The sequence below is a fragment of the Plantactinospora sonchi genome (assembly GCF_036422035.1).
Lineage (GTDB): Bacteria > Actinomycetota > Actinomycetes > Mycobacteriales > Micromonosporaceae > Plantactinospora > Plantactinospora sonchi.
Genome location: NZ_JAZGQK010000042.1, coordinates 1 through 57,671, shown reverse-complemented (window position 1 = coordinate 57,671; position 57,671 = coordinate 1). Strand labels below are relative to the sequence as shown.

Genomic DNA, 57,671 nt, shown 5'->3' with positions numbered 1-57,671 from the left:
TCCGGTACGGGACAGGTAGAGCTGGGCGATCGGCGGTGGCGCGGTGGCGGAACCGTTCAGCAGGACGTAGATCTCGCCGGCGTCGGTGCTGGTCCGGGATCCCCTGGTCTCGTGGCAGATGATGCCGTGCGGGTCGAAGGAGGTCGAACCCCGGCCGCGCCACCCACCGACCTCGTGGACGGTGAGCCCGGCGGAGCGCAGCACGTCGGGGAGCCAGAGCAGTCGCATCGGTAGGCCCTCCTAACTCGGAGGCAAGGTTCCACTACCGACCGTATCCATGACATCGAGCGGCGTCCAGTCGGCCGACCTGCCAATCTGAACAAAAGCAATGGTCAACCCGGATGTGACCGGATTCCGTCCGAGGTTCCGAGAGCCGGGCTCAGAACGCCAGGCACTCACACTCCGTCATCAACGCTCGGACGTTGCGGACGTACTGCGGGTTGGGGATGGTCAACGGCTGCCCCTCCTCGGCCACCGCACCGTGTCCGTAGTTGTACGCCGCGATCACCGCGTTCAGCAGACAGGAGTTCAGCTCACTGGTGCACAGGTCCGCGTCGAGCCGGTAGTCGGCGTCGAAGTACATGTCGCCGATGTACTTGGTGGTCCAGGCCAGGTAGGTGGCACCCAGGTACGCGTTGTCCTGGTAGTCGTCGATGTCGTACGACTGCTCGAAGCGCTGGTTCATCCACGTCGCGGTGTCCGGCATGACCTGCATCAGTCCCCTGCCGCCGTCGCAGGCGATGATGTTGGACTGCCAGCCGCTCTCCTGCCAGGCGGTCGCCTTGAGCAGGTCGACCGGGATCCGGATGCTCGGTGCCGAGACCGGCCAGTAGGTCCGCCCCGCCGCGTTGGTCAACGCCTGCTTCACCGCCGCCCTGCTGGCCTGAGTGCCCTCGTATCGCGGCTTGGTGCACTCGTCGTCCGGCGGCTTCGGCGCGGGCGGTACCTCGGTCTCGGTCGGCGGCTTCGGAGTCTTCCGCGGCGTCGGACGACGGCTCGGGGCCTTCGACGGCGTCGCGGACGGTGTCGGCTTGGCACCCAGCCCCACCACCGCCGGCGGTTCGGGGGTGGCCGGCTCCGTCGTCTCCGCGACGGTCTCCGGCTCGGCCACCTGCGCGGCACCGGCCGCCGGGTCGGTGTTCTCCGTACCACCGTTGGCGCAGCCCGCGGTCAGCATGGCCACCACCGCCACCGTGCCGAGTACCAACCTGGCCCGGCGTAACCGCTCGGTCATCCGCGTACCCCCCGATCTCCCGGCGCACACTAACAGCCACGCCCTCGACCCGGGGGTCGGTCGTTCAGGAGGCGTCCGCCGGGGCCCGGACCGCCGGCTCGCCGGCATCGACCGGTTGCACGGTACCGGCCGGTTCAGCGGCATCGGCCGCCTGCACCGGACCGGCTGGCTCAGCGGCATCGGCTGGTCGCACGGCACCGGCCGGTGCGGTCGATTGCCGGCCCGCCGGCTCCGTCACCGCCGGCTCGGCCGAACCGGCGGCGACGGTCGCGGCGCCGACCGCCCGGTCCCGGGTCGCCCAGGCGACCATGAACACCGCCGTCCACAACACGCCGAGCAGCATCGAACTGACCGTCTCGCTCGCCGAACTCCAGCCGACGTAGAGACGGGCGCCGGCGACCGTCACCACCCCGACCGCCGCCACCGTCCAGGCCGCCACCGCGACCGGCCACCGGCTCTGTCGGCCGAGCAGCCAGGCCAGGGTGCAGAGACTGGCCGCGACCACGGCGTTCTGTGCCGGAAACAGCACCACCGTGCTGTTCCGGGTCGGCCCGGTCACGTCGGCGACCAGACTCAACACCACCAGCGGCACGAAGGCGCCGACCGTACCCAGCACGCTCAGCAGATCGGCCCGCCAGGGCCGGGCACGCCAGCCGACCACCGCGGCCACCACCGCCACCACCAGGATGAGCACCGGGCCGCGCAACGCGCCGATCGCGCCGTGCGCCAACTCGGCCACCCCGTCGGTACGTCGTGACGCGAACCACTCCGCGATCGTGTTGTCCACCACCGCGAGCCCGCTCTGCGCCACCAGCAGTTCGAGCAGCGAGGCCAGCGCGAACCCGATCCCGAAGAGCAGCGCCAACCCGGCGACCAGGTTGGTCAGCAGCGTCCAGCCCGGCCCGATGTGCACCGCCAGCACGAAGAACAGCACCCCGTACCGGCGACGCATCCCGCGCAGCGGCGGTGTCGCCGCAGCCCGGGCCAGCAGGGCCCTCACCGGATCCGGGTTGCGGCCCAGCCAGCGGCCGACAAGCACGATGACCACGACAAAGACGATCAGCAGCAGTACCGCCCCGGTCGCCCGGCCGAGATAGTGGGAGACGGTCTCGTACGACTCCCCGGCCAGATAGCCGGCGAGCACCGAACCACCGACCCAGCTCACCACCCCGGCCAGGTTCCACGGCGCGAACCGCCGGTACGGCATCCCGGCGCTGCCGGCCAGCCGGGGCACCAGGGTCCGGGCGAACGCCACCCAGCGGGCCGCGAGCACGCCCCGCCCACCGAGCCGACTCAGCATCGCGTCCGCCCGCTGCCACCGTTGCGGGCCCACCCGGCGTCCCCACCTGCCGGCCCGCAGCCGTGGACCGTGCCGTCGACCACTGCGGAACGCCAGGGTGTCACCCACCGCCGCTGCGAGAATCATCACTACCAGGGCCGGTCCCAGCCGGAGCAGACCGGCGTAGGCGAGGAAGCCGACCAGCAGCAGAGTCGCCTCCGCCGGCATCACCAGGCCGACGATAAGCGCGGTCTCAGTGGCCACCAGCAGCGCAGCAGCCACATAGACGAGCAACGGCGGCAACTCCTGCACCACCGTCAACACATCCTGCACGTCGACCCCCCGGACATCCCGGCCAGCATGCCAGGCTGACGACGGGACAGTTCCATGATTACGGCTCATCCACCCGGCCGCCTCAGGGGGAACCCGGACACCGGCCCGGGAGAGCCGGCCTGGGAGGATGGAGGACATGCAGACCCGCGCCGACCTCCGTAACGTCGCCATCATCGCCCACGTCGACCACGGCAAGACCACCCTGGTCGATGCCATGCTGCGACAGGCCGGCGCCTTCTCCGCCCGGGCCGAGCCAGCCGACCGGGTGATGGACTCCATGGACCTGGAGCGGGAGAAGGGCATCACGATCCTGGCCAAGAACACCGCCGTGCGCTACGTGCCGGCGGACGGTTCCGACCCGGTCACCATCAACATCATCGACACCCCCGGCCACGCGGACTTCGGCGGCGAGGTCGAGCGCGGCCTGACCATGGTCGACGGCGTGGTGCTGCTGGTCGACGCCAGTGAGGGCCCGCTGCCGCAGACCCGGTTCGTGCTGCGCAAGGCGCTCAAGGCCCGGCTGCCGATCATCCTCGTGATCAACAAGGTGGACCGGCCGGACGCCCGGATCAAAGAGGTCGTCGACGACACCTACGAGCTCTTCCTCGACCTGGACGCGGACGAGGAGCAGATCGACTTCCCGATCATCTACGCCTGCGCCCGCGACGGGATCGCCTCGCTGACCCAGCCGGCCGACGGCACCGTACCCGAGGACAGCAGCTCGCTGGAGCCGCTGTTCCGGACCCTGCTCGACACCATCTCGCCGCCCGCCTACGACGAGGACCACCCGCTGCAGGCGCACGTCACCAACCTCGACGCCTCGCCGTTCCTCGGCCGGCTGGCGCTGTGCCGGGTCCGCCAGGGCACCATCCGCAAGGGTGAGAGCGTCGCCTGGTGCCGTACCGACGGCACCGTCGAGCGGGTCCGGGTCTCCGAACTGCTGGTAACCGAGGGACTGGAGCGCACCCCGGCCGAGTCCGCCGGTCCCGGCGACATCATCGCGGTCGCCGGCATCCCGGAGATCATGATCGGCGAGACCCTCACCGACCCGGAGGATCCCCGGCCGCTGCCGCTGATCACCGTCGACGAGCCGGCCATCTCGATGACCATCGGCACCAACACCTCCCCGCTGGTCGGCAGGGTCAAGGGCGCCAAGGTCACCGCCCGGATGGTCAAGGACCGGCTGGAGCGGGAGCTGATCGGCAACGTCTCGCTGCGGGTCCTGCCCACCGACCGGCCGGACGCCTGGGAGGTCCAGGGCCGTGGCGAACTTGCGCTGGCCATCCTGGTCGAGCAGATGCGCCGCGAGTCCTACGAGCTGACCGTCGGCAAGCCGCAGGTGGTCACCCGGGAGATCGACGGCAAGACCTGCGAGCCGGTGGAGCGGCTCACCATCGACGCCCCGGAGGATTACCTCGGCGCCATCACCCAGCTGCTCGCCACCCGCAAGGGCCGGATGGAGCAGCTGGTCAACCACGGCACCGGCTGGATCCGGATGGAGTGGCTGGTACCGGCCCGGGGCCTGATCGGCTTCCGGACCGAGTTCCTCACCGCCACCCGGGGCACCGGCATCCTGCACCACGTCTTCGAGTCGTACGAGCCGTGGTTCGGTGAGCTGCGGACCCGCAACACCGGTTCGCTGGTGGCCGACCGTACCGGGGTCGCGACCGCCTTCGCGATGCTGAACCTGCAGGAGCGCGGCACCCTCTTCGTCGAGCCGACCACCGAGGTGTACGAGGGCATGCTCGTCGGCGAGAACTCCCGCGCCGACGACATGGACGTCAACATCACCAAGGAGAAGAAGCTCACCAACATGCGCTCCTCCACCAGCGAGGAGACCGAGAAGCTGATCCCGCCACGCAAACTCTCCCTGGAACAGGCGCTGGAGTTCTGCCGCGAGGACGAGTGCGTCGAGGTCACCCCGGCCGCCATCCGGCTGCGCAAGGTCATCCTGGACGCGCAGTCCCGGGCCCGGGCCACCGCCCGGCGCAAGCACGCGAGCTGAGCGCACCGTACGGCGATGACCTGGGACGAACTCGACAGCGAACTCGCCACCGCGCCCGGCACGGTTTCGGTGTACGTCGGCCGGCCGGGCGCCCGGCCGGCGTACACCCGGCGGCCGGACGAAACGCACTACGCGGCGAGCACGATGAAGGTGGCGGTGCTGGCCGCCCTCTACCGGGCCGCCGAGACCGGCACGCTCGACCTCGACGCCCCGGTCCCGGTGCTGAACGACTTCGTCTCGGCGAAGCCGGGGGCGGACCGCTTCTCCTGCGGGCCGGACCACGACAACGACGGTGAGGTCTGGGCCCGGCTCGGCGGGACGGCGACCCTGCGCTGGCTCGCCGAACGGATGATCGTCCGGTCCAGCAATCTCGCCACCAACCTGGTCCTCGGGCACGTCGGGCTCCCCGCCGTCGACGCGGTCTGGGTCGACAGCGGTGCCCGGCACAGCCGTACCGGCCGGGGCATCGAGGACTTCGCCGCCCGGGACGCCGGGCTGGACAACCAGGTCACCGCCGCCGACCTGGCCGGGCTCTTCGGCGCGATCACCCGGTCCCGGCTCGCCGGGCCGGCCACCTGCACCGCCATGCTCGACGTACTCCTGCGTCAGGAACGCGGCGAGGACCTGGCCGCCGGGTTGCCGGAGGGCACCCGGATCGCCCACAAGAACGGCTGGGTCCGGGGCGTCCGGCACGGCGCCGGCATGATCTTCCCGGCCGACGCCCCACCGTACGCCGTGGCGGTCTGCACCAGCGTGGCCCCGGAAACCGGCGACGACGCGGCGGCCTGCCGTCTGATCGCCCGGGTCTCGGCGGCGGCGTGGACGGCCCGGCACCGGCTGGCCTGACCAACCCGGGGCCCCAACGGGGGCACCGATGCGGATAGGGTCCCTTCCCATGTCGATCGCCGCCGTGCGAACCCACCGGGTCTCCGCCCCGCTGCACACCCCGTTCGTCACCGCGCTGCGGCGTACCACCACAGTGGAGACCCTGGTGGTCGAGGTGGTCGACACCGACGGACGGTCGGGGTTCGGTGAGGCGCCGCAGGTGTGGCAGGTGACCGGTGCCTCGGTCGGCGGGGCACGGGCCTGCGTGGAGGAGATGTTGGCCCCCCTGCTGGCCGGGCGCGACGCCGACGACCTGGTGGCCCGGTGTGTCGAGGTCCGTCGGGCGGTGGTCGGCAACGAGGCGGCCAAGGCCGCCATGGACGTCGCACTGCACGACCTGGCCGCCCGCCGGCTCGGCGTGCCGCTGGTCCGGCTGCTCGGCGGTACGTCCCGGCGGGTGCGCACCGACGTGACCCTCTCCGCCGGGGACGCGGTGGAGTTGGCGGCGGCGGCGAAGCAGCGGGTCGCCGACGGTTTCGACGTGTTGAAGGTCAAGGTCGGCACCGATCCGGCAGGTGACCTGGCCCGGGTCCGTGCCGTCCGGGCCGCCGCCGGTCCGGGGCCGCGGATCCGGCTGGACGCGAACCAGGGTTGGACCCCCCGGGAGGCGGTCCGGGTGATCCGGGGCATCGAGGACGCCGGTCTGGACGTCGAACTGGTCGAGCAGCCGGTGCCGGGCCACGACATCGCCGGGCTGGCCTGGGTCAGCGACCGGGTCGACCTGCCGATCCTGGCCGACGAGGCGGTGTACGGGGTGCGCGACCTGGTCGAGGTGATCCAGCGGCGGGCAGCGGATCTGGTCAACGTGAAGTTGGCCAAGTGTGGTGGCCTCGGCCCGGCCCGTACGCTGCTGGAGCTGGCCGACGCGCACGGCGTGGGCACCGTGGTCGGTTCGATGATGGAGAGTCAGATCGGGCTCGGTGCCGCCGCCAGCCTGGTCGCCGCGTACGGCACCACCGCCGTGTCCGACCTGGACGCCGCCTGGTGGCTCGCCTGGTCGCCGGTACGGGGTGGGATCCGGTACGAGGCACCGCACGTGCTGCTCCCCGACGCCCCCGGACTCGGGGTCACCGGACTGCACAGCTCCCCCACCCCGCGCTGAGCGCATCCACACTGGACCGGCCCGCGCTGAACCCGACCCGGAGCTGACCGGTTCCGGACAGTAATGAAGGCAATGTGCAACGCGCCATTGCAGGCCGGCGCTATCTTTCATATGGTCGGGCGCAACGCCGAGGACGGAGGGGCGACATGGCACTGCGCCCAGGCCACGAAGCTGTCGTCCGGGTCGCCGTCGCCACCCTGTGGAGCCGACCCGAGGCCGTACGCCCGGTCGACGCACCGGCGCTGGCCCGCCGCACCGACATCCCCGGCTGGGTCTCCGGACTCACCGCCGAGCAGCGGGTCGGGGACTGTGTGCTCAGCCAGCTCCTGCTCGGCGAGCGGGTCCTGGTCGAGGAGGTCCGGCCGGACGGCTGGGCCCGCCTGATCGCGGTGGAGCAGCCGGCGGCCCGGCTGGACCCGCGCGGCTACCCCGGCTGGTTGCCGGTCGACCAGCTCACCGAACCCGCGGACGCCGTGGCGCCGCACCCCGCCCTGGTCGTGGCCGCCACGACGACCACGCTGCACGCCACGCCGGGCGGACCCGTGGTGCTCCCCGGCGTGGTCCTCGGCACCCGGTTGGCCGGGGCGGGGCCGGTCCGCGCCGGCTGGCGTCCGGTGCGGGTCGCCGGCCACGACGGACCGCTCTGGGTGGCCGACGCCGAGGTGACGGTCGCGCCGACCGGGTCACCCCGGCCGACCGAGGTGCTCGCGGTGGCCAGCCGGCTCCGCGATGTCGTGTACCTCTGGGGCGGCGTCTCGGCGTACGGTATCGACTGCTCCGGCCTGGTGCACCTGGCCTGGCGGCGGTTCGGCGTACGGCTGCCGCGCGACGCCGGTGACCAGGCCGCGGCGACCAGTCCGGTCCCGTTGGGCGACGAACGTCCCGGCGACCTCTACTTCTTCGCCCGCCCCGGCCGACCCGTGCACCACATCGGCATCGTCACCACCCGGCCCGGTGGCGACCGACGGATGCTGCACGCGTGTTACACCCAGCGACGGGTGTTGGAGGAGGCGTTGCCCGCCGAGCGGGCCGCGACCCTGGTCGGCGTGCACCGCGTGCTCCGCTGACGTCGAGTGTTTCGCGCGCCCCGTGCTCCGCGCGCCCCGGGCGAGCCGCCAGCGCGCGGCCGGACAGCCCGGCGGGACAGCTGACCGGGCCGAGCCGGCGCCCCGGCCGGACCGGCCAGCCGGGGCGGCATCGGGTCAGGCCTGGCCGACCGACACCCGCTCCGCCGCCCGGCGGTCCCGGTTCGACTTGATCAGACTGGCCACCGTCGCGGCCGCCAGGGTGCCCAGGATGATGACCAGGGAGAGCCAGATCGGGATGTGCGGCGCCCAGCTGATGTGCTCGCCACCGTTGAGGAACGGCAGGTTGTTGCCGGCGAGCGCCTCCAGGACCAGCTTGACGCCGATGAAGCCGAGCACCACTGCGAGGCCGATGTTGAGGTAGATCAGCCGGTCGAGCAGCCCGCCGAGCAGGAAGTAGAGCTGGCGCAGCCCCATCAGCGCGAAGACGTTCGCGGTGAAGACCAGGTACGGCTCCTTGGTGATGCCGAAGATGGCCGGGATCGAGTCCAGGGCGAAGACGAGGTCGGTGGTGCCGATCGCGATCAGCACGATCAGCATCGGGGTGAACAGACGACGACCGTTCTCCACGATGGTGAGGTGGGTGCCGACGAAGTCGCGGGAGACCGGCAGGGCGCGACGGCTCCACCGGATCAGCACGTTCTCCTTGAACTCCTCCTCGGTCGGTTCGCCCTGACGGAAGAAGTTGATCGCCGTGTAGATCAGGAAGGCGCCGAAGATGTAGAAGACCCAGGAGAACTGGGCCAGCAGGGCGGCGCCGGCCGCGATGAAGCCGCCGCGCAGGACCAGGGCCAGCACGATGCCGATGAGCAGCACCTTCTGCTGGTACTGCCGGGGTACGCCGAACCGCGACATGATGATCACGAAGACGAAGAGGTTGTCCACGGAGAGGCTGTATTCGGTGAGCCAGCCGGTGTAGAACTCCCCCGCGACGGTGAAGTCGTTGGTCAGCGCCAGACCGACCCCGAAGATCAGCGCGAGGCCGACGTACAGGGCGACCCAGAGGCCCGATTCCCGGAGGCTGGGCTCGTGGGGTCGGCGACCGATGATCAGAAGATCTATCAACAGGATCGCCGTCAGTACGACCAGCGAGACGACCCACACCCAGGCGGACACGTTCAAAGCACTCCTCCGGCAGACACACGAGCCACCGCCGGCACGGCAGCACCGTGCGTCAGCGGTGTAGACGGTGGTGACTGTCTGAGGTCTCTTCCGCCACCGTCACCCGGCCACTGCCGCGCGACGACAACCTGCGGTGCCGGGTCTCGCGCCGGGTTGGGGCCGGCCGAGGACCGTGTTGACGACACCACGGTGAAGGAATACTCCCCTCCTACAGCGCCATTCTTCACCATTCCCGGTTCGCTCCGCATCTCCCCCGTCCCAGATGTGCGGACGGCCACCCCCCGTACGGCATCCTAGGAGGCTAGGCGTAACGCTTGGTGCTATGTCCGTCATCAGCCGCCCCGATAGACCCTGAGCGTTTGCTGAGGCACCAGGGAGAGTGTCCAAAACATGAATGGTGCTGGTACCTTTCGCTGCGCGCGGCTGACACCGTGTGTAACTCACGGGCGCGGCGATGCCTGCCCGATTAGTGCTACTGAGTCGGATTCGTACGGTCTGTTGGTGGAGACGAGGCGAAACGTGGAAAGCACGGTGGCTGCTACCGGTCTGCGGTCAACGGGGGACTTGGGGGTGCGGCGGTGATCGCGCTGAAGGTGTATCGCGCCCTCCCGAAGTCGTACCGGCTCAAGTTCATCCAGTTGCTCCCCCCGCAGCGGCAGCTCTGGCTGGTCCGGCGGCTGACCCGGATGGCACCCCGCCGCTCCCGGGTCCCGGTCGGGCAGCTGCGCCGGGTGAAGGACCACGGCACCTGGGTCCGGGCCGTCGTCGCCGCGGAGGCGTCCCCGGCCGCCCTGTGGCGCCGCAACCTGGACCTGGTCACCCAGGCGCTGAACAGCGCCGGCATCGACAACTTCTACGTACGTCACCTCGACAACCTGCGCAGCTCCGTCGCCGTACCGCTCAGCCGCAAGGCCGAGGTGCTCCGGGTGCTCACCCAGGCGGCCCGGGGCCAGGGCGTGGTGCTCCGCCACGTCAACAAGGCCGGTGACCCGATCAAGCCCAAGCGGGCCAAGATCGTGCAGCTCTTCCACGCGGTGACCGACCCCGGTGGCGGCACCGTCTACGGTCGCCAGTTCGCCTGCGAGGTCGAGTTCTGGCGCGCCGTCCCGGCGCAGGAGTCGACGCCGGTCCCCCAGATCATCGCGCCGCGCAACAACCAGATCGCCCCGTCGCTGCCGGCCGCCGGCCAGACCGAGGCGGTCCCGGCGGCGGACCTCAACCACTTCGTGCCCTACCGCGACGTCACGTACCGGACCCGCAGCGAGTACGCGCCGGTCGGCTACGAGCAGGTCACGTTCCCGATCGACCTGGTCTACACCTGGGTCGACGGCAACGACAGCGACTGGCAGCAACGCAAGAACCAGGCGTTGCGGGACAACGGCGAAGCCGAGATCAACATCATCGCGGCCAACATGTCCCGCTACATCAGCCGGGACGAGCTGCGCTACTCGCTGCGCTCGGTGCACGCGTACGCGCCCTGGGTGCGGCAGGTCTACCTGGTCACCGACGACCAGGTGCCGCCGTGGCTGAACACCGAGCACCCGATGGTGCGGGTGGTCCGGCACCGGGAGATCTTCGCCGACACCGGCAAGCTGCCCACCTTCAACTCGCACGCCATCGAGTCGCGGCTGCACCGCATCCCCGGGCTGAGCGAGCACTTCATCTACGTCAACGACGACATGTTCTTCGGCCGGCCGCTGCAGCCGGACACCTTCTTCCACGCCAACGGCGTCTCGAAGTTCTTCCCCTCGCCGGCCCAGCTCGACGTCGGCCCGGCGACCATCCACGACGCCCCGGTCACCGCCGCCGGCAAGAACAACCGGCGACACATCCAGGAGCATTTCGGCCGGACCATCACGCAGAAGATGCGGCACGTGCCGTACCCGCTGCGTAAGAGCGTGCTGGAGGAGATCGAGCGGAACCTGCCGGCGGAGGTGGCCGGCACCGCCACCCACCAGTTCCGGCACCCCGAGGACCTGTCGATCCCGTCGTCGCTGCAGCACTACTGGTCGTACTTCTCCGGCCGGGCGGTGCCCGGACCGATCGAGTACACGTACGCCGACCTGGCACACCCGTCCACCCCGGTGAAGCTGGCCCTGCTGCTGGCCAACCGACACAGCGACGTCTTCTGCCTGAACGACACCGAGTCGAGTGACGTGCTCCTCACCGAGCAGCACGCGATGCTGACCGACTTCCTGACCGCGTACTTCCCGTTCCCGGCGCCGTGCGAGCTGCCGGCCGGAACCGAGGCGGAACGGGCCGGCATGACCTCGACCGCGCGGGCCGAGGCGTTCCTGCCGCCGGCACCCGCCATCCCGGCGCCCCGGGGTGCCGAGGTGAGCACGGACGCGCCGGCCGGTCAACCCGAGCGGGTCGGATGAGTCAGCAGAACCGACAGGCCTGGTCACCGCCCCGGCTGCTCCAACTCGCCTCCGGCGCCCGCCGGCGGGCCGACCAGGCCACCGACCAGCTCGTCCGGCGGATCAGCCGGCTGCGTTACGACCCGGTGGTGAACCTGCCCCGCGCGAACGGCGACTTCCTCGGCGTACTCGACGGGCGCACCCTGCAGGTTCACGCCCTGCTGCCGGCCGGCACCGACCCGGCCGCCCGGGCCGAGCTGCTGCTCGTCCGGGGCCGGCACGTCCGCCGCTGCCCGGCGACGCTGCGGCCCCGGTCGGACGGTCGGCACTCGGTCGAGGTACTGGCCCGGCTCGGCGACGGCCCCGGTGAGCTTCCGCTCGGCAAGGGCACCTGGTCGCTCGCGGTCGCGGTCGCCGACCGGGACCAGCCGGAGCGGCGCTACGGCCTGCGGATCGCCGAACCCGCGGACCGGCCCGGGCCGACCGTGGCGGTGCCGCCGCACCCGGTCACCGGCTGGACCTACTGGCCCGGCCGGGGCGTGAAGGGCGTGGCCCAGCTGACCGTCACCGGCCCGGCGGCACAGGCCGAGGTGGTGGCGCTCGACCACAGCGGCGCGCGGGCACGGATCCGGGCCCGGCTGGTCGGCGTACGGCGGTGGGAGGAACCGGCGGTGGTCTTCTCGCCACGTCGCGGCGGTCCGGACCACGTCGTGCCGATCGCACCTGTCGACGGTCGGTTCGAGGTGACCGTGCCGGTCGCCGACCTCGCCACCGGACGCCCCGGCGACGAGGTGATCTGGGACGTCCGGGTCCGGGTCGCCCCGACCCGGCTGATCCGGATCGGACGGTTCCTGCACGATCTCCGCGAACCACGGTCGGTGCTGTTGACCAGTCGGGTCATCCTGCCCACGGACGGCGACGACTTCGTCGGCTACCGCCCCTACTACACCGCGAGCGGCGGTCTGGCGGTCGCCCTCCTCCGCTTCACGCGCTTCACCGGGATGCAGAGTTGAAGATCACATTTTTGTTGATGACCGCCGATGCCATGGGCGGTACCGAACGGGCCATTCTGACCCAGGCCGACCACCTCGCGCAGCGGCACACGGTGGAGGTCCTCAGCGTCTACCGGACCAGCAAGGAGTCCTTCTACCGGGCGGACGACCGGGTGCGGGTGCGCTACCTGATCGACCAGACCGGGCCGACGCCCCGGCCGACCCGACCGTCCACGGTCAGCGACGCCGACTTCGACCGGCTCTTCCGCAGCGCTCCCCGGCTGATGCCGGCGTCCTGGGACGAGAACGCCAACCGGCTCTTCGAACTGGAACTCGAGCGCGGCCTGCGGTCGATCGACACCGACGTGCTGGTCACCTGCTCCCCCGCGCTGATGGCGGTGGCGACCACCTACGCCCCGCCGTCCGTGGTCACCGTGCACCAGGAGCACCGCCCCTCCCAGTTCCGGGGCCCGACCGGGCAGCCGCTCTTCGAGTACGTGCCCCGCCTCGACGCGCTGGTGCTGCTCACCGACCGGACCCGGGACTGGTTCGCCGACACGTTCGCCGCCGCCGTGCCGCGCCTCGAGGTCATCCCGAACGGCATGGCGGAGGGTTTCCGCCCCCGGTCGGGCCTGCACAACCCGATCGTCATGATGGCCGCCCGGATGCACAAGGAGAAGCAGGTCGACCACGCCATCCGGGCGTTCAGCAAGGTCGTCGCCACGCACCCGGACTGGACGCTGCGGATCTTCGGCGACGGGCCGCTGATCACGCCGCACCGCCGGCTCGCGGCCGACCTCGGCCTGCACGACCAGGTCCAGTTCATGGGCCCGACGCCACGGATCGTCGAGGAGTGGTCGAAGGCGAGCATCGCCCTGCTCACCTCCCGCGACGGTGAGGCGCTTCCGCTGGTGCTGCTGGAGGCGTTCGCCGCCGGCGTACCCGCGGTCGCGTACGACATCGAGACCGGGCCGGGCGAGATCATCACCCACGGCCGGAACGGTTTCCTGGTCACCGCCGAGGACGAGGACGGCGTCGCCGAGGCGCTCAGCACGCTGATCGCCGACGAGCAGCTGCGCCGGGAGTTCGGCGCCAACGCGCTGCAGGCCTCCGAGGCCTACCGGCTCGGCCCGATCATGGACCGCTGGGAGCAGCTCTACACCGAGCTGGTCGCCGCCCGGGACAGTCACGAGCAGGGTCGCGCCGACCGGATCGCGATCTGGCTCAACCGCACCGGCGGGTCCGGGTTCGCTCCGGCGGCGCCCCGGCCCGGACCGGTCACCAGCGGCGAGGACGTGTCGGCGGTCGAGGCGCGGATCCAGCAGGCGATCCCCGGCCTGGTCCGCTCCGGCGGCCGGCTGGCCGTCGTACGCGACGACATGGTGCCGGCCGACGCCACGTACGCGAACCTGGCCACGGTCGCCGGTGTGCTGGAGCGGTACGGCATCCCGTACTGGACGGTGCCGGACCCCGGCCTCCGGCACCGGGTCGCGGTCGGCGAGGAGCAGCGGCCGGCGGTGCTGACCGCGCTCTCCGAGGGTTTCGCCGAGGCCCCGGTGTACGTCGAGACGTTGGCGGTGCAGTCCAAGGTGACCGGGGTGACCCTGGCCGCCTGCCTCGCCGGTGACCTGCGGGCGGCCACCGCCGCCGGGTTCCGGGTGTTCAAGCCGACCGTCTCCACCTCCCGCACCCTGCGCTACGGTCCCGGCTACGGCTGTGACCTGGAGTTCTGGCCGGAGACGGAGGATGGCACGGGGGTCCGGCCGATCCGGCGGACGATCATCGGCCACACGATCCCCCGGGGCTCGACGACTCCGGCGACGATCCGGGTCCGGGACCGGGACTACCCGACGATCGAGGGATTCGCCCAGCGGTTCGTCAACGAGGTCGACTTCCCGATCGACGTGGTCTACACCTGGGTCGACGGCAACGACCCACAGTGGATCGCCCGCAAGGACGAGGTGCTCACCTCGATGGGGCGCCCGCCGACCGAGGCGGCCGGCGGACAGGCCCGGTTCCGCGACCGGGAGGAACTGCGCTACTCGTTGCGGTCGATCGACATGTACGCGCCCTGGGTGCGGAACATCTACCTGGTCACCGCCGGTCAGACGCCGGCCTGGCTGGATGCTTCACACCCGCGGATCCGGGTGGTCGACCACCTGGAACTCTTCGGTGACCGGGGCAAGCTGCCGACCTTCAACTCGCACGCCATCGAGTCGCAGCTGCACCACATCGACGGGCTCGCCGAACACTTCATCTACTTCAACGACGACTTCTTCCTGGGTCGACCGGTCAGCCCGAAGCTGTTCTTCCACGCCAACGGGGTGGCGCAGTTCTTCCTCTCGCCGACCCGGATCCCGATGGTCGAGGTGTCCGAGCAGGACGACTTCAACTTCAGCGCGGCGAAGAACAACCGGCGGCTGATCCGGAACCTGTCCGGGCGTACCCTCATCCAGGGCCTGCTGCACGCGCCGTACCCGATGCGGCGCAGTGTCGGTTACGACCTTGACCGGGAGTTCCCGGACGAGGTCGCGCGGACCGCCGCCAGCCAGCTGCGGGCGCACAGCGACGTCTCGATCGCCTCGTCGCTGCACCACTACTACGGCTTCCTGACCCAGCGGGCGGTGCCGGGCAACCTTGTGATGCAGTACGTGAACACCGGTGACCCGCTCGAACATCCGATGCTCACCAAGATCCTGGTCACCCGGGAGAACGACACGTTCTGTCTGAACGACACCCACCACGGTGACCTGGACGCCGACACCCAGGGCCGGGTCGTCTCGGCCTTCCTGGAGAGCTACTTCCCGGTGGCGAGCCAGTTCGAGCGGGGAGGTTCCCGCAACCTGACCCGCTGACCGCGCAACTCTGGGACGGGCCGTCCCCGCCGCTCGTGGCGGGGGCGGCCCGTGTCACGCTCGGCGGATGATTCTGGAAGTCGCGTTGATCGACGTCGTCGCCGGTCAGGAGGAAGCGTTCGCCAAGGCGTACGCGGAGGGCCACCACCTGGTGGCCACCACCCCCGGTTGCCGCTCGGTGCGGATGACCCGGGGTGTCGAGTCGCCGTCCCGGTTCGTGCTGCTGGTGGAGTGGGACACGGTCGAGGCCCACCTGGAGAACTTCCGGGACAGCGAGCGGTTCCCGGCCTGGCGGGCGCTGATCGGACCGTACTTCGCGTCGCCGCCGGTGGTGGAGCACTTCGTCGACGTGCCCGCCTGAGCCGCCCGGAGCGGGTTCAGGGCAGCCGGGCCGGGACCCGCTCCAACACCCCGCCGGCGAAGACCTCGTACAGCGGCAGGGTCTCCAGGTGGACGTAGCCGATGTGGCAGTCGCAGGCCGCGAGCGGGCACGGCCGGGGTCGCAGTCCGGACCGGTACGAGCCGTCGTAGAGGTTGCCGAGCACGGTCTCGACGAAGTGGCAGCGACGTACGGTGCCGTCGCCGCGTACCGAGATGACCGTCTCGCCGGTCCGGCAGGACGCGCCGGCCGAGGTGTGCGGCCGGACGCTGTAGCCGAAGAGCGGGTCGAGGGCGGTCCAGTCGGCCTCCTGCTCGGCGGTGTACCGGTGTCCGTCGGCCGCGTTCACCCAGAGGTACACGTCGGCCGGCAGGGCCGCCCGGACCGCCCGCGCCTCGGTCAGGTGGTCCGGCAGTCCGACCACCCCGACGGAGAACCGCACCCCGAGTTCGGTCAGCCGGGCGCAGCGGCGCAGGAACGTCGCCCGGCCCACCTGCCCGGGGTGGTACGTGGCCCAGAGCGCCACCGTCCGACGGTCGGCGTCGGCGAGCCAGTCCAGCCGGCAGGCCAGGTTGGTCTGGATCGCCACCCGGTCCAGGTGTGGCAGTCGGGAGAGCCGGACCAGCGCGTCCCGGTACCAGGACCGGGTCAGTCCCTCGCCCCAGGGCGTGAACAGCACCGACAGCCGGTCGTCGTCCGGATTGCGGGTCGCCCAGTCGACGAACCGCTCCAGGGCGGCCCGGTCGGCGCGCAGTTCGGCCCGACTGTCCCGACGCTTGGCGAACGGGCAGTACGGGCAGTCGTAGTTGCAGCTCGCCAGCGGTCCCCGGTAGAGCACGGAGAGGTTCATCGCAGCGCGTACTCCGTCATCGCCCGACGGACCGGGGCGGAGACCAGCCACGGCCCGATCGCGTCGGAGCGCTCCAGGCCGGCCTCGGTCAGGGTGATCCGGTCCGGCTCGACGTTCACCCACCCCCGGTCGACGAGTACGGCCAGTTCCGGGAAGTCGTCGACGACCCGACCCGCGAACCGGTCCGTGTACGCCGCCGGGTCGGCCCCCTCGGCGCGCAGCAGCGACTGCACCAGCCAGCGGCGACGTTGTTCGGTCGGGTCGAGCCGGAAGCCGACCTCGGCGACGTCGAAGTCGTCGGCCGGGCGGCGCAGGTAGTCGTCGATGATGGTGCGGACGTGCCGGACCCCGACCGCGTAGTCGAACGAGTAGTGCAGGTCGGTGGTGTACGAGCGGGCGCCGCAGCCCAGCCCGACCATGCCGTCGTCCTGGCAGGTGTAGTCCGGCCCGGCCACCGGCAGGTCGGTGCGGCGGAAGTGCCGCAGCGACAGTTGCCGGTACCCGGCGGACCGCAGCACGTCCCGCCCCTGCCGGTAGAACGCCAGGCGCTGCGCGTCCCACTCCGGGTCCGCCGGCCCGGCACCGTCCACGGTGGAGGTCCGCCGGTCGAGGCCGGTGAGCGGCCGGACGTAGAGCGGATAGAGGAAGATCTCCTCGGGACGCCACCGCAGCGCCGCGTCCAGCGACTCGTCCCAGGTCCGGGCGGTCTGCCCCGGTATTCCGTAGATCAGGTCGAGGTTCAGTTCCGGGATCCCGGCAGCCCGGATCGTGGCCAGGGCGGACTCGACGTCGGTCCGGCGCTGCGGGCGGCCCGCCGCCCGGGCCTCGACGTCCAGGAAGCTCTGCACACCGATGCTGACCCGGGTGGTGCCGCGCTCGGCGAGCACCCCGATCCGGTCGGCGGTGGCGGTGGCCGGTGAGGTCTCCACCGAGGTCGGCAGCGGGCCGGATCCGCCGCCGGACCAGCCGGCGAGCAGGTCGAACATCCTGCTCAGCTCGGCCGGCTCCAGGTAGGTCGGCGTGCCGCCGCCGACCGCGACCCGGGCGTACCCGGCCGTACCGAGCGCGTCACGGACCCGTTCGGCCTGCCGGGCCACCTGGTCGAGGTAGCCACGCACCTGTGCGGCGGGCGGGTTCGACCGGGTGAAGAGGTTGCAGAAGCCGCACCGCATCTCACAGAACGGCACGTGCAGGTAGAGGAAGAGCTGGTCGCGCCGCTGCTCCGCCCAGACCTCGCGCAGCGCCGGACGCGGGCGCAGCGGCCGGTACGCCGTCTTGTGCGGGTACGCGTACAGGTAACCCTGGTACGGCGACCCGTCGAGCGGGTTCACCCGGGCTGCTCCGAACCCGGCCAGTCACCGGGCTTGCCCCAGTCCCCGGGCTCCAGCACGAACTGCCCGTACGGCACCGTCCACACCACCTCGTGACCGAGCCGGTGCCCACTGTGCCCCTCCTCGCCGTACGCCGTGCCGTGGTCGGAGCAGACCAGCGTCAGGCAGGGCCGTCCCCGGGAGGTGGCGAGGGCGAAGAGCCGGCCGATGTGCCGGTCGACGTACTCCAGCGCCGCCGCGTGGCTCTCCCGGGTGTCCCGGTCGGCGCCGGGCAGATAGTGCCGGTTCGGCTGGTGGATCGCGGCGACGTTGACGAACAGGAACAGCGGCTTCTCGTCGGGTACGGTCGGCAGCACGGTGCTGACCCGGTCGAGCTGTGCCTCGAAGCAGTGCGGCGCGGAGACGCCGAACTCCGACTCCCAGTGGGCCTCGGCGAACAGGCCCGGCAGCACGCCGCCGAGGGGCGAACGCTGGTTGAAGAAGCCGACACCGCCGACACAGACCGTGTGGTAGCCGGCGTCGGCCAGCCCACGGACCACGTCCGGGGCGTCGAAGGTCCAGGTCTGGTCGCCGGTCGTCTCACTGCCCGGAAACGCCGCGGCGAAGAGCCGGGGATGTGGCCCCGGCCCGGTCGGCGTGGGCAGGAAGCCGGCGAAGAACGCCTGGTGGGCGGCGTAGGTGAAGCTGGCCGGGCTGTGCCGTCGCTCCCACGTGCCGCCCGGCAGTGCCCGGACCAGGTTCGGCGTACGTCCGGCGGCGGCCAGTTCGACGGCCACGTCGTAACGGAGCGTGTCGAGGGTGACGAACAACAGGTCGTGGCTGCCGATCAGTTCCTTCACGCCGTCCTCCCCACGGTCATAGCGTCTCCTCGGTTGCTGTCGCGCTCATGCCGCGCTGTCTCCCGTGCCGGACCGGAGGTCTGCCGACGCTGACCGGTCGGACCGGATCCCGCCGACGCGGGCCGCCGCCCGGTGGTCGGCCGTCGGCCGGTCCGCAGCGCGTGCAGCGCGGCCGCGTAGCTGTCCCGCCCGAACCGGTCGAGCACCCCGGGCAGCAGGTCGCCGAACGCGTTCACCTCGGCGACCGCGTGCCGTCGCCAGTCGGTGCCGATCAGCAGGTCGACCCCGGCGTGTTGACTGCCCGGGAAGCAGGCGGCGGCGCTCACGCAGCTGTGCAGCGCCGCCTCGTAGGCCGGGGCGCCCATCGCGGCCCGTACCGCGTCGAGGTCGCCTCGGGCGTTGCCCAGGTGCAGGTTGGTCAACGGGCCACGGCTGGCGCGTACCACGATGTGCCCCGGCGTCCCGGCAATCACCAGTACTCGCAGGTCGATGGTCCGGTCCGCCAGCCCCACCTTGGGGAACCAGCGTTCGACGTGCAGCCCGTCCGGGGCCAGCCGGTCCACTATGGCCGCCACGTCCCGCTCGTCGGTGTAGTCGCGGACCCGCAGCGAGTTGAACAGCCGCCCGTCCGGTGCCAGCTCGACCGGCGTGGTGGCCCGGATCCGTCCGCCGGGTGCGGTCTGCACGGCGAGCACGCCGGACGCCGACGAGCCGTGTGCCGGTTTGACGAAGACCCGCGACCAGCCGACGGCCCGCATCGCCGCCCGCAGCCCGAGGTAGTCGACGGGCGACCGGGGCAGCGCCGGCGGGACCGGCACGCCGGCGCTGACGAGCCGGGCGTGGCAGGCCCGCTTGTCGAACATGGCGAGGATCTCGTCCGGCGCGTTGAGCAGCGTCGCCCCGGCGTTGTCGGCGGCCACGGCGAGGCGGCGCAGGGCGGCCCGGAGGCCGGCGTACCACCGGCCCAGGCCGACGATCTCGCCGTGTTCGGCGGGCCGGTCGGCGCCGCGCAGCAGCCGGTCGACCTCGGCGTCCTCACCGGGCGAGTCGATCCGTACGGTCGCACCCGCCGGGAGCCGCACCGGGCCGGCGGCGAGCTGTCGCCAGGGCAGCACCGACACCGGGATCCCGGCTTCGGTGGCGGCGGCCCGGAACAGGGTCACCCGGCGATTCTCCGGGTTGCCGACGACCACCAGCGGGGCACTGCCAGTCATCCGTCGATCATGCCAGTCACTCGTCGACGGTGCCGTACCGGTCGTCGTCGTGCCGGTCCTGGCGCGGGTCGGCGACGTCAACCTCGACGTCGGGCCGTGCCGCGACCAGCCGTGCCGCCGTCGCCGGTGTGAGGTGGTGGTGTCGCGGTTCGCGCCGGCGTGCCCGGGCCGGGTCGACCGTCGCGCGGATCTCGGTGACGTGTCGGAACGGTTTGCCGGTCACTCCGAGACCGCCACGTACCGGTCGCCGTTCCTGGCGGACGGCCGTCGGTCGGAGAAGTCGATCTCCACGCCGGGCAGCGCGGCGACCAGCCGGCCACGTGCCTCCGGTGACAGGTAGTGGTGGTGCAGGTCGAGTCGGCGCAGTCGGGTCAACGGCCGACCGGCCAGCAACGCCTCGGCCCCCGCGTCGCTGAGCGTGCCCAACGACAGGTCCAGGCTCTCCAGCCGTCCGACCACGGGCGCCTGCGTCACCGCGGCCGCGACCTCGTCGGCGATCTCGGCGTTACGCAACCCCAGGTGCCGCAGCGCCGGCAGCCGGTCGCCGGCCAGGATCGGCGCCAGGTCCGCCAGCGTGGTGTCTCCCCCGTACTCGTCGGTGCCGAGCCACAGCTCCAGGTGGGTCAGTGCCGGCAGGTCGCACGCGGCCACCGCTCGGGTGACGTCACCGGGCAGACCACCGGCCTCGATCGCGAATTCGCGCAGCGCGAGGTGCCGGACCGGGCTCAGGCTCAGACCCTGGGTCGCGCCCCGGATCCGGAGGATCTCCAGATCCGGGTACGCCGCCAGCAGAGGTGCCGGGTCGGCCTGGACGATCCAGGAGATCTCACACTGCTCGTACGTCATCTCGCCGACAAACAACGCCCGCAGTCCGCTGAGCCGGGGCGCGAGCCGGACCAGGAGGTCGACCGGGGCCGGCGAGGCGGAGCTGTCGCCCCAGTCGCCGATCAGCAGTGCCCGGACCTCTGCCGGCGTGACGCCGCGGAGGAACGACTCGGTCAGCGCGACGAACCGGTCCTCGGCCAGTCCCGGACCCTCGAGATCGAGCCGCCAGGCCACCGCGTCCGGGGCCGCCGCCGACGGCCGGTCCGGATCGAAGGGGACCACCGGCAGACCGGCGAACTCGGTGAGGTGGGAATTGATCGTCATCGTCTCGACTCCTCGACGCCGGGCGGCAGAACGGTAGCAAGCCGTACCGACATCCGACGGAGCAGGCCCGGACCGACCGATGTGGACGATCAGGGTCCGCGGACGCGCCCGCCCTCGCGGTCGCGGAGATCGGGGTGGGGCCGATCGGACGGCGCCCGGTCGCCCGGTGAGCCGCCGGGTTGTGCCCGCCTGTGCCCGGAAGGTGTTTGCCGCGCGACGGCCCATCCGGTTCACTGCCAGCATGACGGAACGGGTCGCCCTCATCACCGGGATCAGCCGGCGGATCGGCATCGGCGCGGCGGTCGCCCGGCGGTTCGCCGCCGCCGGCTACCGGCTCCAACTCAGCGGGCTGCCGGGGTACGACGACGCCCAGCCGTACGGTGGTGATCCGGACGGCGTACCGGCGCTGCTCGCCGAGCTCACCGAGGTGACCGGCGACCCGGACGCGGTCCGGTACCAGGCCGCCGACCTGTCCTCCCCGTCCGCACCCGCCGAACTGGTCGAGACGGCGGTACGCGGGCACGGCCGGCTCGACGTGGTGGTCGCGGTGCACGCGTACTCGACCCACACACCGCTGGGCGCGCTGGACGCCGCCGAGATCGACCGTCACCTGGTCGTCAACGTGCGGGCCACCCTGCTCCTGGCCGAGGCGTTCGCGGCGGCGTTCCGCGCCGGCTCCGGCGGCCGGTTGGTGCTCTTCTCCAGCGGCCAACGACTCGGCCCGATGCCGACCGAGTTGGCGTACGCGGCCAGCAAGGCCGGGGTGGAGAACCTCACCCACCAGTTGAGCCCACTGCTGATGCCGAAGGGCATCACGGTGAACTGTGTCAACCCGGGACCGACCGACACCGGATACCTGGCACCGGCGGACCGGGACGCGCTGGCGCGGTTGTTTCCGGGCGGCGAGTGGGGCAGCCCGGAGGACGCCGCCCGGCTGGTGGAGTGGCTCTGTTCGCCGGACGGCCGTTGGCTCACCGGTCAGGTGATCGACTCCGAGGGCGGCTTCCACCGGTACGCCTGAACGCCGCCGGGCCGGCCGCCCCCGTCGCTACTTCACCCCGGCGGCGTCCATGCCGCGCAGTTCCTTCTTCAGCTCGGAGACCTCGTCACGGATCCGGGCGGCCAGTTCGAACTGCAGTTCCCGGGCCGCGGCCAGCATCTGGTCGTTCAGCTCCTGGATCAGCTGGGCCAACTCGGCGCGGGCCATGCCCTCCCGGGCCGGTCCGGTCGCGGCCCGACCCCGGCTGCGGGTCTCCGGCACCGGCGCCTTGCCCCGGGACATCTGCCGGACCGCGCCGCCCACCCGGCTCGTGGCGCCCTCGGTGTCCTCCGCCTCCCGGTAGATGTCGTCCAGGATGTCGTGGATCTTCTTGCGGAGCGGCTCGGGGCTGATGCCGTTCGCCTCGTTGTGCGCCACCTGCTTGGCCCGCCGCCGGTTGGTCTCCTCGATCGCCTCCGTCATCGACGGCGTCATCTTGTCGGCGTACATGTGCACCTGGCCCGAGACGTTCCGGGCGGCCCGACCGATGGTCTGGATCAGGGAGCGGCCGCTGCGCAGGAAGCCCTCCTTGTCGGCGTCGAGGATCGCGACCAGGGACACCTCGGGCAGGTCCAACCCCTCCCGGAGCAGGTTGATCCCGACCAGTACGTCGTAGTCACCCTTGCGCAGCTCGCGCAGCAGCTCGACCCGGCGCAGGGTGTCGACCTCGGAGTGCAGGTAGCGGACCCGGATGCCGTGCTCCAGCAGGTAGTCGGAGAGGTCCTCGGCCATCTTCTTGGTCAGGGTGGTGACCAGGATCCGCTCGTCCCGCTCGGTGCGCAGCTTGATCTCGTGCATCAGGTCGTCGATCTGGCCCTTGGTCGGCTTGACCACCACCTCGGGGTCGACCAGGCCGGTCGGCCGGATCACCTGCTCGACCACCTCACCCTGGGCCTGTTGCAGCTCCCACGGGCCGGGGGTGGCGGAGAGGTAGACCATCTGCCCGACCCGTTCCAGGAACTCGTCGAAGCGCAGTGGCCGGTTGTCGGCCGCGCTGGGCAGCCGGAAACCGTGCTCGATCAGCATCCGCTTACGGGAGGCGTCACCCTCGTACATGCCACCGATCTGCGGAATCGTCACGTGCGACTCGTCGATCACGGTGAGGAAGTCGTCGGGGAAGTAGTCGAGCAGACAGTGCGGCGGGCTGCCCGGCAGCCGGCCGTCGATGTGCATCGAGTAGTTCTCGATGCCGGAGCAGAAGCCGACCTGCCGCATCATCTCCACGTCGTACGTGGTGCGCATCCGCAGTCGCTGTGCCTCCAGCAGCTTGCCCTGCCGCTCCAGCTCGGCGAGACGCTCGGTCAGCTCGGCCTCGATGCCGGCGATCGCCCGCTCCATCCGCTCCGGGCCGGCGGCGTAGTGCGTGGCCGGGAAGATCAGGAAGTGCTCGACCTCACGCACCACGTCACCGGTCAGCGGGTGCAGGTAGTAGAGCTTCTCCACCTCGTCGCCGAAGAACTCGATCCGGAGCGCCAGCTCCTCGTACGCCGGGATGATCTCCAGGGTGTCGCCCCGGACCCGGAACGTGCCCCGGTTGAAGGCCATGTCGTTGCGGGTGTACTGGATGTCGACCAGCCGGCGGAGCAGCTTGTCCCGCTCGACCTCCTGGCCGACGGTGATCCGGACCGCCCGGTCGAGGTACTCGTCCGGGGTGCCCAGACCGTAGATCGCCGAGACGGTGGCGACCACCACCACGTCGCGCCGGGTCAACAGCGACATCGTCGCCGAGTGCCGCAACCGCTCGACCTCCTCGTTGATCGAGGAGTCCTTCTCGATGTAGGTGTCGGTCTGCGGGATGTACGCCTCGGGCTGGTAGTAGTCGTAGTAGGAGACGAAGTATTCGACCGCGTTGTGCGGCATCAGCTCGCTGAACTCCTTGGCGAGCTGGGCGGCGAGGGTCTTGTTCGGGGCCAGCACCAGGGTGGGCCGCTGCAGCCGCTCGATCAGCCAGGCCGAGGTGGCACTCTTGCCCGTGCCGGTGGCGCCGAGCAGCACCGAGTGCCGTTCACCGCGCCGGACCCGCCGCTCCAGCTCGGCGATTGCCGTCGGCTGGTCACCGGAGGGTTTGAACTCGCTGACCACCTCGAAGCGGCCGTCAAGTCGGGGAATGTCGAGCGCCATGACCCCAACCGTACGCCGCCGGTCCGACAGAACGCCGGGGCAACGGTGGGTACACGATCCGCTTCAATATCGTCATTGTGTGTGATAGATCACCGCGCTACCGTTTCAGGGTAGGCCGCTCGCGGCGGCCGACCGGGTTCGCGACAGCCGCCACACCGGCCGTCGCACCCGGGAGAGCGGTTGCAGCCCCGGCGCGAGCCGGCGAGCGCACCAGCCCAGGCCGCCGCGAGCGCCCCTGCTCCAGCCGCCCCCGCCGTCCGGATCCCCTCGTCTGCTACGCCGTCAGGGAGCCGTCCGGGCCGCGTCCCGGGTCACGGCCGCCAACCGGTTGCCGTCGCCCACGCCTCGGCCTCCCGATGCTCCTCGTCGAACCACGGCTCCTTGCCGACGGAGTACGCCTCGAGGTCCGGGCCGACCGCCGCCAGCCGCCGCTTGACCGCCAGGTACTCGGCCCGCCGCGCCGGGTCGGCCCGCAGGTGGTCCCGCATCAGCAGGGCGTACCGCCAGGCTGGTGTACCGACCACCCGGACGTGCAGGTTGACCGGCCGGCCCGGGTCCGCGCCGCTGTGCAGCCGCTTCTCCCAGCGCTCGACGTCGACCGGGAAGCGCGGGTTGTCCCACCACTGTCCGGGACAGCGCGGAAAGCCGGCGTCCGCCAGCCGCTCCGCCAGCGCGTCCGCCTCCGCCAGCGAGTCGACCCCCAACTGGATGTCGACGATGTCCTTGGCCACCAGACCCGGCACCGCGGTCGACCCGACGTGGTCGATCCGCACCTCGGCCGGCCGTACCGCGTGCCGGACCCGGGCCGCCAGCCGCTCGTACCCGGCCGGCCAGCCGGGATCGGGCTCGACGAGCCGGAGCTGGTCGGGCCGGACCACCCGGCGCTCCCGGACGTTGCGCTCGTAGGGCCGCAACCGGTCCCGCCACAGCGTGTCGACGGCGGCGTGCAGGGCGGCGAGGTCACCGTTGTTGTCCAGCAGTACGTCGGCGGCGGCCTCCCGCCGCGCGTCCCCGGCCTGGGCGCGGATCCGCTGCTCCGCCTGCTCGACGGTCATCCCCCGGTCGCGGACCAGCCGACCGATCCGGGTCTCCTCCGCTGCCCGCACCACCAGCACCAGGTGGTACGTCGGAGCCAGCCCCACCTCGACCAGCAGCGGTACGTCGTTGACCACGATCGCGTCCGGTGCCGCCTCGGCGACCAGCTCGGCGGTCCGGGCCCGGACCCGGGGGTGGATGATCCCCTCCAGCCGGGCGCGTGCCGGGGCGTCGCCGAAGACGATCTGGCCGAGTGCGGGCCGGTCGAGGCTGCCGTCGGGCAGGCACACCGTCGGTCCGAACGCGGCGACCACGGCGCGGAGGCCGTCGGTGCCCGGCGCGACGACCTCCCGGGCGATCCGGTCAGAGTCGATCACCACGGCGCCCAGGCCGGCCAGTCGGGCCGCGACCACGCTCTTTCCCGCCCCGATGCCACCGGTGAGTCCGATCATCAGCACCGGTCCAGTCAACCAAACGGTGCCAGGGCTTCCCACGGCAGCACCGAGGAGAAGGGCGGACCAGCCGCCACGTCGTCAGAACGGCGTCAGGCCCGCCCCCACGGCACCCGGTCGGAACCGGGTGTCGGGGAGCGGGCCTGGCGTGTGGACCGCTACTCGGCCGACGACGGGGTCACTTGCCGCCGGCGAGCTTCTCCCGCAGCGCGGCGAGCGCCTCGTCGGTGGCCAGCGTGCCGGCCGGCTCCTCGGCCTGACGGGCCGGGGTGCTGCTGCTGGACGTCGCGCCGCCACCGCCGGTGGCCGCGCCCGCACCGGCAGGCGCCGGGTTGGCCGCCGCCTCGGCGTCCGCGGCCCGGGAGTTCTGCACCTGCTTGGTGTGAGCCTCCCAGCGCTGACGCGCCTCGGCGTACTGCGTCTCCCAGGTCTCCCGCTGCTTGTCGAAGCCCTCGAGCCACTCCCCGGTCTCCGGGTCGAAGCCCTCCGGGTAGATGTAGTTGCCCTCGTTGTCGTAGGTCGCGGTCATGCCGTAGAGGGTCGGGTCGAAGTGCTCCTCGCCCTCGACGAAGCCCTCGTTGGCCTGCTTGAGCGAAAGCGAGATCCGCCGCCGCTCCAGGTCGATGTCGATGACCTTGACCATGACGTCCGAGCCAACCTGGACGACCTGCTCCGGGATCTCCACGTGGCGCTCGGCCAGCTCGGAGATGTGGACCAGGCCCTCGATGCCGTCGTCGACCCGGACGAACGCACCGAACGGCACCAGCTTGGTGACCTTACCCGGCACGATCTGCTGGATCGCGTGGGTGCGGGCGAACTGACGCCACGGGTCCTCCTGGGTCGCCTTCAGCGACAGCGAGACCCGCTCGCGGTCGAGGTCGACGTCGAGGACCTCGACCTCCACCTCCTGGCCGACCTCGACAACCTCGGACGGGTGGTCGATGTGCTTCCAGGAGAGCTCGGAGACGTGCACCAGGCCGTCCACGCCGCCAAGGTCGACGAACGCGCCGAAGTTGACGATCGAGGACACGACGCCCTTGCGGACCTGGCCCTTCTGCAGCTTGTTGAGGAACTCGGTGCGCACCTCGGACTGGGTCTGCTCGAGCCAGGCACGGCGGGACAGCACCACGTTGTTGCGGTTCTTGTCCAGCTCGATGATCTTGGCTTCGAGCTCCCGCCCGACGTACGGCTGGAGGTCCCGCACCCGGCGCATCTCGACCAGGGAGGCGGGCAGGAAGCCACGCAGCCCGATGTCGAGGATGAGGCCACCCTTGACCACCTCGATGACGGAACCGCGGACCACGCCGTCCTCGTCCTTGATCTTCTCGATCGTGCCCCAGGCCCGCTCGTACTGGGCCCGCTTCTTCGAGAGGATCAGACGCCCCTCCTTGTCCTCCTTCTGGAGAACCAGGGCCTCGATGTGATCACCGACCGACACCACCTCGGCGGGGTCCACGTCGTGCTTGATCGACAACTCGCGCGAGGGGATGACACCCTCGGTCTTGTAGCCGATGTCGAGCAGGACCTCGTCCCGATCGACCTTGACGACGGTGCCTTCGACAATGTCGCCGTCGTTGAAGTACTTGATGGTCTCGTCGATCGCGGCGAGGAACGCTTCCTCGGAACCGAGGTCGTCGACGGTGACCTTGTTGGCGCTCGAGGGGGCCTCGATGCTGCTCGTCATGTGGGCGGTTGCTCCGGTCGGATGGATGTCACAGCAGGCTTGTGTCGCGGTGACCCGTTTGCGCCTGCGGACCCGTCGTCAGGAACCCCGCACGACCGCTGCCCGATCATGCGATGTACCCGGCGACCGCGGGCCTGCTCCCTGCCGAGGCACACGATCCGCGAGCGCATCGAACAGCTTACCGTGCGCATTACCACAGCATGCAAGCCCTCCCCACACGTGATGAGATCGGCTGTCCACTGCTCGGGAAGCGCTGCCGCCGGACGCCGGAAACCACCCCGGATCCGCCGCGCCGACCGTACCCGAGGGGCGTCGGCGGGGCGGCCGGGACACCGGCGGCGGCACGGGACCCCGACGCGGCGGGACACGGCGTCGACGAGGCGGACCCGGGGGGCCGCAGGACGTCGGCGTCGGCGGGGCGGACCCGGGGCGTCGGCGGGGCAGGACCCGGGCCGGGCACTAGCGTGACGGGGTGCACGAGGAGACCCTGCCGGACGGCCCGCGGACGACCACCCCCTCCTGGGACGACCCGGGCGGGGAGGACCCGGCGGAGGGCGATCCTCCCGGCGTGCTCCGGCGTCCGGTCAGCAACGCCGAGAGCCGGTGGGCCAACCGACGCTGGTGGGACAGCGACGCCGACGACTACCAGGCCGAGCACGGCGCCTTCCTGGGCGAGGTCGACTTCGTGTGGTGTCCCGAGGGCCTGCGCGAGTCCGAGGCACGGCTGCTCGGCGACCTGCGCGGTCGGCGCGTACTCGAACTCGGCTGTGGCGCGGCGGCGGCCGCGCGGTGGCTGGCCACCCAGGGCGCCCGACCGGTCGGGCTGGACCTCTCCGCCGGCATGTTGCGGCACGCCGCGCACGCGGCCGCCACCTCCGGGGTACGCGTGCCGTTGGTCCAGGCCGACGCCCTGGCCCTGCCGTTCCGCGCCGGGGCGTTCGACATCGTCTGTACGGCGTTCGGCGCGATCCCGTTCGTGGCCGACTCGGCGGCGGCGATGCGGGAGGTGTTCCGGGTGCTCCGACCCGGTGGCAGCTGGGTCTTCTCGGTCACCCACCCGATGCGCTGGATCTTCCTGGACGACCCGGGCGAGGAGGGGCTGAAGGCGGTGCACTCCTATTTCGACCGTCGCCCGTACGTGGAACAGGACACCGCCGGCGTGCCGACCTACGTCGAGCAGCACCGCACCCTCGGCGACCGGATCCGCGAGATCGTCGGTGCCGGTTTCGTGCTGCGCGATCTGGTCGAGCCGGAGTGGCCGGCCGGACACGAACAGATCTGGGGGCAGTGGAGCCCTCTGCGCGGCCGGCTCTTTCCCGGCACCGCCATCTTCGTCTGCGACAAGCCGGACAGCACGCCACTGCGGTGACGGCCGGCCGCCTGCCGGCGCCACTTCGCGTACCGCGCGCGTCCGCGTGGCGCTCGGCATCGACCCGGACCCGGCCGCGTAGCGCCGTGCCCCGGCGTTTCGGGTCCGGGGACGCCGGGTAGGCCAGGGCATGCCGGAGCGGAGGAAGCTGCACAAGGGCGACCGGGTCAGCTGGCGCAGTCACGGCTCTCGGGCGCACGGCACCGTCCAGGAGGAGATCACCGAACGGACGTACGCCGCGAAGCGCACGGTCGCCGCGTCCAAGGACGATCCGCAGTACCGGGTCCGTACCGACGACGGGCGGGACGCGGTACACAAACCGGAGGCTCTCCACGATGAGTAGCCGCCGCGACGACGGACACGACACCGTCCGGGAGTTCCGGGACGCGGTGAACATGAACCCCGGCGAGTTGGACCGGTGGCTGGCCACCGACGACTCGAAGGCGGTCGGCTGGCGCAAGGGCGGTGGCGAGTCCGTCGGGCACGAGTCCGGCCGGCGGATCATCGACCTGCTGCGCAAGCGTACGAACCAGTTCACCGACCGCGACTTCACGCACATGCGCAAGGTCGTCGGGTACGTCCGCCGGCACATGGCCCAGCGGCCCGCCGGCGACGTCCGGAACACCAGGTGGCGGTACTCGCTGATGAACTGGGGACACGATCCGTTGAAGGAGCGGCTCCCGCCGCCCGGCGGACCGTCCCGGAAGGCGTTGCAGCGCCGCCAGGGCGCCCGGTCGGAGCGGAACCAGCGACGGTCGTGACCCGCCGGCCGCCCTCCCCCGGAGCACCCGGGGGAGGTCAGTGGTCGGCGCTGTTCCAGTCGGCGCCGACACCGACCGAGACCTCCAGGGGCACGGCCAGCGGGTAGGCGCCGCCCATCTCCCGGCGGACCAGCTCCTCCAGAGCCGGGCGCTCGCCCGGCGCCACCTCGAAGACCAGCTCGTCGTGGACCTGGAGCAGCATCCGGGAACGCAGGCCGGAGTCGCGCAGCGCGGTGTCGACGTGCAGCATCGCCACCTTGATGATGTCGGCGGCGGAACCCTGGATCGGCGCGTTCAGCGCCATCCGCTCGGCCATCTCCCGGCGCTGACGGTTGTCGCTGATCAGGTCGGGCAGGTACCGGCGCCGGCCGAGAATGGTCTCGGTGTAACCGTCCAGCACCGCCTTCTTCACCACCGACTGGAGATAGTCGCGGACCCCGCCGAACCGGCTGAAGTACTCCTCCATCAGGGCCCGCGCCTCGTCGGCGGCGATGCCGAGCTGCTGGCCCAGGCCGAACGCGCTGAGCCCGTACGCGAGGCCGTAGTTCATCGCCTTGATCTTGCGGCGCTGGTCGCCGGTGACCTCGTCCAACGGGACGCCGAAGACCGACGACGCGGTCGCGGCGTGGAAGTCGGCACCCGAGTTGAAGGCGTCGATCAGCGCCGTGTCACCGGAGAGGTGCGCCATGATCCGCATCTCGATCTGGCTGTAGTCCGCGGTGAGCAGGCAGTCGTAGCCCTCTCCCACCACGAACGCCCGGCGGATCCGGCGTCCCTCCTCGGTGCGGATCGGGATGTTCTGCAGGTTCGGATCGGTGGAGGAGAGCCGGCCGGTGGCCGCCACCGTCTGGTGGAAGGTGGTGTGGATCCGGGCGTCGTCGGAGACCGACTTGAGCAGGCCGTCGACGGTCGACTTCAGCCGGGCCACGTCCCGGTGCCGCAGCAGGTGTTCCAGCAGCGGGTGGGGTTGCTGGGCGTAGAGCCACTGCAGGGCGTCGGCGTCGGTGGTGTAGCCGGTCTTGATCTTCTTGGTCTTGGGCAGACCCAGCTCGGTGAAGAGGATCTCCTGCAACTGCTTCGGCGAGCCGAGGTTGAACTCCCGACCGATCACCCCGTACGCGGCCTGGGCCACTGCCTTCACCTCACCGGCGAAGTGCGCCTCCAGCTCGGACAGGTAGTCGGTGTCGGCGGCGATGCCGGTCCGCTCCATCGCGCCGAGGACCTCGACCAGCGGCAGCTCCACCTCGGCGAGCAGCCGGGCCGACTGCTCACCGTCCCGGGACAGCTCGGCGGCGATGGCGTCGGCGAGGTCCAGGGTGGCCCGGGCCCGGAGCATCAGGTTCTGCTCCACCTCGCCGTCGTTGCCGAACCCGTCGAGGGTGAGCTGGCCGGTCTCCGGGGCGTCGGCCCGCAGCTCCCGGTGCAGGTAACGCAGCGCCAGGTCGGCCAGGTCGTAGGAACGCTGGTCGGGGCGGGCCAGGTAGGCGGCGAGCGCGGTGTCGCGGGCGACTCCGCGCAGGGTCCAGCCGTGCGCGGCGAACGCCAGCAGCGCCGGCTTGCTGTCGTGCAGCACCTTGGGCCGCTGCGGATCGGCCAGCCAGCCGGCCACGGCCGCCTCGTCGGCGGCGTCCAGCGCGGTCGGGTCGAACCAGCCGGCGACGCCGGTGGCGGTCGCCAGCGCGACCCCGGCCAGCGAGCCGGTGCCCCGGCCGAAGGTGCCGGCGACGGCGACCCCGGCGGGAGTGCCGGCCGGGGCGTGCTCGGCCAGCCAACCGGCCACCTCGCCGGTGCCGAGGACCCGGCCGGCCAGCTCGAAGCCGGCCTCCGCCTCCGGCTCGACCGACTCGAGGTACTGGTAGAGGCGGTTACGCAGGATGCTGAACTCCAGGGCGTCGAAGACCTGGTGCACCGCCTCGCGGTCCCAGCCCGGCCAGCGGGTGTCCTCCGGCCGCAGCGACAGCTCCAGGTCGTCGACCAGACGGTTCAGCTCGTAGTTGCGGATGACCTCGGCGAGGTGCGCCCGCAGGCTCTCCCCGGCCTTGCCCTTGATCTCGTCGGCCCGCTCCACGACCCCCTCGACGCCGCCGTACTGGTTGATCCACTTCGCGGCGGTCTTCGGGCCGACGCCCGGCACCCCGAGCAGGTTGTCGCTGGTCTCACCGACGAGGGCGGCCAGGTCGCGGTACCGCTCCGGGCCGACACCGTACTTCTCGGTGACGGCGGGCGGGTCCATCCGGGCCAGGTCGGAGACGCCCTTGCGCGGGTAGAGCACGGTGACCCGGTCGCCGACGAGTTGGTACGCGTCCCGGTCGCCGGTACAGATCAGCACCGACATGCCCTGGTCGCGGGCCTGGCAGGCGAGGGTGGCGATGACGTCGTCGGCCTCGTAGCCCTCCTTCTCGACCACCGGGATCCGCAGTGCCGCGAGGATCTCCTTGACCAGGCTGACCTGGCCCTTGAAGTCGGTGGGGGTCTCACTGCGGCCGGCCTTGTACTCCGCGTACTGCTCGGTGCGGAAGGAGCGGCGGGAGACGTCGAACGCCACGATGATGTGCGTCGGCTGCTCGTCGCGGAGCACGTTGATCAGCATCGAGGTGAAGCCGAAGACCGCGTTGGTCGGCTGCCCGGTCGTGGTGGAGAAGTTCTCCACCGGCAGGGCGAAGAACGCCCGGTAGGCCAGCGAGTGACCGTCGAGCAGGAGCAGGCGCGGCGTGGAGGCTGTCACGATAGGCGACTCTAGTCGGCGGCACCGACAGACCGGGCATCCACCGGCCCGGAAAGGCGTCCCGCGCCGGGCACCACCGGGTCGGGCCGGACGTCGGGGGCCGGGTACGCGGCAGCCGCGGTCCGGTCGGACCGCGGCTGCCGGCGGGAAACGGGCCGGGGAGCACCCGGGACGCGCGAGGTCACGCCACCCCGAGGTACGCCTCCTTCACCGAAGGATCGCGCAGAAGCTCCTGCCCGGTGCCTTCCTTGACGATCCGACCGGTTTCCAGGACGTACGCCCGGTGTGCCCGGGAGAGCGCCTGCTGGGCGTTCTGTTCCACCAGCAGGACGGTGGTGCCCTGTTCGTTGATCTCCGTGATGATGTCGAAGATCTGCTTGATGACCAGCGGCGCCAACCCCATTGACGGCTCGTCCAGCAGCAGCAGCTTCGGCCGGCTCATCAGCGCCCGCCCCACCGCCAACATCTGCTGCTCGCCGCCGGAGAGCGTGCCACCGGCCTGCTTGCGCCGCTCGGCCAGCCGGGGGAAGAGCCCGAAGACCCGTTCCAGGTCGGCCGCGATCCCGGCGGTGTCGCGCCGGGTGTACGCCCCCATGTCGAGGTTCTCCAGCACGGTCATGCCCGGGAAGATCTGCCGGCCCTCGGGGGACTGGCAGAGCCCCCGGCCGACCCGCAGGTCGGCCCGGAGCCGGCTGATGTCCTCACCGGCGAACCGGATCGAGCCCCCGGCCAGCGCCCGGATTCCGGAGATCGCCCGCATGGTGGTCGTCTTGCCGGCGCCGTTGGCTCCGATCAGGGCCACGACCTCGCCCTCGTCGACGTGCAGACTGATGCCGTGCAGGGCTTCGATCCGGCCGTACGCGACGGTGACGTTCTCGAGTTCAAGCAGCATCGACGGGCTCCCCCAGGTACGCGGCGATCACCCGCGGGTCTCGGCTCACCTCGGCCGGCGTACCGTCCGCGATCTTGGTGCCGAACTCCAGCACCACGACCCGGTCGGTGACCCCCATGACCAGGCGCATGTCGTGCTCGATCAGCAGCACGGTGTGGCCCCGGTCACGGATCTGCCGGATCAGGGTGAGCAGTTGCTCCTTCTCCGCCGGGTTGAACCCGGCCGCCGGCTCGTCCAGACAGATCAGCTTCGGCTCGGTGGCCAGCGCCCGGGCGATCTCCAGACGACGCTGGTCGCCGTACGGCAGATTGCGGGCCACCTCGTTCGCCCGCCCGTCGATGCCGACGAAGCGGAGCAGCTCCAGTGACTTCTTCTCCGCTGCCCGCTCCTCCAGGATGTGCCGGGACAGACCGAACACCTTCGCCGACCCCCGCCGGACCTGCTGCCACAGCCGGGGCAGCCCACCGGCGGCGGTCACCTGCGGCAACTCCTCCGGCTTGGGCTTCACCCGGTAGATCCGGAACAGTGCGCCCGGCACGCTCGTCTTGTGCCGGGAGTCCGTCCCGACCATGACGTTCTCCAGCGCGGTCATCTCCGGGAACAGCCGGATGTTCTGGAAGGTCCGGGAGATGCCCATCCGGCTGATCTGCGGCGGCTTACGACCGCTGACCCGCTCACCGGCGAACCGCACCTCACCGGAGGTCGGCTTGTACACGCCGGTCATCACGTTGAAGCAGGTCGTCTTGCCGGCGCCGTTCGGTCCGATGAGGCCGAGAATCTCGCCCTCGTACAGCTGGAAGCTGACGTCGTTCAGCGCCACCACCCCGCCGAACCGCAGCACGACGTGGTCCACGTCGAGCAGCGCCCGGCGCGGGCCCGGCTGGCTGGGAATCACCGGGTCCTTCCCGGTGCTCGTCGTCTCAGACACTGGCCGCGGCCTCCTTCGCGCGATCCTTCAGCTCACGGGCACGCCGCCGGCTCGGGATCAGACCCTGCGGACGCAGGACCATCACCACCACCATCGCCATGCCGAAGAGCAGCCACCGGTAGTCGTCAAAGAACCGGAAGCGTTCCGGCAGGTACGCGAGCAACACCGCGCCGAACGACACACCCACCATGTTGCCCGAACCGCCGACCACCACCATGGCCACGAAGAGGATCGAGAGTCGTACGTTGAACTGCGTCGGGTCGATGAAGGCGTAGCGGCTCGCGAAGAGGAACCCGGCGAAGCCGCCGAGCGCCGCACCGATGGCGAAGGCCCAGAGCTTGTACTTGAAGCCGTACACCCCCATCACCGCGGCGGCGTCCTCGTCCTCCCGGATCGCCAGCCAGGCCCGACCGACCCGGCTGTGTTCCAGCCGCCAGACCGCGAAGACCATCAGCAGTACGGCGGTGATGGCGAGGAAGTACCACCACTTGGGGTCGATCAGTCCGAAGTACTGGTTGTCGGCGGACGGGGCACCCTCGGGCCCGGGAATGCCGGAGACCCCCTGCGGGCCACGGGTCACCCCGGTCATGTTCCGGGCGAAGATCCGGATGATCTCACCGAAGCCGAGCGTGACGATGGCCAGGTAGTCGCCGCGCAGCCGCAGCGTCGGCCAGCCGAGCAGCACCCCGGAGAGCATGGTGAGCGCGATCGCGATCGGCAGACAGATCGCCCAGGCCACCGCCCAGGTGGGCGGCAGGTCGAAGGTCTGCTGGATCCACTTCACCACCGGGGAGTTCAGCGACCCGAAGAGCGCGACGCTGTACGCGCCGATCGCGAAGAACCCGATGTAGCCCAGGTCGAGCAGGCCGGCCAGACCGACCACCACGTTCAGGCCGATCGCGACCAGTACGTAGATCGCGCAGGTGAAGAGCACACCCGACCAGTTGCTTCCGCCGTCGCTGTAGTCGGTACGCAGCGAGACCAGACCCGGGATGATGAGGTTGGTGCCCGGGATCTTGCCGAAGCTCGGCAGGTAGTAGAGGAAGACCACCAACGCCACGTACGCGGCGCCGCGCTGGGGCCGGGACAACGCGCGCCAGCGCTCACCGAACCTGCCGAGCAGGGCGTGACGCCGGTCGTTGATCTCGCGAAGCTTCTCGGTCATGCGCGTGCCCTCCCCAGCGACTCACCGAGCAGGCCGGTCGGCCGGAACATCAGGACCACGACAAGGACCACGAACGCGACCACGTCCTCCCAGGAGGAGTTGTAGAGCGTCGCGGCGTAGACCTCGACGACCCCGAGCAGCAGCCCGCCGAGCAGCGCGCCGCGCAGGTTGCCGATGCCGCCCAGCACCGCGGCGGTGAACGCCTTGAGGCCGAGGACGAACCCGAGCTCGTTCTGGGTGAATCCGAGGCGCATGCTCCAGAGCAGCGCCGCGGCACCGGCCATGACTCCGCCCAGGACGAAGATGAGCATGATCACCCGGTCCTGGTTGACACCCATCAGGGCGGCCGTCTCCGGGTTCTGCGCCACCGCCCGTACGCCACGGCCGTACCGGGTGCGGTTGATGAACCAGTCCAGCAGCGCCATCATGGCCAGCGCGGCGATGAAGGTGATGACCTGCACGTTGGTGACCGACGTACCGGCAATGGTGAAGAGCGGCTTGCTCTCGATGATGGTCGGCATGCCGACGATCTGCCGGGGGCGCCCGAACAGGGTGGTCATCGTCCCGCCGAGCGTGTCCGGCAGCAGTTGACCGAAGATCTCCACCAGCACGAGCGAGAGGCCGATGGCGGTGATGAGGAAGACCAGCGGAGGGGCGTTGCGGCGCCGCAGCGGTCGGTAGGCGAGGCGCTCGATCACCAGAGCGGTGCCGCCGGAGGCGATGGCCGCGGCGAGCAGACCGAGGACCAGGAAGAGGATGGCCTGACCGATCGGGGGGTTGTTCTCCACGCCGAAGGCGGTCCACAGACCGAGCACGGCGAACGTGCCCACCATGAAGACCTCGGAGTGGGCGAAGTTGATCAGTCGGAGCACACCGTAGACCAGGGTGTATCCGAGCGCGATCAGCGCGTAGATCGCCCCCTTGGCCAACCCGTCGACCGTGTGCTGGCCGAGATGGCCGAAGAGTTCGTCGAAGTTCACAAAGGCTCCTTGCACCAAGCGCGGCCGGGAGTCGTGCTCCCGGCCGCACTCATTTGACCCGTCAGGAAATCTTGAGCTCTTCCAGTGGGGCGATCTGCTCCCCCTTGACCTGGTAGGCCCAGATCACGACCTTGGTCGGGTCAACGTCGCCGTTGGCGTCGAACTTGATGTACTTCGACACGCCCTGCTTGTCGTAGGCCCGGACGAACTCCAGGATCTCGGCCCGGGTCCGCTTGCCCGCGTCGAAGGCGTCCAGGAAGATCTTCATCCCGTCGTAGCCCTCCGCGCCGTAGGAGCCCGGCGCGATGTTGTACTCCTTCTGGTAGTCGGCCCCGAAGGTGCCACCGGCCTTGTCGGCCGGGAGGCACGGGCAGGTGACGATGGCGCCCTCGGCGCCGCCGCTCGCCCCCTCCGGGAACGCGGTGTCGTAGAGCCCGTCCGGCGCGATGAACTTGGCGGTGATGTTCGCCGCCCGCATCTGCCGGACCAGCGGAGCCGCCTCGCGGGTGTAGCCGCCGTAGAAGACCCAGTCGGGCGAAGCGCTCTTGATCTTGGAGATCGTCGCGTCGAACTGGTTCTGCCGCTCCTGGATCTTGTCCGTGCTCACCTGCAGCGGGCCGAGGAGCTTGCCGAGCTCGGCGGTGATGCCGGCGCCGTAGGCGCTGCCGTCGTCGATCACGAAGACCTTCTGGGCACTCTGCCGCTTCAGGTACGCCGTCACCGCGGCCGCCTGGGTGCCGTCGTGGCCGACCACCCGGAAGAACGTCTTGACGCCCTTCTGGGTCAGGTCGATCCGGGTCGCCGACGGGCTGACCATGGCCATGCCGGCGGCCTGGTAGGTCAGCATCGTCGCGTCGGTCTCACCGGAGAAGTGCCCGCCGATCACGCCGAGGAACGACGGGTCGCCCGCGACCTGGTTGGCGATCGGGGTGGCCTGCTCGGCGTTGCCCTGGGTGTCGAACTCCTGCAGCGTGACCTGGCAGTCCGGCTTCGCGGCGTTGTGCTGCTTCAGAGCGAGCTTGGCGCCGTTCAGCGACGGGATCACCAGACCCGCGTTGTCGCCGGTGAACGCACCGAAGATCGCGATCTTGCCACCACACTCCGCGCTGTCGGCGGTGCTGCCGCCCGTGTCCTGGCAACCGGCCGCGGCCACCATCACCGCCGCCAGCGCAGTGGTGCTCAGCGCCCGTACGTACTTTCGCCTCACGGCTCCTTGACCTCCTCCAGATGCAGGCAGCGGCGGACCCGGCGGCGACAACTCACTACCAGCGCATCCACCACCCGGCGACAAACGCCAACCCGCGTTACGGCTCGTGATGGCGGAGCGTACCGAGGCTCATTCGCTCATGGAAAGGGCTGGAGGCGGGGCTTGCCAAACCGTTACGAACACGTGTGCCCGCAGGACCAGAGCCGTAACAAGCGCGACGGTTTACACCCCTTATCCGGCCCCGCGTCCGATCCGGGACGGGCAGCGGCCCGGCACGGGCGCGGCCGAGCGGGCGGAACCGGCGGGCGTACTCAGCTCCCGGCGTCCAGCCGGGTCGCCCAGACCATGCCCTCCCGGCCGTCGTCGACCGCCAGCAGCACCCGGTCGTCGAGCGCGACCACGCTGACGTCCTGGTACGCGCCGACCGGCATCGCCACCGGGGCGACCACCGGACGCCACCCCCGGCCGCCGTCGACAGAGGACCAGAGGCCGTACGCGGCGCCGTCGGAGGTGACGGCGAGCAGCCGGTCCGCTCCGACCGCGGTGAGCGCGGCGACCGTCGGGACGCCGGACGCGGCCCGGCCACCGAACCCGCCGACCGACTCCCAGCCGTCGGAGCCACGCCGCCAGACGCCGAACTCCCGCCCGCGCAGCCCCACCGCGACCGGCGTACCGCCGAACAGGACCACCCGCTGGAACTCCTCGTAGTCCTCGGTCGCCGGGACCGGGTCCCGCTGCCAGCTCCGGCCGTCCGGCGAGGTCCAGCCGAGCGGGTCCCGGTCGATACGCCCGTTCGGTGGCAGGACGCCACCGACCAGCAGCCAGCCGGAGGGCGTCGCGACCGCGTCGGACGCCCAGGTCGCGCCCTGGGCGTCGGTGGCCAGCCCGGGACCCGCCTCGATGATCTCGAAGTCGCCGGCGTCCGGAGAGAGCCAGACGGCCGCCCCGCTGGACCGGTTACCGGTGATCAGCCAACCGGGGTTCCCGGCGACCATCCGGCCGACGTTCACCGCCTTCGGCCCGCCGTACAGCTCGAAGGAGGCCGCCTCGACCTCGACCAGTGAGCCGTCGGAACGGTGCTGCCAGGTGCTGACCCGGGGGTTGCCGTGGGCTCCGCCGGGCTTGTCACCGATCACCGCGACCCGGCCGTCGCGGCAGGCCGCCGCGTAGAGCACGTTGCGCAGCCCGTAGTAGCTCTTCGGCTCGACCCGCAGCGGGGTCCAGGTCTGGCCGTCCGCGCTGTGCCAGGCCGCCGGCCGGGTCTCGCCGGGCCCGGTGCCGACCCCACCCGTGACATACCAGTGTCCGGCGCAGGCGGCGAGGTCCCGGACCATGAGCCGGCCGGGGGTGCCGGGCGGTGGGGGCAGGGACGCCCGCTGCCACCGCGGGCGGACCGGTTCCGCCGGTTTCTCCGGCGCCGGATCCTGACAGCCGGCGGCGCACAGAATGGACACCAGGAGGGCGACACCGACACGCCGTCGGAGGAGCATCGGCCGATTGTAGGTCCAGGGAAGCCGCCCGAGGAACCTCCCGATCAGCGACGGCGGGCGGCGTGCCCGGTACGGGCGACGCCGCCGCGTCCGGTACGCCCCGTGGCCTCAGCCGGCCTCGGTCGCCGGCTCGGCGCCGGTCCCCTCGGCCAGGATCCGCTCGGCCACCTCACGCATCGTCATCCGGTGGTCCATCGCGGTGCGCTGGATCCACTTGAAGGCCTGTGGCTCGGTCATGCCGTACGTCGTCATCAGGGCGCCCTTGGCCCGCTCGACGGTCTTGCGGATCTCCAGCCGGTCGGTCAGTCCGGCGACCTCGGCCTCCAGCGCGGCGATCTCCGAGTAGCGCGACAGCGCGATCTCGATCGCCGGCACCAGGTCGCTCTTCTGGAACGGCTTGACCAGGTACGCCATGGCGCCCGCCGCCCTCGCCCGCTCGACCAGGTCGCGCTGGCTGAACGCGGTGAGGATGACAACCGGGGCGATCCGGCCACCGGCGATCCGTTCGGCCGCCGCCAGCCCGTCCATGATCGGCATCTTGATGTCGAGGATGACAAGGTCGGGCTTCAACTCCTCGGCGAGGCGTACCGCGGTCTCACCGTCGCCCGCCTCCCCCACCACGTCATAGCCCTCCTCGACCAGCATTTCGGCCAGGTCCAGCCGGATGAGCGCCTCGTCCTCGGCGATCAGCACCCGCCTCCGCTCGGCACCTGCCTGAATGTCGGTCACGAGCCCCTACCCCCAACTACTACTTTTCCGACACCTGCCCAGCCGGGTGTCGCCGCCCTCAGCGTAGTGGGTAGTCTTATCGACGCCAGGCCCCTGTAGCCCAACGGCAGAGGCGCGATTCTCAAAAGATCGACAGTGTGGGTTCGAATCCCACCGGGGGCACCACGCATCCAGCGGTATCGAGCAACACCAGGGGCCACCGCCGACTCACGGGGTGGAATCGTCCCGGAATGCGCCAGCTCGGCGTACCCCCGATTCGGTCCGGATCGGCGAAGTCCGTCCCGTAGGTTTCCGTCAGAGGGCAGCGCACCCACGAGTGGGCGTGTTGTGCACAATCAGCATCGAATCGGAAACAGGACTTCAGGAGACCCGCGCATGGGCGCCGACCACCATCGTCCCCCGCCCCCGGCGCCGCCCCGGCTGCGCAAGATCCTCATCGCCACGGTCGTCCCGCTGTTCGCCGCGACATGTGTCGGCGTTCTGCTGCTCTGGCCGTCGCAGGCGCCCACCCGGAAGGATGCCCCGCCGGTCCCCCGGTACCACGGCACGGTGACCCGGGTCGTCGTCGAGCCCTGTCCCGAGGTGCCGGACCTGCCGGAGGCCGGACCGGCCGGCGCGGACGGGCCGTGCGGCACGGTCCGGGCGACGGTCGACGAGGGTCCGGACGCCGGCAGGGAGGTCGAGACACCCATCCCGGTCGGGCCCGGAGCCCCCGAGGTCGCCGTCGGCGACGAGGTGATCCTGGTCCAGCTCACCGACCCGGCCGACCCGAGCGTCAGCAGTTACAACATCGCCGACCAGCAACGGGGCCGCCCGCTGGTCTGGCTCCTCGCCGCGTTCGCGGTCGCCATCGTCGCGTTCGGACGCCTGCGTGGCCTGGCCGCACTCGCCGGGCTCGCCGCGAGCTTCGGCATCCTGCTCACCTTCATCCTGCCCGCCATCCTCGAGGGCAGTCCGCCGCTGCTGGTGGCGGTCACCGGCGCCGCGCTCATCATGTTCGTGGTCCTGTACCTCACCCACGGCGTCACCACCCAGACCTCGGTCGCCGTCCTCGGCACCCTCGGCAGCCTGCTGCTCACCGGGGTGCTCGGGACGGTGGCGATCGGCGCCACCCACCTGACCGGGTTCGGCAGCGAGGACGCCACCACACTGTCGTTCCTCGACGCCGACGTCGACCTGCACGGCCTGCTGCTGGCCGGAATCATCATCGGGTCGCTGGGCGTGCTCGACGACGTCACCGTGACCCAGGCCGCGACGGTCGGCGAACTCGCCCGGGCCAACCCGGACCTCACCCGGCGGCAGCTCTACCAGGCCGCGACCAGGGTCGGGCGGGCGCACATCGCCTCCACCGTCAACACCATCATCCTCGCGTACGCCGGCGCGTCACTGCCGCTGCTGCTGTTGCTCATCGCCGGCGGTCGGGCCACCTCCGAGATTCTGACCACCGAGTTCATGGCCCAGGAGATCGTCCGTAGCGCGGTCGCGACGCTCGGCCTGATCGCCGCCGTCCCGATCACCACCGCCCTGGCCGCGGTCGTCACCACCGCCGGGCGACGCCGGGCGGAGCAGCGGGAGGTGTCCCGACCGCCCGACGCGCGCGGCGAGGCGCTCGCCGCCCTCGCCGGCTCCAGCGCGTCGGCCGACCCGCGACCGGACCCGGCGGGCTGGGAGCCGGACCGGAACTGACCCCGGCGTCCGCCGGGCGGAACGGCCCGGGTCACAACGGGGAGGTCGCCACCTGTCTGCGCCGGCCCCGGATCCGGAGCACGTCGTGGACGGCGATCCCGAACAGGATGGAACTCACCGTGCCGGCGACCGCGAGGGGCGGCAACAGGACCATCGGGCCGGCCACGAGTATCAGCAGGGCGATCCCGACCAGCCGGGACCAGAGGATCCGGCCGAAGACCTCGTAGCCGAACCGGACCCGGCCGGCCAGGAAGAGCAGGGGGCCACCGATGATCACCCCGATCCAGGGCGGGGCGCTCTCGCCGTACGGGTGCGCGATCACCAGCTCGTAGCCGACCGCGGTGGTGACCACACCGGCGACGATGGCCAGGTGGGTGTAGGTGGCGGACCAGGTGAACCGGGCCTGGTCGCGGGCGCTGCTGAACGCCTCGGCGAGCGCGAACCCGGCGTGGAAGAAGTAGATCCGCCACAGCAGCACGGTGGTGAGGAAGGCGATGGAGAACGCCGTCACCGTGGCCGGGGTGAACCTGCCGCCACTGAAGGCGAAGCCGGTGATCAGAATCGACTCACCGAGCGCGATCAGGAAGAACTGCTGGTAGCGCTCGGCGATGTGCTCGCCGGCCAGGCCCCACTCGACGCTCGCGCTCCGGCCGAGCCTCGGCGTGGGCCAGCGCAACGCGTGGCCCAGGTAGTCACCGAGCAGCGCCAGGCACCACAGCAGCAGCCGGGTGCCACCGGTGGTGAAGGCGCCGGCGATCCAGAGCGGCGCGGTGCACAGGACCCAGAAGACCAGCCGGATGGAGATCCGCTGCCGGGGGTCGCCCCACAGGGTGATCCCGAGGAAGAACGGCCGGCCGAACTGGGTCGCCACGTACGCCAGGGCGAAGGCGGGACCGTGCTCTTCGAAGGCCTGGGGTACGGCGACCGCCATCACCATGCTGGCGAACATGGTGGCCACCACGACCACCTGGATCGCCGGTCGTTCCGGGTCGAACCGGCTGGTCATCAGCGTCGTCATGGTCCAGAGCAACCAGAGGGTGAGCAGCAGTACCAGGGCCCGGAGCGCCTGGGTGAACGACGTGTCGTCGGGTTGGGCGAAGTCCTGGACGAGGCGCTGTGACACCCGGGTCAGGGCGAAGACGTAGACCAGGTCCAGGAACAGCTCCAGGAACGTCGGCCGCATGGAGCTCTCGCTTCCGCGCAGCAGTTCTCCCCCGCCGCTGAGCACCATCCGTCGCCCGTTTTCTCCAGATCTACTCCATCTGAAGCTGAATAGTATGCTCTGTCCGAGCGATCCGAACCCGGACCGGTCGACCCGGCCACCGGGAAGAAGATCACATGTGGAAGAAATTCCCGTGGCCGCCGGTTGCGGCAAAGTGTGATCGACGTACCGCTCTCTGTCCTTGACCTCGCACCGGTCGCCGCCGAAAGCACCGCCGGTGACGCCCTGCGGCACACCACCGAGCTGGCCCGGCGTACCGAGGAACTCGGCTACCACCGGTTCTGGGTCGCCGAACACCACAACATGCCGGCGATCGCCTCGTCCGCGCCGGCCGTACTGCTCGCGCACATCGCCGCCGCCACCTCGACCATCCGGGTCGGTTCCGGCGGGGTGATGCTGCCCAACCACGCACCGCTGGTGGTCGCCGAGCAGTTCGGCACCCTGGAGGCCCTGCACCCCGGGCGGGTCGACCTCGGCATCGGGCGGGCGCCCGGCACCGACCAGGCGACCGCGCTGGCGCTGCGCCGGACGGTCGAGGGACTTTCCGCCGAGAACTTCCCGCAGGAACTCGCGGACCTGATCAACTACTTCACCGGGGCCCGACCGGGTCCGATCACCGCGACCCCGGGACGAGGCCAGCTGCCGGCGGTCTGGCTGCTCGGCTCCAGCGGGTTCAGCGCCCGACTGGCCGGGCTGCTCGGCCTCCCCTTCTCCTTCGCCCACCACTTCAGCGCCACGAACACCCTGCCCGCGTTGCAGCTCTACCGGGACAACTTCCGGCCGTCGGAGTGGCTGACCGAGCCGTACGCGATGGTGGCCGTGAACGCTGTCTGCGCCGAGACCGACGAGCGGGCACAGTGGCTGGCCGGGCCGGCCGAACTGTCGTTCCTGCGGCTGCGCACCGGTCGGCCGGCACCGCTGGCCAGTCCGGAGGAGGCGGCGGCGTATCCGTACACCGAGGTCGAGCGGCAGTTCGTCACCGAGCGGCGGGAGGGGCAGGCGCTCGGCTCTCCCGAGACGGTCGCCCGGCAGCTGGGCAACCTGCTGGCCCGGACCGGTGCCGACGAACTGATGCTCACCACGCTGGTCTACGACGTCAACGACCGGATCCGCTCGTACGAGCTGATCGCGGAGAAGGTCGCCGGCGGCCTGCGCCGCTGACCGTCTCTCGGCCGCCGGGGACCGTCTGCCGGGCACCGGGGTGAGCGTCTCCCGGTGGCCGGGGTGACCAGGGACACAGCGGATCGGCGCCGCCGAAACACAGTTTTCACCGTGCTGTCATCGACCGGCACCGGAACCCGCCTAATGTTTGTCCCGGTGGTGGTTCGACAAGCGCGATCGGGACGGGTCGCGTGATGTCGCGGTGTGTGCCGCACCGGCCGGCGGGGAGATGAGCGACCCCGCGGGCCGGTGCGGCTTCGCGTTTCGCCGGTCCGCCACGGCGCCTGGCCCTACCTGGCGCCGCCGCGAACCGGCGTCACGGAGAGTTCCGGCGGTTCCGCACCGCCTCCCGTACCGCCTCAGCGGGGATAGACCGCCGGGGCCGGCGGGGTGGACATGCCGTTGCCGATGAAGAAGCTCGGGTGCGGCGGCTGGTTGTAGGCGGTGTTCTGCCAGGCGATCGCCACCCGGTACATCGGGTCGTGCATCAGGGTGTGGATCCGGACGTTCGTCGGGTTGGGTGTGCTGTAGATCCGCAACGCCCGGTTGTCGCTGGTCCGCCAGATCACCTCCTCGCGCCAGTCACCGAGGATGTCCGCCGAGAGCGCCGGGTTCGACTTCGTACCGTTGTTCGACGCCACCCCGCTGCCGGTGAGCAGCCGGGTGTCGCCACCGGTGCCGTACTTGTCGATCCGGGTCTGGTCGAGCAGCTCCCGGACCGGGTCGCCGTCCCACCAGATCAGGAAGTTCGCCGACGACGGCTTGCGGCCGACGTTCGTACCGGACGGGCTGCGCAGTCCGTCGGCTGCCGACGACCAGGACTCGGCACCGGGACTGCCGGCGTAGACGTCCCCGGCCACTCCCCGGCCGTTGTCCCCGGCCGGACCGGTCGACCAGTAGATCTGTCCGGTACGCGCGTTGGCGAACCAGGACGACGGCTTCGAGGAGTCCTCGCTGACCTTGAAGTACTCCAGGCCGGTCCGGCTCGGGTCGAGGTCGCCGAGGTGCGCCGCGTCGCCGTGCCCGTGCCCGGTGTTCCACAGCGGCGCGCCGTTGTCGTCGACGGTCATCGCGCCGTACACGATCTCGTCCCGGCCGTCGGCGTCCACGTCACCGACGGTCAGCGAGTGGTTGCCCTGGCCGGCGTACTGGGATCCGGCGGAGTTGGAGTCGAACGTCCAGCGCCGGGCCAGGCTGCCGTTGCGGAAGTCCCAGGCGACGATGACGGACCGGGTGTAGTAACCCCGCGCCATGATCAACGAGGGACGCTGGCCGTCCAGGTACGCCGTACCGGCGAGGAAGCGGTCGACCCGGTTGCCGTAGTTGTCACCCCAGGACGAGACGGTGCCCCGGGCCGGCAGGTAGTCCACCGTGGAGAGCGCGGCGCCGGTCCGGCCGTCGAACATGGTCAGGAACTCGGGGCCGGCCAGCACGTAGCCGGACGAGTTGCGGTGGTCCGCCGACGACGAACCGATCACCTGGCCGGTGCCGGAACGGGTGCCGTCGGCGGTCTTCATCGCCACCTCGGCGTCCCCGTCACCGTCGTAGTCGTACACCTGGAACTGGGTGTAGTGCGCGCCGGCGCGGATGTTGCGGCCCAGGTCGATCCGCCACAGCCGGCTGCCGGTCAGGGTGTACGCGTCGACGTACACGTTGCCGGTGTAGCCGGACTGCGAGTTGTCCTTGGCGTTGGACGGGTCCCACTTGAGCACGATCTCGTACCGGCCGTCGCCGTCCAGGTCGCCGACCGAGGCGTCGTTGGCCGAGTAGGTGTACGCCTCGCCGGACGGCGTGCTGCCACCGGCCGGCACCTGCAGCGGTACGTCGAGGTAGCCGCTGCCGAACTGCAGCGCGGGCGCCGAGGCGGCCTGTTCCGTTCCGCCCACCACCGCTCGGACGGTGTACGCCGAGCCGGCCGCCGCACCGGAGTCGAGATAGTTGGTGGCGCCGGTGATCGGGGTCGGGTTGACCCGGGTCGAGCCCCGGTAGAGGTTGAACGCCACGCCCGAGGTCTCGGTGCCGAGCAGCCGCCAGGAGACGAGGTTGCCGTCGCCGGAGCGGACGCTGACCAGGCCCCGGTCGAGGTCCTCGACCTGCTTCGCGTCGGCCGACGGGTTCGGCGGCGCGGTGGTGGGCGGTGGCGCGGTGGTGGTGGGTGGCGTCGTCGGCGGCGCGGTCGGGCCGCCGGTGGTCGGGGCGACGGACCCGGTGCAGGCGGTGCCGTTCATCGCGAAACCGCTCGGCACCGGGTTGCTGGCGGTCCACGAACCGTTGAAGCCGAACGTGGCGCTGGCGTTGGTGCCGAGCGCGCCGTTGTAGCCGACGTTGCCGGCGGTCACCTGGGTGCCGGTCTGGCTGACGGTGGCGTTCCATGCCTGGGTGACCTGCTGTCCGGCCGGGTACGGCCAGGTCAGCGTCCAGTTGGTGACCGGGTCACCGAGGTTGGTGAGCGTGACGCTGGCGCCGAAGCCACCCTGCCACTGGTTGGTGACCTGGTAGTCGACCCGGCAGCCGGCGGCGGCGGCCGAGGCGACCACCGCACCGAGGGCGACGCTGGCGGCGAGCGTTCCGGCGGTGGTGGCGGCGAGCAGGGCGGTGCGCTGTCGTGACGTGCGCATGACTGTTCCTCCGTAACGAGGCGGGGGTGCGGCGACGACGCCAGCCCGGTCGGACCGGCCGACAGGGCCGACCGGTCCTGCCCTCGACCGGATGGCTCGTACCGCGGGCGGCCGCGACTGGAACAGTTCAACGGTCGCCGGAAATCGGGGGTGGCTCCCTTGCCCGGAAATGCTATGGCAAGCGCTTTCCCGTACACAACATCGGATCGTGTTGATTTAAAGGTTTCAGTTCGGCCGGGTCTCGCGGTCCACGGCGCTCGGCGTGACACCGCCGGCCGCGCACCGGGCGCCGACGTTTATCCGGTGGCTGGTCAGCGGGACGCGTGGCTAGGCTCGGCCGGTGCCTCCGACCGTGATCCAGGTCCGTCCGCTCGAGGTCGACGAACTCGAAGCGGCCTGGCAGTTGGGCCGACTGGCCTTCGGCTCCGCCCCGACGCCGGCGCCCAGCGCGCTGGCGCCGCTGGACGGGCTGACCCGGTACGGCGCCTTCGACACCGCCGGCCGACTGCTCGGCAAGGCCGTCGACCTGCACCACGAGCAGTGGTGGGCCGGTCGGCGGGTGGCCGCCGCCGACGTCGCCGGGGTGGCGGTGGCGCCCGAGGCGCGCGGGCGCGGGGTGGCCCGGGCCCTGCTGCGGAAACTGCTCGCCGACGCCCGGGAGCGGGGGGCGGCGGTCAGCGCCCTCTTCCCGACGATCACCGGGCCGTACCGGAGCTGTGGCTGGGAGGTGGCCGGCGCGCTGCGCGCCGTCGACCTGCCCACGGTGGCGTTGCCCGCGCACCGGCCGGCGCCGGAGCTGACCGTGCGCGCCGGCGGGTCCGCCGACCTGGCGGCGGTCGCCGACCTGTACGACCGGATCGCCCGACACCGTTGCGGGCTGCTCACCCGCCGGGGCGGTCTGTTCGACCAGGCACCGCCGACGGCCGGGCTGCCGGACGGGATCGACGGGCTCACCCTGGTCGAACAGGACGGACACCTGGTCGGCTACGCGGCCTGGTCCCGGGGCCGGGGGTACGACCAGCACGCCGTGCTCACCGTGGAGGACATCCTCGCCTGCACCGGCGGCGCGGCCCGGGAACTGGTCGGCGTACTGGCCAGCTGGCGCAGTGTCACCCCGACGGTACGGCTGTGGCCGCTGGCGCACGACGCGGTCACCGCACAGTTGCCGCTGGAACAGGTCCGGGTGCACGAGGAACGGATCTGGATGCACCGGCCGGTCGACGTGGCCCGGGCGGTCGCCGACCGGGGCTGGCCGACCGGGACACGCGGCCGGGTCGACTTCGCTCTCACCGACGACAACGCGCCGTGGAACACCGGTTTCTGGCGGTTCGAGGTCGACGGTGGCGAGGCACGGCTGCACCGGATCCCGGACGAGCCGACACTGTCCCTCGACGTACGCGGTTTCGCGCTGCTCTACACCGGTGCCGCCGACGCGTACGCGGTCGCCGAGGCGGGCCTGTCGGGTGGCGCGGCCGGCGCCGACCCGGGTCCGCTCGACCTGCTCGGCGCCGGCCCCCGCGCCGACGTGCTCGACTACTTCTAGTTCTCGACGGCTTCTGGTGCGATGTCCACCGGCGTCCACCCGGGACACCGTTCGACGTTCCGGTTCGTCCACACTCGACTTGTTTCACCCGGTGTCAGTACGCCGCTAGGGTGATCGGCAAGCTTCCGTAGAGGGTTGGAGATGGGACATGTGGTGGACCGGCGGCGGTCTTCTCGCACTCGTTTTTCCCGCTGTGACCGTCGCGATCGGGTACCAGCTGTTCGGCTATCCCGGTGTGCCCTTCGGTTTCCTCGTGGCGGGCGTCGCGACCTGGTACGTCGGACGCCTGATGAACCGCAGCCCCGACGATCCGGACGACTACCACAACGAGCACCGCTTCTTCTCGATCCCGATGCAGTACTGGGCACTGCTCTGGATGGTCTTCGCGCTCTCCCAGCTCGTCCTCATGTCGCTGGGGAAGGCGGGCTGGCAGCAGCAGTGAGGCTCGTGGGCGAAAGCCCCGCCGGGTCAGGGGTTGTTCAGGGCGCCGAGCCCGCCGAGCAACGCGCCGCCGCCGCAGCAGAACACCAGGACCACGCCGAACGCGACGATCGCGAACAGGTAGTTCGACCACATGCCGAACTTCGTCACGTCCGCGCCCTGGCCGTCGTACACCCGGTTGCGCCACACCCCGAACCGGAAGTCCAACTGGGTCGCGGCACCCGGCGGCACCACCACACTGGTCTTCACCATCGGGACGCCCAGGATGTCGGTGTACTTCACCTCGTGCGGTCCGGCCGGCACCGGAATGTGCCAGGTGCCCTCACCACTGATCGGGACGTGCCGGTCGTCGATTTTCAGCCTCGCCACCGCCGGCACGGGGACGAGGTACGGGCCCCGGTTGACCGTGACGACGAGGGCACCGGCCCCCGCCGGTAGGGCCACCGGATGCGGGTACGCGACCGGCGCGGAGGGGAAGCCCGGGCCGTAGGGGTACGTCATGGCACAGAATCGTGGCACATCCACCCCGGTGGTGGGTGCCGCCCCTGCCCCGGCCCGGCGTCGGACAACCACGTTTCCTGGCCGCCCCGGGGCCGTGCCGGCGGAACCGGGTCGGGCCTACTCCTCACGCAGTACCGCGCAGCCGCCGGCGGGCAGCGTCACCGGGTCGGCGTACCCGCCGGTGAGCAGGTCGGTACCGGCGACCGGCACGGTCTGTACGGCGTCGGTGTGGTTGAGCAGGAAGAGCCAGCCCGTTCCGTCAGCGGACCGGCGGCGGACCGCCTCCACCCCCTCCGGCGCCGAGGGGCAGGTCGGCAGCACGCCGGCCGTCCGGGCGACGTCGGCCAGCAGTCGCCGGTACGTGTTGTCGTCCAGCCGGGTCGAGACGTACCAGGCGACCCCTTCGCCGTGCCGGTGCTGGGTCACCGCGGGTCGCCCGGCCAGCCGCCCCTGCTGGTACGTCGTCACCGCCGTCGCCCCGGTCAGCTCGACCGGCTCGGACCAGTCCCGGCCGGTGCCGCCGTCCGACAGGGCCAGCCGCTCCGCCGGGTCGAGCGGATGGAACTCCTCCACCCGGATGCCGAGCAGGTCCCGGAAGGCCCCCGGGTAACCACCGGGCCGGACCCGGTTGTACACGTCGACGATCCCGCTGAGGTACGTCACCACCAGGTGCCCGCCACCTGCCAGGTGGGCCCGTACCTGTTCGGCGTAGCCGTCGTCCACCAGGTGCAGTGCCGGCAGGACCAGCAGCGCGTACCCGGAGAGGTCGTCGCCGGGGGCGACCACGTCGCAGCCGTGACCGGCCCGCCACAGTGCCCGGTGCGCCGCCGCGACCTCGTCGGCGTAGTCGAACCGTGCCGACGGCAGGACACTGGCCTGCGACGCCCACCAGCAGGTGGCGTCCCAGGCGACCGCCACCGACGCCCGGACCGTCCCGTCGTCCACCTCGGACAGTCGGGCCAGGGTCTCCCCCAGCTCCACCGCCTCGCGGAACGCCCGACTCTCCGGGCCGGCGTGTGGCAGCAGCGCGGAATGGAAGAGTTCGGCACCGCCCCGCGACGCCCGCCACTGGAAGAACATCGCTCCCCGGGAGCCCCTTGCCACGTGGGCCAGGCTGTGCCGCAGCAGCCGGCCCGGCTCCTTGCCGTGCATCCGCCCCGGGGTCAGGACGAGGTTCGGTGCGCTCTCCATCAGCAGCCAGGCCGGCCCGCCGGCTGATCCGGCCGGGTCGGTCGGCCCGGCGGCCCGGCGGCGCGCCCAGCCCCGGGCCAGGTCGGCGGCGAACGCGGTCTGCTCCTCCGCGCCGGGGCCGGCCTCGGACGGGTAGTGGTCGATCGCCACCAGGTCCACCTCGGTCGACCAGCGGGCGTGGTCGACCGGCACCCAGCCGCCGAGAACGTAGTTGGTGGTCACCGGCACGTCGGGGGTGGCGGCCCGGAGCAGGTCCCGCTGTGCGACGTACGCGCCGAGCAGCTCGTCGGAGACGAAGCGGCGGAAGTCCAGCAGTTGGCTCGGGTTGCCGAGGTACTGGGTGGCGACCGGGGTGCGGATCTGCTCCCAGGCCGAGTAGTGCTGGCTCCAGAAACTGGTCGTCCAGGCGTCGTTCAGGGCGTCCAGCCCGCCGTAGCGGGCGCGCAGCCAGCACCGGAACGCCTCGGTGACGTACCCGCAGTGGCACGTCGTGCCGTACTCGTTGTGCACCCGCCACATTGCCAGGGCGGGATGGTCGGCGTACCGGGCGGCCAGCGCGGCGGTGATCTCCCCCGCCGCCGTCCGGTACGCCGGAGCGCTGGCGCAGTAGGTGTCCCGACTGCCGTGGCTGAGCCGTACGCCGTCCGCGGTGACCGGCAGCGCGTCCGGATGACGCAGTGAGAACCACGGTGGCGGGGAGGCGGTGGGGGTGGCCAGCGCCACCCGGACGCCACCGCCGTGCAGCAGGTCCAGGACCCGGTCCAGCCAGTCGAAGTCGTACCGGCCGGGTCGGGGTTCGAGCCGGGACCAGGCGAAGACGCCGACGGTGACCAGGTTGACCCGGGCCCGGCGCATCAGCGCCACGTCCTCCGCCCAGACCTCCGGCGGCCACTGCTCGGGGTTGTAGTCACCGCCGTAGCAGAGCCCGGTCGACCCCTTCGGCCACCGCATGCGCAGCCTCCGCTGTGGACTTTTGTTGGGAGTCCAGTCAAAGTAGGCGCGGTGGATCACCCTGTCAACGGTCCGCCGACCGATCGACGTCCCGCGATTGACAGTTTGTTGGGTTACCAAAGAAACTAATGGGAGCCCGACGGGCCCCGCGCCGGCAGCCGAGGAGACCGAATGCCGTACCGACCGCCCCTGGTCCCGCACGAGACGTTCGTCGCCGACCCGCCCGAGCTACCGGTCCGGGCCCCCGGCGAGCAGGGTCTCTCGGCACTGACCCGGGCCGAGGTGCTCGGCACCGACTCCTCCGGTGTCACCCTCAAGGCGGGCACCTCCGACGGCGGCTCGCTCGCGGTCCGGATCACCGCCGCCGCCGAGGGCGTCATCCGGGTACGCCTCAGCGAGGACCCGCTCGCCCGGGGGCGGGCCAGCCGGGCGCTGCCGCTGGTGCACCCGCAGCCGTACCCGGCCGAGATCCGCGTCGACGGTGACCGGGTACGGATCGACGCCGGGCCGGTCGTCGCCGAACTACGGCTCGACCCCTGGCACCTGCGCTTCGTCGACCGCTCGGGCGCGCTGCTCGTCGAGCAGAGCCGGGGTGAGCAGGACATCAGCGGCCGACTCCGTACCCTGCCGTTCGGCCGGTCGCTGGTCGGCGGCGCGGTCGCCGCCTACCACGAGAGTTTCGTCGCCCCCGGCGACGAACGGTTCGTCGGCCTCGGCGAGAAGTTCACCCCGCTGGACAAGCGCGGCCAGCGGGCACTGATGTGGAACTTCGACGCCTTCGGCAGCGAGTCCGACCGGTCGCACAAGAACGTCCCGCTCTACCTGTCGAACCGGGGTTACGGGATCCTGGTCGACAGCGGCCTGCCGGTCGAGTTCGACATCTGCCAGTCGACGCACAGCTGCGTACAGATCCTGGTGCCGGACGACCTGATCGACTACTACGTGCTGGCCGGCCCGACCCCGGCCGAGATCCTCGACCGGTACGACCTGTTGACCAGCCGCCCGGCACTCCCCCCGAAGTGGGCCTTCGGCACCTGGGTCTCCTCCGGCTTCTTCGTGGACAGCCAGCAGCGGGTACTGGACCGGGCCCGGCGGATCCGGGAGCGGGGCATTCCCTGCGACGTCCTGCACCTGGACTGCTACTGGCAGGTCGCCGGGGCCTGGTCGGACCTGCGCTGGGACGCCGAGCAGTTTCCCGACCCGGCCGGCATGCTGGCCGACCTCGCCGAGCTGGGCTTCCGGGTCAGCCTCTGGATGAACCCGTACCTGATGACCGGCAGTCCCCGGTACGCCGAGGCGGCGCAGGCCGGCTACTTCCTGCGCCGGGCCGACGGCTCGGTCTACGTCGCCGACACCTGGCACGGCAGCCATCCGGCCGGCGGCATCGTGGACTTCACCAACCCGGCGGCGGTGGACTGGTTCGCCGGACTGCTCCGGCCGCTGCTGGCCCAGGGGGTCGCCGTCTTCAAGACCGACTTCGCCGAGGGGGTGCCGGCGGACGCGGTGGCGCACAACGGGATGACCGGAGTCGAGCTGCACAACGTCTACACACTGCTCTTCAACGACGTCGTCTCGGCGGTCACCGAACAGGTCGCCGGGCACGGTCTGGTCTGGGCGCGCTCGTCGTACCTGGGCGGGCAGCGGCACTCGGCGCAGTGGAGCGGGGACGTCAACGCGACGTACCCGGCGATGGCCAGCACCCTGCGCGGCGGGCTGAGTCACGGCCTGTCCGGGGTGCCGTTCTGGAGCCACGACACCGGCGGCTTCCACGGCACGCCGACTCCCGACCTGTACGTCCGCTGGGCCCAGTTCGGCGCGCTGTCACCACTGATCCGGTTCCACGGTACGACCAGCCGACTGCCCTGGGACTTTCCGGCCGAGGCCGAACGGGACGCGGTCGACGCGCTCCGGTTGCGGTACCGGCTGATGCCGTACCTCTACTCGGCGGCGGTGGCGGCGGCCCGGACCGGCGCGCCGATGCTGCGGGCCCTGCTGGTCGACTCGCCCGACGACCTGTCCGCCTGGCAGGCGGACCTGGAGTACCGGCTCGGGACGGACCTGCTGGTCGCGCCGATGACCAACCCGGACGGCCGTCGACACGTCTATCTGCCGGCCGGCGACTGGGTGGACTTCTGGTCCGGCGAGGTGCACCCCGGCGGCCGGCACCTGCGGGTGCACCAGCCACTGCACCAGATCCCGCTCTTCGTCCGGTACGGCGCGCTGCTGCCGGTGGCCCCACCGGCCGACCGGATCGGTGCCGGGCCGTTCCCCGAGGTCACCGTGCTGAGCTGGGGCGCCGTCGACGCCGAGGTGACGATCCACGACGTCGACGGCGACACGATTGTCCGGGCCCGTCGCTCCGGGGACGAGTTCCGGGTGGACAGCGACGGGCCGTTGAGGGTCAGCGGTGTCGCGTTCGCCCGGATGGACGGTGCCCGGCTCCCCGCCCGGCTGGTCTGTGACGGCGAGGTCAGCACTGCGGTGCACCTCGACGGGCTACCGACCGTGCGGGGTTGAAGGTCGGGGTGGGGTGCCCAGGTGGGGGGCGCCCCGCCCTCCCTCAGCGCCAGCCCGTGGCACCGGCCGACCCGTGGGGGCGGCCGGCGCCCGTGTCGCGGGGACCGAGGCGTGCCCCCGGCCAGCCGCTACGGCCGGGACCAGCGGCTGCTGCGGCACGCTTCCGTGTGCGGCCGGCGCCCGTGCCGCCCGACAAGGCCGGGAGTGGATCAGGCGGACGTGGTCGAGGCCAGGGTGCGCCCACCGCTCCCGCCGGTGGGCGGGATGTCGACCGGCCGGGGCGGTTGGCGCAACACCACGGCCGCGATCGCGAAGGCGACGAGGAGCAGGCCGGTCGCGACGGCGAAGGCCAGTCGGTAACCGCCGGTCAGCGCGGCCGCCGTGGATTCGCCGGCCACGCGCAGTCCCTCGGTCCGGGCCGCGGCGAGCGTGCCGAGCACCGCGACGCCGACCGCCATGCCGACCTGCTGGGTCGTGTTGAACAGGCCCGAGGCGAGTCCGGCGTCGTCGGCCCGGGCGCCGGACATGCCGAGGGCGGTCAGCGCCGGCAGGGCGAGCCCGAACCCGGCGGTGCACAGCATCGCCGGCAGCACGTCGACCGGGTAGTTGCCGTCCACCGGTAGCCGGGTGAGCAGTCCCAGCACGCCGGTCAGCAGGAGCAGCCCGGTCAGCAGGACCCGACGCTCGCCGAACCGGTTGATGAGCCGGGCGGAGAGACCGAGCGAGACGGTGCCGATCACCACCGCCGCCGGCAGCATGGCCAGACCGGTCCCGGCGGCGCCGTAGCCGAGTACCCGTTGCAGGTAGAGGGTGAGCAGCACCTGGAAGGTGAAGCAGGCCGCGACCATCAGGATCTGCACCAGGTTGGCCCCGGCCACGGCGCGGGAGCGGAGGATCCGCAGCGGCATCAGCGGCTGTCGGGCGGTGGCCTGCCGGGTCACGAACGCGGCGAGCAGGGCGAACGCCAGGGCGAGGAGGCCGAGGGTGGAACCCGAGGCCCAACCGTGCGTCTCGGCCCGGACGACGGTCCAGATACCCAGCACCAGGCCGGAGGTGACCAGGAGCGCGCCCACGAGGTCGGCGCCGGAGGCGAGACCGGGGCCACGGTCCGCCGGCAGCACCGGCAGCGCGACCGCCAGCACCGCGAGTCCGATCGGCAGGTTGATGACGAAGATCCAGTGCCAACCGAGCCCGTCGGTGATCACCCCGCCGAGGACCTGGCCGAGCATCGCGCCGGCGGCGCCGGTGAAACTGAAGACCGCGATCGCCCGGGCCCGCTCCCGGGGCTCGGTGAAGATCGTCACCAGGATGCCGAGGCTGACCGCGGTCGCCGCCGCGCTGCCGGCGCCCTGGACGAACCGGGCGGCGATCAGCACCGCCGGGGATCCGGCGACGCCGGCCAGCAGGGAGGCGGCGGTGAAGACCACCGTGCCGGCCAGGAAGACCCGCTTGCGGCCGAGCAGGTCGCCGAGGCGTCCGGCCAGCAGGAGCAGGCTGCCGAAGGCGAGCAGGTAGGCGTTCACCACCCAACTGAGGCCGGCCGGGGAGAAGCCGAGGTCGTCCTGGATCGCCGGCATCGCGACGGTCACGATGCTGCCGTCGAGGATGGTCATCAGGGTCGTCGAGGCGATCACGGCGAGAGCGAGCCAGCGGGATCGGGGCGACAAACGGGTCGGATCGGACACGGTGTCCTCCTGTCGATCGGATGCGACAGGAAGGACGCTAGCAGATGGTTTTGTTACAGACTATCTGCCTCGGATTCAATTTTCCCGCTGTCGGGCCCTGCGCACCGGCTGCGGGCCCTCCACCGGATCGGCCAGATGACCGGTCGCCAGCCGCTTCAGGGCCCGGACCAGCACCTCCCGCTCCTCGGCCGGCAGCGAGTCCAGCGCCTCCCGGTGCACCCGGTCCACGATCTCCTGGCTCCGACCGGCGACCCGGGCGCCCTCCGGGGTGACCGCGACGATCCGGGCCCGACGGTCCGTACCGGACTGGCGCCGCTGGGCCAGCCCCGCCTTCTCCAGCGCGTCGACCGTGACCACCATGGTGGTCTTGTCCATGTCGCCGAGCTCGGCGAGCTGGGCCTGGGTCCGCTCCTCGTCCAACGCGTGCACCAGGACGCAGTGCATCCGCGCGGTCAGCCCGATCTCGGCCAGCGCCGCCGCCATCCGGGTCCGCAGCACGTGGCTGGTGTGGTCCAGCAGGAACGACAGGTCCGGTTCGGTACGGGTCGGCGCCATCGCGGTCATATCCCGAGTTTAGGCCGGCGGCGGCTCAGCCCTTGACCGCGCCGACGATCACGCCCTTGACGAAGTGCCGCTGCACGAACGGGTAGACCAGCACGATCGGCGCCACCGTGACCACCACCACCGCCATCTTGATCGCCAGTGTCGGCGGCATCGAGACACCGACCGCCGTACCGGAGGTGTTCGGGGACTGGCCGGCCAGGATGAAGCTCTGCAACACCCGCTGGCTCGGGAACTTGGCGTTGTCGTCGATGTAGAGCAGCGCGGTGAACCAGATGTTCCAGTAGCCGACGGCGTAGAAGAGCCCGACCACGGCGATCACCGCCCGGGACAGCGGCAGCACGATCCGGCCCAGGATCCGGAACTCCCCCGCCCCGTCGATCCGGGCGCTGTCCAGCAGCTCACCCGGAATGTTCTGGAAGAACGCCCGGAGCACGACCAGATTGAAGACACTGATCGCGCTCGGCAGGATCAGCGCCCAGAGGTTGTCCTTGAGCCCGAGCCCGGTGACCACCAGATAGCTCGGCACCATGCCGGGATAGACCAGGAACGTCAGCAGGAAGTAGAGCAGCAGGCCACGGTGGGCCACCGAACCGGGCCGGGACAACCCGTACGCGGCCAGCACGGTCAGGATGAGGCTGACCGCCGTACCCAGCACGGTGACCATGGCACTGACCCAGAGTGCCCGGCTGATCTGGCCCCCGGAGAAGATCGTCACGTACGCCGAGGTGTCGATCTCCCTTGGCACCACCACCAGCCCGCCGGCCGCGTTGATGGTCTCCCGCGACGACAGACTGGTGACCAGCACCACCCAGAGCGGGATCAGCACCGCCAGCACCACTGCGGTGAGCACCGTGCCCTTGCCGACCTGGCCGGCCACGCTCGGCGGTTCCTCCCAGGTCGGCCGCCCGGGCCGCCGTCGCGACCGGGTCGGACCCGACAACCGATCAGTCACCGTCATGACCGCGAATACACCCCCCGCTCACCGATGGCGTGCGCGAACCGGTTCGCCGCCAGGATCAGCACCAGCCCGACCATCGCCTTGAACAGTCCGGCCGCCGCGCCGTAGCCGTAGTTGCCGGTGGTGATGCCCTGGTGGTAGACGAACGTGTCCAGCACCTCGGCGGCCTGCCGGCCGACCGCGTCCCGCTGGAGCAGGAACTGCTCGAAGCCGACCGAGAGCGCGTCACCCAGCCGCAGGATCAGCAGCAGCATGATCACCGACCGCAGGCCGGGCAGGGTGACGTGCCAGAGCCGGCGCCAGCGGCCGGCGCCGTCCACCGCCGACGCCTCGTACAGGTGCGGGTCGATGGTGGAGAGCGCGGCGAGGAAGACGATCGTGCCCCAGCCGACGTCCTTCCACACCGTCTCGGCGGTGACCAGCACGATGAAGGTGTCCGGGTTGGACATCACGTCCCACGGTTCGAAGCCGGCGTCGCGCAGCGTCTGGGAGAGCAGACCCGCGCCGCCGAGCATCTGGACGAAGAACGTCACGACCAGCACCCAGCTGAAGAAGTGCGGCAGGTAGACCACACTCTGCACGAAGGCGCGCAGCCGCGCGGAGAGGATGCTGTTGAGCATGATCGCCAGCACGATCGGCAGCGGGAAGTAGAAGACCAGCTGGAACCCGGTGATCGACAGGGTGTTCCAGAACGCGTCCCAGAACGCGGGGTCGCCGAAGAGCGCCTCGAAGTTGCCGAGCCCGATCCACGGGCTGGCCAGGAACGCCCGCAGCGGGCTGTCCCCGGCGTACGGGTTGTAGTCCAGGAACGCGACGACGTTGCCCAGGGTCGGCAGGTAGTGGAAGACCAGCAGCAGCAGGGCGGCCGGGAGCACCATGACCAGCAGCGGCCAGTCCCGGCGCAGCCGGGCCCGCAACGGGGCCCGGCTGCGGTGCCGCGACCGCCCCGTGCCGGCCCGGTTCTCCCGCCGACCGCCCCGGCCGGACCGCGACCCGCCGGGCCCGACCCGGCGGCCGCCGGGGCGGGCGCGGGCGGCGGCGA

At 71.4% G+C, this 57,671-nt stretch carries 45 protein-coding genes, 1 tRNA gene and 1 pseudogene (1 of these 47 running past the window's edge); 18 read left to right on the top strand and 29 right to left on the bottom strand.

Translation table 11 applies throughout. The features are described from left to right. The 3 genes and pseudogenes from V1633_RS35255 to V1633_RS35245 all read right to left on the bottom strand — a co-directional run. Nucleotides 1-228, bottom strand: the beginning of a protein-coding gene (locus V1633_RS35255) for a peptidoglycan recognition protein family protein (RefSeq protein ID WP_331218557.1). Its footprint begins 663 nt before the window's first position; the window shows 228 of its 891 coding nt (coding positions 1-228); it begins with the start codon at nucleotides 226-228; its stop codon lies beyond the left edge, outside the window. Nucleotides 229-379: 151 nt separating this feature from the next. Beyond that, nucleotides 380-1,234, bottom strand: a complete 855-nt coding sequence (locus V1633_RS35250; protein ID WP_331218556.1) for a transglycosylase SLT domain-containing protein — start codon at nucleotides 1,232-1,234, stop codon at nucleotides 380-382. Between the two features lie 193 nt (nucleotides 1,235-1,427). Continuing rightward, nucleotides 1,428-2,846, bottom strand: a pseudogene (locus V1633_RS35245) (DedA family protein); the annotation flags it as partial. A gap of 136 nt (nucleotides 2,847-2,982) precedes the next feature. Between V1633_RS35245 and typA the strand changes: the two are divergent. The 4 genes from typA to V1633_RS35225 all read left to right on the top strand — a co-directional run bounded on the left by typA (nucleotide 2,983) and on the right by V1633_RS35225 (nucleotide 7,905). Continuing rightward, on the top strand, nucleotides 2,983-4,851 hold the full coding sequence (gene typA, locus V1633_RS35240) for a translational GTPase TypA (protein WP_331218555.1): 1,869 nt from the start codon (nucleotides 2,983-2,985) through the stop codon (nucleotides 4,849-4,851). Nucleotides 4,852-4,866: 15 nt separating this feature from the next. Then, nucleotides 4,867-5,697, top strand: coding sequence for a serine hydrolase (locus V1633_RS35235; RefSeq protein WP_331218554.1), 831 nt, complete (start codon nucleotides 4,867-4,869; stop codon nucleotides 5,695-5,697). A 49-nt stretch (nucleotides 5,698-5,746) separates the two neighbouring features. Beyond that, a complete protein-coding gene (locus V1633_RS35230; RefSeq protein ID WP_331218553.1) occupies nucleotides 5,747-6,838 on the top strand; it encodes a mandelate racemase/muconate lactonizing enzyme family protein in 1,092 nt (363 codons plus the stop codon). A 146-nt stretch (nucleotides 6,839-6,984) separates the two neighbouring features. After that, nucleotides 6,985-7,905 carry a C40 family peptidase gene (locus tag V1633_RS35225; protein WP_331218552.1) on the top strand — a complete coding sequence of 307 codons (921 nt, stop codon included), beginning with the start codon at nucleotides 6,985-6,987 and terminating at the stop codon, nucleotides 7,903-7,905. Between the two features lie 135 nt (nucleotides 7,906-8,040). On the opposite strand, the gene V1633_RS35220 is transcribed toward V1633_RS35225, so the two are convergent. Beyond that, a complete protein-coding gene (locus V1633_RS35220; RefSeq protein WP_331218551.1) occupies nucleotides 8,041-9,045 on the bottom strand; it encodes a TerC family protein in 1,005 nt (334 codons plus the stop codon). A 578-nt stretch (nucleotides 9,046-9,623) separates the two neighbouring features. Between V1633_RS35220 and V1633_RS35215 the strand changes: the two genes are divergently transcribed. The 4 genes from V1633_RS35215 (at nucleotide 9,624) to V1633_RS35200 (ending at nucleotide 15,613) form a co-directional block, all read left to right on the top strand. Then, nucleotides 9,624-11,426, top strand: coding sequence for a stealth family protein (locus V1633_RS35215; RefSeq protein ID WP_331218550.1), 1,803 nt, complete (start codon nucleotides 9,624-9,626; stop codon nucleotides 11,424-11,426). Further along, nucleotides 11,423-12,418, top strand: coding sequence for a hypothetical protein (locus tag V1633_RS35210; RefSeq protein WP_331218549.1), 996 nt, complete (start codon nucleotides 11,423-11,425; stop codon nucleotides 12,416-12,418). Before V1633_RS35215 ends, V1633_RS35210 begins: the two co-directional genes overlap by 4 nt. Before the next feature lie 17 nt (nucleotides 12,419-12,435). Continuing rightward, nucleotides 12,436-15,252, top strand: a complete 2,817-nt coding sequence (locus tag V1633_RS35205; protein ID WP_331218548.1) for a stealth conserved region 3 domain-containing protein — start codon at nucleotides 12,436-12,438, stop codon at nucleotides 15,250-15,252. A gap of 67 nt (nucleotides 15,253-15,319) precedes the next feature. Beyond that, nucleotides 15,320-15,613: an antibiotic biosynthesis monooxygenase family protein gene (locus V1633_RS35200; protein ID WP_331218547.1), complete on the top strand. Its 294-nt coding sequence runs from the start codon at nucleotides 15,320-15,322 to the stop codon at nucleotides 15,611-15,613. Nucleotides 15,614-15,629: 16 nt separating this feature from the next. On the opposite strand, the gene V1633_RS35195 is transcribed toward V1633_RS35200, so the two are convergent. The 6 genes from V1633_RS35195 to V1633_RS35170 are packed head-to-tail and all read right to left on the bottom strand — an operon-like array spanning nucleotide 15,630 to nucleotide 21,014. After that, nucleotides 15,630-16,481 (bottom strand): STM4011 family radical SAM protein, encoded by an 852-nt coding sequence (locus tag V1633_RS35195; RefSeq protein ID WP_331218546.1) that lies wholly within the window; start codon nucleotides 16,479-16,481, stop codon nucleotides 15,630-15,632. Then, complete coding sequence (locus V1633_RS35190) at nucleotides 16,478-17,812, bottom strand: STM4012 family radical SAM protein (protein ID WP_331218545.1); 1,335 nt, start codon at nucleotides 17,810-17,812, stop codon at nucleotides 16,478-16,480. The genes V1633_RS35195 and V1633_RS35190 overlap by 4 nt, the downstream gene beginning before the upstream one ends. Further along, nucleotides 17,809-18,651, bottom strand: a complete 843-nt coding sequence (locus V1633_RS35185; RefSeq protein WP_331218544.1) for an STM4013/SEN3800 family hydrolase — start codon at nucleotides 18,649-18,651, stop codon at nucleotides 17,809-17,811. The genes V1633_RS35190 and V1633_RS35185 overlap by 4 nt, the downstream gene beginning before the upstream one ends. Beyond that, on the bottom strand, nucleotides 18,648-19,865 hold the full coding sequence (locus V1633_RS35180; RefSeq protein ID WP_331218543.1) for an STM4014 family protein: 1,218 nt from the start codon (nucleotides 19,863-19,865) through the stop codon (nucleotides 18,648-18,650). The genes V1633_RS35185 and V1633_RS35180 overlap by 4 nt, the downstream gene beginning before the upstream one ends. Nucleotides 19,866-19,881: 16 nt before the next feature. Further along, entirely contained in the window at nucleotides 19,882-20,088 is a 207-nt protein-coding gene (locus V1633_RS35175) for a hypothetical protein (protein WP_331218542.1), read from the bottom strand. Next, a complete protein-coding gene (locus V1633_RS35170; protein WP_331218541.1) occupies nucleotides 20,085-21,014 on the bottom strand; it encodes an STM4015 family protein in 930 nt (309 codons plus the stop codon). The genes V1633_RS35175 and V1633_RS35170 overlap by 4 nt, the downstream gene beginning before the upstream one ends. 241 nt (nucleotides 21,015-21,255) lie before the next feature. On the opposite strand from V1633_RS35170, the gene V1633_RS35165 reads away from it, so the two are divergent. After that, complete coding sequence (locus V1633_RS35165) at nucleotides 21,256-22,035, top strand: SDR family oxidoreductase (RefSeq protein ID WP_331218540.1); 780 nt, start codon at nucleotides 21,256-21,258, stop codon at nucleotides 22,033-22,035. Nucleotides 22,036-22,062: 27 nt separating this feature from the next. Here the strand turns inward: V1633_RS35165 and uvrB are convergent, their stop codons facing one another. The 3 genes from uvrB to rpsA all read right to left on the bottom strand — a co-directional run bounded on the left by uvrB (nucleotide 22,063) and on the right by rpsA (nucleotide 27,345). Next, nucleotides 22,063-24,174 (bottom strand): excinuclease ABC subunit UvrB, encoded by a 2,112-nt coding sequence (gene uvrB / locus V1633_RS35160; RefSeq protein ID WP_331218539.1) that lies wholly within the window; start codon nucleotides 24,172-24,174, stop codon nucleotides 22,063-22,065. Between the two features lie 311 nt (nucleotides 24,175-24,485). Beyond that, complete coding sequence (gene coaE / locus V1633_RS35155; protein WP_331218538.1) at nucleotides 24,486-25,667, bottom strand: dephospho-CoA kinase; 1,182 nt, start codon at nucleotides 25,665-25,667, stop codon at nucleotides 24,486-24,488. Nucleotides 25,668-25,839: 172 nt separating this feature from the next. Continuing rightward, nucleotides 25,840-27,345 (bottom strand): 30S ribosomal protein S1, encoded by a 1,506-nt coding sequence (gene rpsA / locus V1633_RS35150; RefSeq protein ID WP_331218537.1) that lies wholly within the window; start codon nucleotides 27,343-27,345, stop codon nucleotides 25,840-25,842. A gap of 568 nt (nucleotides 27,346-27,913) precedes the next feature. On the opposite strand from rpsA, the gene V1633_RS35145 reads away from it, so the two are divergent. The 3 genes from V1633_RS35145 to V1633_RS35135 all read left to right on the top strand — a co-directional run bounded on the left by V1633_RS35145 (nucleotide 27,914) and on the right by V1633_RS35135 (nucleotide 29,475). Further along, nucleotides 27,914-28,714, top strand: a complete 801-nt coding sequence (locus tag V1633_RS35145; protein ID WP_331218580.1) for a class I SAM-dependent methyltransferase — start codon at nucleotides 27,914-27,916, stop codon at nucleotides 28,712-28,714. 130 nt (nucleotides 28,715-28,844) lie between these two features. Continuing rightward, complete coding sequence (locus V1633_RS35140) at nucleotides 28,845-29,057, top strand: hypervirulence associated TUDOR domain-containing protein (RefSeq protein ID WP_331218536.1); 213 nt, start codon at nucleotides 28,845-28,847, stop codon at nucleotides 29,055-29,057. Further along, on the top strand, nucleotides 29,050-29,475 hold the full coding sequence (locus V1633_RS35135; RefSeq protein ID WP_331218535.1) for a DUF3140 domain-containing protein: 426 nt from the start codon (nucleotides 29,050-29,052) through the stop codon (nucleotides 29,473-29,475). Before V1633_RS35140 ends, V1633_RS35135 begins: the two co-directional genes overlap by 8 nt. A gap of 37 nt (nucleotides 29,476-29,512) precedes the next feature. Here V1633_RS35135 and polA read toward each other — a convergent pair whose 3' ends face one another. The 8 genes from polA to V1633_RS35095 all read right to left on the bottom strand — a co-directional run bounded on the left by polA (nucleotide 29,513) and on the right by V1633_RS35095 (nucleotide 39,591). After that, nucleotides 29,513-32,200 carry a DNA polymerase I gene (polA, locus tag V1633_RS35130; RefSeq protein ID WP_331218534.1) on the bottom strand — a complete coding sequence of 896 codons (2,688 nt, stop codon included), beginning with the start codon at nucleotides 32,198-32,200 and terminating at the stop codon, nucleotides 29,513-29,515. A 181-nt stretch (nucleotides 32,201-32,381) separates the two neighbouring features. Then, entirely contained in the window at nucleotides 32,382-33,092 is a 711-nt protein-coding gene (locus V1633_RS35125) for an ABC transporter ATP-binding protein (protein WP_331218533.1), read from the bottom strand. Beyond that, nucleotides 33,082-33,987 carry an ABC transporter ATP-binding protein gene (locus V1633_RS35120; RefSeq protein ID WP_331218579.1) on the bottom strand — a complete coding sequence of 302 codons (906 nt, stop codon included), beginning with the start codon at nucleotides 33,985-33,987 and terminating at the stop codon, nucleotides 33,082-33,084. Before V1633_RS35120 ends, V1633_RS35125 begins: the two co-directional genes overlap by 11 nt. A 25-nt stretch (nucleotides 33,988-34,012) precedes the next feature. Next, complete coding sequence (locus V1633_RS35115; RefSeq protein ID WP_331218532.1) at nucleotides 34,013-35,185, bottom strand: branched-chain amino acid ABC transporter permease; 1,173 nt, start codon at nucleotides 35,183-35,185, stop codon at nucleotides 34,013-34,015. Further along, nucleotides 35,182-36,165: a branched-chain amino acid ABC transporter permease gene (locus V1633_RS35110; protein ID WP_331218531.1), complete on the bottom strand. Its 984-nt coding sequence runs from the start codon at nucleotides 36,163-36,165 to the stop codon at nucleotides 35,182-35,184. Before V1633_RS35110 ends, V1633_RS35115 begins: the two co-directional genes overlap by 4 nt. A gap of 61 nt (nucleotides 36,166-36,226) precedes the next feature. Beyond that, nucleotides 36,227-37,372, bottom strand: coding sequence for a branched-chain amino acid ABC transporter substrate-binding protein (locus tag V1633_RS35105; protein WP_331218530.1), 1,146 nt, complete (start codon nucleotides 37,370-37,372; stop codon nucleotides 36,227-36,229). Between the two features lie 311 nt (nucleotides 37,373-37,683). Continuing rightward, nucleotides 37,684-38,862: a beta propeller repeat protein gene (locus tag V1633_RS35100; RefSeq protein ID WP_331218529.1), complete on the bottom strand. Its 1,179-nt coding sequence runs from the start codon at nucleotides 38,860-38,862 to the stop codon at nucleotides 37,684-37,686. A gap of 108 nt (nucleotides 38,863-38,970) precedes the next feature. Further along, nucleotides 38,971-39,591 carry an ANTAR domain-containing response regulator gene (locus tag V1633_RS35095; protein WP_331218528.1) on the bottom strand — a complete coding sequence of 207 codons (621 nt, stop codon included), beginning with the start codon at nucleotides 39,589-39,591 and terminating at the stop codon, nucleotides 38,971-38,973. An 89-nt stretch (nucleotides 39,592-39,680) separates the two neighbouring features. Between V1633_RS35095 and V1633_RS35090 the strand changes: the two genes are divergently transcribed. Beyond that, nucleotides 39,681-39,756, top strand: a tRNA-Leu gene (locus V1633_RS35090). Nucleotides 39,757-39,966: 210 nt separating this feature from the next. Continuing rightward, nucleotides 39,967-41,277, top strand: coding sequence for a YibE/F family protein (locus V1633_RS35085; protein ID WP_331218527.1), 1,311 nt, complete (start codon nucleotides 39,967-39,969; stop codon nucleotides 41,275-41,277). Between the two features lie 31 nt (nucleotides 41,278-41,308). Here V1633_RS35085 and V1633_RS35080 read toward each other — a convergent pair whose 3' ends face one another. After that, a complete protein-coding gene (locus V1633_RS35080) occupies nucleotides 41,309-42,508 on the bottom strand; it encodes a low temperature requirement protein A (RefSeq protein WP_331218526.1) in 1,200 nt (399 codons plus the stop codon). A 135-nt stretch (nucleotides 42,509-42,643) separates the two neighbouring features. Between V1633_RS35080 and V1633_RS35075 the strand changes: the two genes are divergently transcribed. Then, nucleotides 42,644-43,660, top strand: a complete 1,017-nt coding sequence (locus V1633_RS35075; RefSeq protein WP_331218525.1) for an LLM class flavin-dependent oxidoreductase — start codon at nucleotides 42,644-42,646, stop codon at nucleotides 43,658-43,660. 359 nt (nucleotides 43,661-44,019) lie between these two features. Here the strand turns inward: V1633_RS35075 and V1633_RS35070 are convergent, their stop codons facing one another. Further along, nucleotides 44,020-46,278 (bottom strand): rhamnogalacturonan lyase family protein, encoded by a 2,259-nt coding sequence (locus tag V1633_RS35070; RefSeq protein WP_331218524.1) that lies wholly within the window; start codon nucleotides 46,276-46,278, stop codon nucleotides 44,020-44,022. 340 nt (nucleotides 46,279-46,618) lie between these two features. Here V1633_RS35070 and V1633_RS35065 point away from each other — a divergent pair, with 340 nt between their 5' ends. Together V1633_RS35065 and V1633_RS35060 are read left to right on the top strand one after the other, a co-directional pair. Beyond that, nucleotides 46,619-47,821 (top strand): GNAT family N-acetyltransferase, encoded by a 1,203-nt coding sequence (locus V1633_RS35065; RefSeq protein ID WP_407952164.1) that lies wholly within the window; start codon nucleotides 46,619-46,621, stop codon nucleotides 47,819-47,821. A 148-nt stretch (nucleotides 47,822-47,969) separates the two neighbouring features. After that, complete coding sequence (locus tag V1633_RS35060; protein ID WP_331218523.1) at nucleotides 47,970-48,263, top strand: hypothetical protein; 294 nt, start codon at nucleotides 47,970-47,972, stop codon at nucleotides 48,261-48,263. Nucleotides 48,264-48,289: 26 nt separating this feature from the next. Here V1633_RS35060 and V1633_RS35055 read toward each other — a convergent pair whose 3' ends face one another. Next, nucleotides 48,290-48,763, bottom strand: a complete 474-nt coding sequence (locus tag V1633_RS35055) for a hypothetical protein (RefSeq protein WP_331218522.1) — start codon at nucleotides 48,761-48,763, stop codon at nucleotides 48,290-48,292. Between the two features lie 117 nt (nucleotides 48,764-48,880). After that, nucleotides 48,881-50,905: a beta-galactosidase gene (locus V1633_RS35050; RefSeq protein WP_331218521.1), complete on the bottom strand. Its 2,025-nt coding sequence runs from the start codon at nucleotides 50,903-50,905 to the stop codon at nucleotides 48,881-48,883. Between the two features lie 171 nt (nucleotides 50,906-51,076). Between V1633_RS35050 and V1633_RS35045 the strand changes: the two genes are divergently transcribed. Next, nucleotides 51,077-53,422 (top strand): TIM-barrel domain-containing protein, encoded by a 2,346-nt coding sequence (locus V1633_RS35045; protein WP_331218520.1) that lies wholly within the window; start codon nucleotides 51,077-51,079, stop codon nucleotides 53,420-53,422. Between the two features lie 209 nt (nucleotides 53,423-53,631). Here V1633_RS35045 and V1633_RS35040 read toward each other — a convergent pair whose 3' ends face one another. From V1633_RS35040 to V1633_RS35025, 4 genes are all read right to left on the bottom strand, one after another. Next, nucleotides 53,632-55,107 carry an MFS transporter gene (locus tag V1633_RS35040; RefSeq protein ID WP_331215900.1) on the bottom strand — a complete coding sequence of 492 codons (1,476 nt, stop codon included), beginning with the start codon at nucleotides 55,105-55,107 and terminating at the stop codon, nucleotides 53,632-53,634. Between the two features lie 75 nt (nucleotides 55,108-55,182). After that, complete coding sequence (locus tag V1633_RS35035; protein ID WP_331215899.1) at nucleotides 55,183-55,671, bottom strand: MarR family winged helix-turn-helix transcriptional regulator; 489 nt, start codon at nucleotides 55,669-55,671, stop codon at nucleotides 55,183-55,185. Between the two features lie 25 nt (nucleotides 55,672-55,696). Next, a complete protein-coding gene (locus tag V1633_RS35030; protein ID WP_331215898.1) occupies nucleotides 55,697-56,548 on the bottom strand; it encodes a carbohydrate ABC transporter permease in 852 nt (283 codons plus the stop codon). Nucleotides 56,549-56,625: 77 nt separating this feature from the next. After that, nucleotides 56,626-57,507 (bottom strand): ABC transporter permease, encoded by an 882-nt coding sequence (locus tag V1633_RS35025; protein WP_331218577.1) that lies wholly within the window; start codon nucleotides 57,505-57,507, stop codon nucleotides 56,626-56,628. Nucleotides 57,508-57,671: the final 164 nt, after the last annotated feature.

Excerpts from the sequence above, each read along its gene's own strand:
- V1633_RS35250 (WP_331218556.1), bottom strand. The coding sequence starts at position 1,234 with ATGACCGAGCGGTTACGCCGGGCCAGGTTGGTACTCGGCACGGTGGCG.
- typA (WP_331218555.1), top strand. The coding sequence starts at position 2,983 with ATGCAGACCCGCGCCGACCTCCGTAACGTCGCCATCATCGCCCACGTC.
- V1633_RS35235 (WP_331218554.1), top strand. The coding sequence starts at position 4,867 with ATGACCTGGGACGAACTCGACAGCGAACTCGCCACCGCGCCCGGCACG.
- V1633_RS35230 (WP_331218553.1), top strand. The coding sequence starts at position 5,747 with ATGTCGATCGCCGCCGTGCGAACCCACCGGGTCTCCGCCCCGCTGCAC.
- V1633_RS35225 (WP_331218552.1), top strand. The coding sequence starts at position 6,985 with ATGGCACTGCGCCCAGGCCACGAAGCTGTCGTCCGGGTCGCCGTCGCC.
- V1633_RS35210 (WP_331218549.1), top strand. The coding sequence starts at position 11,423 with ATGAGTCAGCAGAACCGACAGGCCTGGTCACCGCCCCGGCTGCTCCAA.
- V1633_RS35205 (WP_331218548.1), top strand. The coding sequence starts at position 12,436 with ATGACCGCCGATGCCATGGGCGGTACCGAACGGGCCATTCTGACCCAG.
- V1633_RS35200 (WP_331218547.1), top strand. The coding sequence starts at position 15,320 with ATGATTCTGGAAGTCGCGTTGATCGACGTCGTCGCCGGTCAGGAGGAA.
- V1633_RS35195 (WP_331218546.1), bottom strand. The coding sequence starts at position 16,481 with ATGAACCTCTCCGTGCTCTACCGGGGACCGCTGGCGAGCTGCAACTAC.
- V1633_RS35180 (WP_331218543.1), bottom strand. The coding sequence starts at position 19,865 with ATGACTGGCAGTGCCCCGCTGGTGGTCGTCGGCAACCCGGAGAATCGC.
- V1633_RS35170 (WP_331218541.1), bottom strand. The coding sequence starts at position 21,014 with ATGACGATCAATTCCCACCTCACCGAGTTCGCCGGTCTGCCGGTGGTC.
- V1633_RS35165 (WP_331218540.1), top strand. The coding sequence starts at position 21,256 with ATGACGGAACGGGTCGCCCTCATCACCGGGATCAGCCGGCGGATCGGC.
- uvrB (WP_331218539.1), bottom strand. The coding sequence starts at position 24,174 with ATGGCGCTCGACATTCCCCGACTTGACGGCCGCTTCGAGGTGGTCAGC.
- rpsA (WP_331218537.1), bottom strand. The coding sequence starts at position 27,345 with ATGACGAGCAGCATCGAGGCCCCCTCGAGCGCCAACAAGGTCACCGTC.
- V1633_RS35140 (WP_331218536.1), top strand. The coding sequence starts at position 28,845 with ATGCCGGAGCGGAGGAAGCTGCACAAGGGCGACCGGGTCAGCTGGCGC.
- V1633_RS35135 (WP_331218535.1), top strand. The coding sequence starts at position 29,050 with ATGAGTAGCCGCCGCGACGACGGACACGACACCGTCCGGGAGTTCCGG.
- V1633_RS35125 (WP_331218533.1), bottom strand. The coding sequence starts at position 33,092 with ATGCTGCTTGAACTCGAGAACGTCACCGTCGCGTACGGCCGGATCGAA.
- V1633_RS35115 (WP_331218532.1), bottom strand. The coding sequence starts at position 35,185 with ATGACCGAGAAGCTTCGCGAGATCAACGACCGGCGTCACGCCCTGCTC.
- V1633_RS35100 (WP_331218529.1), bottom strand. The coding sequence starts at position 38,862 with ATGCTCCTCCGACGGCGTGTCGGTGTCGCCCTCCTGGTGTCCATTCTG.
- V1633_RS35085 (WP_331218527.1), top strand. The coding sequence starts at position 39,967 with ATGGGCGCCGACCACCATCGTCCCCCGCCCCCGGCGCCGCCCCGGCTG.
- V1633_RS35080 (WP_331218526.1), bottom strand. The coding sequence starts at position 42,508 with ATGGTGCTCAGCGGCGGGGGAGAACTGCTGCGCGGAAGCGAGAGCTCC.
- V1633_RS35070 (WP_331218524.1), bottom strand. The coding sequence starts at position 46,278 with ATGCGCACGTCACGACAGCGCACCGCCCTGCTCGCCGCCACCACCGCC.
- V1633_RS35060 (WP_331218523.1), top strand. The coding sequence starts at position 47,970 with ATGTGGTGGACCGGCGGCGGTCTTCTCGCACTCGTTTTTCCCGCTGTG.
- V1633_RS35055 (WP_331218522.1), bottom strand. The coding sequence starts at position 48,763 with ATGACGTACCCCTACGGCCCGGGCTTCCCCTCCGCGCCGGTCGCGTAC.
- V1633_RS35050 (WP_331218521.1), bottom strand. The coding sequence starts at position 50,905 with ATGCGGTGGCCGAAGGGGTCGACCGGGCTCTGCTACGGCGGTGACTAC.
- V1633_RS35045 (WP_331218520.1), top strand. The coding sequence starts at position 51,077 with ATGCCGTACCGACCGCCCCTGGTCCCGCACGAGACGTTCGTCGCCGAC.
- V1633_RS35035 (WP_331215899.1), bottom strand. The coding sequence starts at position 55,671 with ATGACCGCGATGGCGCCGACCCGTACCGAACCGGACCTGTCGTTCCTG.
- V1633_RS35025 (WP_331218577.1), bottom strand. The coding sequence starts at position 57,507 with ATGGTGCTCCCGGCCGCCCTGCTGCTGCTGGTCTTCCACTACCTGCCG.